42 protein-coding genes (2 of these 42 cut by a window edge) are annotated in these 57,671 nt (G+C 70.1%); 16 read left to right on the top strand and 26 right to left on the bottom strand.

Going from position 1 to position 57,671, the window contains the following annotated elements:
* The 3 genes in view from D7X30_RS27855 to D7X30_RS27845 are tightly spaced (at most 39 nt apart) and all read right to left on the bottom strand, a layout consistent with a single transcriptional unit that may run on beyond the window.
* Positions 1–1,510 carry the 5' portion of a DUF6178 family protein gene (locus D7X30_RS27855; protein ID WP_120566006.1) on the bottom strand. Its footprint begins 152 nt before the window's first position, so only the first 1,510 of its 1,662 coding nucleotides appear in the window; its start codon is at positions 1,508–1,510; the stop codon falls past the left edge of the window.
* 39 nt (positions 1,511–1,549) lie between these two features.
* Positions 1,550–2,170 carry a ribosome biogenesis GTP-binding protein YihA/YsxC gene (gene yihA / locus D7X30_RS27850; RefSeq protein ID WP_120566005.1) on the bottom strand — a complete coding sequence of 207 codons (621 nt, stop codon included), beginning with the start codon at positions 2,168–2,170 and terminating at the stop codon, positions 1,550–1,552.
* An 11-nt stretch (positions 2,171–2,181) separates the two neighbouring features.
* Positions 2,182–2,691, bottom strand: coding sequence for a multiheme c-type cytochrome (locus D7X30_RS27845; protein ID WP_120566004.1), 510 nt, complete (start codon positions 2,689–2,691; stop codon positions 2,182–2,184).
* Positions 2,692–2,826: 135 nt separating this feature from the next.
* Between D7X30_RS27845 and D7X30_RS27840 the strand changes: the two genes are divergently transcribed.
* From D7X30_RS27840 to D7X30_RS27815, 6 genes are all read left to right on the top strand, one after another.
* Positions 2,827–3,309 (top strand): hypothetical protein, encoded by a 483-nt coding sequence (locus tag D7X30_RS27840; protein WP_120566003.1) that lies wholly within the window; start codon positions 2,827–2,829, stop codon positions 3,307–3,309.
* Between the two features lie 3 nt (positions 3,310–3,312).
* Positions 3,313–3,909: a dephospho-CoA kinase gene (gene coaE / locus D7X30_RS27835; protein WP_120566002.1), complete on the top strand. Its 597-nt coding sequence runs from the start codon at positions 3,313–3,315 to the stop codon at positions 3,907–3,909.
* Positions 3,910–3,932: 23 nt separating this feature from the next.
* Positions 3,933–5,102 (top strand): SDR family oxidoreductase, encoded by a 1,170-nt coding sequence (locus D7X30_RS27830; RefSeq protein WP_199724562.1) that lies wholly within the window; start codon positions 3,933–3,935, stop codon positions 5,100–5,102.
* Positions 5,103–5,647: 545 nt separating this feature from the next.
* Positions 5,648–10,801: a myxosortase-dependent M36 family metallopeptidase gene (locus D7X30_RS27825; protein ID WP_120566000.1), complete on the top strand. Its 5,154-nt coding sequence runs from the start codon at positions 5,648–5,650 to the stop codon at positions 10,799–10,801.
* Between the two features lie 123 nt (positions 10,802–10,924).
* On the top strand, positions 10,925–11,320 hold the full coding sequence (locus tag D7X30_RS27820) for a MaoC/PaaZ C-terminal domain-containing protein (protein WP_120565999.1): 396 nt from the start codon (positions 10,925–10,927) through the stop codon (positions 11,318–11,320).
* Positions 11,321–11,322: 2 nt separating this feature from the next.
* Positions 11,323–11,805: a MaoC family dehydratase N-terminal domain-containing protein gene (locus D7X30_RS27815; RefSeq protein WP_120565998.1), complete on the top strand. Its 483-nt coding sequence runs from the start codon at positions 11,323–11,325 to the stop codon at positions 11,803–11,805.
* Between the two features lie 18 nt (positions 11,806–11,823).
* Here D7X30_RS27815 and D7X30_RS27810 read toward each other — a convergent pair whose 3' ends face one another.
* The 7 genes from D7X30_RS27810 to D7X30_RS27780 all read right to left on the bottom strand — a co-directional run bounded on the left by D7X30_RS27810 (position 11,824) and on the right by D7X30_RS27780 (position 19,566).
* A complete protein-coding gene (locus D7X30_RS27810; protein ID WP_120565997.1) occupies positions 11,824–12,600 on the bottom strand; it encodes a tetratricopeptide repeat protein in 777 nt (258 codons plus the stop codon).
* A 3-nt stretch (positions 12,601–12,603) separates the two neighbouring features.
* A complete protein-coding gene (gene dnaK, locus D7X30_RS27805) occupies positions 12,604–14,451 on the bottom strand; it encodes a molecular chaperone DnaK (protein ID WP_120565996.1) in 1,848 nt (615 codons plus the stop codon).
* 18 nt (positions 14,452–14,469) lie between these two features.
* The gene (locus tag D7X30_RS27800; protein ID WP_120565995.1) at positions 14,470–15,783 is read right to left on the bottom strand and encodes a J domain-containing protein; all 1,314 of its coding nucleotides are present in this window, start codon (positions 15,781–15,783) and stop codon (positions 14,470–14,472) included.
* Positions 15,784–15,875: 92 nt separating this feature from the next.
* Positions 15,876–17,099 carry an aspartate aminotransferase family protein gene (locus D7X30_RS27795; protein WP_120565994.1) on the bottom strand — a complete coding sequence of 408 codons (1,224 nt, stop codon included), beginning with the start codon at positions 17,097–17,099 and terminating at the stop codon, positions 15,876–15,878.
* Between the two features lie 58 nt (positions 17,100–17,157).
* Positions 17,158–18,555, bottom strand: coding sequence for an ATP-dependent protease ATPase subunit HslU (gene hslU / locus D7X30_RS27790; protein WP_120565993.1), 1,398 nt, complete (start codon positions 18,553–18,555; stop codon positions 17,158–17,160).
* A gap of 12 nt (positions 18,556–18,567) precedes the next feature.
* On the bottom strand, positions 18,568–19,095 hold the full coding sequence (gene hslV / locus D7X30_RS27785; RefSeq protein ID WP_120565992.1) for an ATP-dependent protease subunit HslV: 528 nt from the start codon (positions 19,093–19,095) through the stop codon (positions 18,568–18,570).
* Between the two features lie 81 nt (positions 19,096–19,176).
* Positions 19,177–19,566 (bottom strand): DUF1801 domain-containing protein, encoded by a 390-nt coding sequence (locus D7X30_RS27780; RefSeq protein WP_233591811.1) that lies wholly within the window; start codon positions 19,564–19,566, stop codon positions 19,177–19,179.
* Between the two features lie 160 nt (positions 19,567–19,726).
* Here D7X30_RS27780 and D7X30_RS27775 point away from each other — a divergent pair, with 160 nt between their 5' ends.
* On the top strand, positions 19,727–20,989 hold the full coding sequence (locus tag D7X30_RS27775; protein WP_147443336.1) for a hypothetical protein: 1,263 nt from the start codon (positions 19,727–19,729) through the stop codon (positions 20,987–20,989).
* Positions 20,990–21,073: 84 nt separating this feature from the next.
* Here D7X30_RS27775 and D7X30_RS27770 read toward each other — a convergent pair whose 3' ends face one another.
* The 3 genes from D7X30_RS27770 to trmFO all read right to left on the bottom strand — a co-directional run bounded on the left by D7X30_RS27770 (position 21,074) and on the right by trmFO (position 26,440).
* Entirely contained in the window at positions 21,074–23,356 is a 2,283-nt protein-coding gene (locus D7X30_RS27770; RefSeq protein WP_120565990.1) for a kinesin, read from the bottom strand.
* Positions 23,357–23,459: 103 nt separating this feature from the next.
* Positions 23,460–25,079: a PD40 domain-containing protein gene (locus D7X30_RS27765; protein ID WP_120565989.1), complete on the bottom strand. Its 1,620-nt coding sequence runs from the start codon at positions 25,077–25,079 to the stop codon at positions 23,460–23,462.
* On the bottom strand, positions 25,076–26,440 hold the full coding sequence (gene trmFO, locus D7X30_RS27760; RefSeq protein WP_120565988.1) for a methylenetetrahydrofolate--tRNA-(uracil(54)-C(5))-methyltransferase (FADH(2)-oxidizing) TrmFO: 1,365 nt from the start codon (positions 26,438–26,440) through the stop codon (positions 25,076–25,078). Before trmFO ends, D7X30_RS27765 begins: the two co-directional genes overlap by 4 nt.
* Positions 26,441–26,668: 228 nt before the next feature.
* On the opposite strand from trmFO, the gene D7X30_RS27755 reads away from it, so the two are divergent.
* Entirely contained in the window at positions 26,669–27,061 is a 393-nt protein-coding gene (locus D7X30_RS27755; protein ID WP_120565987.1) for a TraR/DksA C4-type zinc finger protein, read from the top strand.
* 63 nt (positions 27,062–27,124) lie between these two features.
* Here D7X30_RS27755 and D7X30_RS27750 read toward each other — a convergent pair whose 3' ends face one another.
* From D7X30_RS27750 to pgeF, 8 genes are all read right to left on the bottom strand, one after another.
* Positions 27,125–27,700: a biopolymer transporter ExbD gene (locus tag D7X30_RS27750; protein ID WP_120565986.1), complete on the bottom strand. Its 576-nt coding sequence runs from the start codon at positions 27,698–27,700 to the stop codon at positions 27,125–27,127.
* A 2-nt stretch (positions 27,701–27,702) separates the two neighbouring features.
* Positions 27,703–28,227 carry a biopolymer transporter ExbD gene (locus tag D7X30_RS27745; protein ID WP_120565985.1) on the bottom strand — a complete coding sequence of 175 codons (525 nt, stop codon included), beginning with the start codon at positions 28,225–28,227 and terminating at the stop codon, positions 27,703–27,705.
* A gap of 25 nt (positions 28,228–28,252) precedes the next feature.
* On the bottom strand, positions 28,253–29,008 hold the full coding sequence (locus D7X30_RS27740) for a MotA/TolQ/ExbB proton channel family protein (RefSeq protein ID WP_120565984.1): 756 nt from the start codon (positions 29,006–29,008) through the stop codon (positions 28,253–28,255).
* A gap of 164 nt (positions 29,009–29,172) precedes the next feature.
* Positions 29,173–31,767, bottom strand: coding sequence for a type I DNA topoisomerase (gene topA / locus D7X30_RS27735; RefSeq protein ID WP_120565983.1), 2,595 nt, complete (start codon positions 31,765–31,767; stop codon positions 29,173–29,175).
* A gap of 23 nt (positions 31,768–31,790) precedes the next feature.
* Positions 31,791–32,921: a DNA-processing protein DprA gene (locus D7X30_RS27730; protein ID WP_120565982.1), complete on the bottom strand. Its 1,131-nt coding sequence runs from the start codon at positions 32,919–32,921 to the stop codon at positions 31,791–31,793.
* Positions 32,922–33,062: 141 nt separating this feature from the next.
* A complete protein-coding gene (locus tag D7X30_RS27725) occupies positions 33,063–34,277 on the bottom strand; it encodes a LysM peptidoglycan-binding domain-containing protein (protein ID WP_120565981.1) in 1,215 nt (404 codons plus the stop codon).
* Between the two features lie 27 nt (positions 34,278–34,304).
* The gene (locus D7X30_RS27720) at positions 34,305–35,174 is read right to left on the bottom strand and encodes a tetratricopeptide repeat protein (protein WP_370039924.1); all 870 of its coding nucleotides are present in this window, start codon (positions 35,172–35,174) and stop codon (positions 34,305–34,307) included.
* 88 nt (positions 35,175–35,262) lie between these two features.
* The gene (pgeF, locus tag D7X30_RS27715; protein ID WP_120565979.1) at positions 35,263–36,021 is read right to left on the bottom strand and encodes a peptidoglycan editing factor PgeF; all 759 of its coding nucleotides are present in this window, start codon (positions 36,019–36,021) and stop codon (positions 35,263–35,265) included.
* A gap of 216 nt (positions 36,022–36,237) precedes the next feature.
* Here pgeF and D7X30_RS27710 point away from each other — a divergent pair, with 216 nt between their 5' ends.
* Positions 36,238–38,163 (top strand): diguanylate cyclase, encoded by a 1,926-nt coding sequence (locus D7X30_RS27710; RefSeq protein ID WP_120565978.1) that lies wholly within the window; start codon positions 36,238–36,240, stop codon positions 38,161–38,163.
* Positions 38,164–38,208: 45 nt separating this feature from the next.
* Here the strand turns inward: D7X30_RS27710 and D7X30_RS27705 are convergent, their stop codons facing one another.
* The 4 genes from D7X30_RS27705 to D7X30_RS27690 form a co-directional block, all read right to left on the bottom strand.
* Positions 38,209–38,802, bottom strand: coding sequence for an SGNH/GDSL hydrolase family protein (locus tag D7X30_RS27705; protein WP_120565977.1), 594 nt, complete (start codon positions 38,800–38,802; stop codon positions 38,209–38,211).
* A 7-nt stretch (positions 38,803–38,809) separates the two neighbouring features.
* Entirely contained in the window at positions 38,810–40,309 is a 1,500-nt protein-coding gene (locus tag D7X30_RS27700) for a trypsin-like peptidase domain-containing protein (RefSeq protein ID WP_120565976.1), read from the bottom strand.
* 102 nt (positions 40,310–40,411) lie between these two features.
* The gene (locus D7X30_RS27695; RefSeq protein ID WP_120565975.1) at positions 40,412–42,001 is read right to left on the bottom strand and encodes a glycoside hydrolase family 57 protein; all 1,590 of its coding nucleotides are present in this window, start codon (positions 41,999–42,001) and stop codon (positions 40,412–40,414) included.
* A gap of 26 nt (positions 42,002–42,027) precedes the next feature.
* Positions 42,028–44,550 (bottom strand): DUF4912 domain-containing protein, encoded by a 2,523-nt coding sequence (locus D7X30_RS27690; protein ID WP_147443335.1) that lies wholly within the window; start codon positions 44,548–44,550, stop codon positions 42,028–42,030.
* A gap of 135 nt (positions 44,551–44,685) precedes the next feature.
* Here D7X30_RS27690 and D7X30_RS27685 point away from each other — a divergent pair, with 135 nt between their 5' ends.
* Entirely contained in the window at positions 44,686–47,508 is a 2,823-nt protein-coding gene (locus tag D7X30_RS27685; protein ID WP_120565973.1) for a glycosyltransferase family 4 protein, read from the top strand.
* Positions 47,509–47,607: 99 nt separating this feature from the next.
* Positions 47,608–52,200 carry a response regulator gene (locus D7X30_RS27680; protein WP_120566063.1) on the top strand — a complete coding sequence of 1,531 codons (4,593 nt, stop codon included), beginning with the start codon at positions 47,608–47,610 and terminating at the stop codon, positions 52,198–52,200.
* A gap of 125 nt (positions 52,201–52,325) precedes the next feature.
* Here the strand turns inward: D7X30_RS27680 and D7X30_RS27675 are convergent, their stop codons facing one another.
* Positions 52,326–52,553 carry a hypothetical protein gene (locus tag D7X30_RS27675; protein ID WP_120565972.1) on the bottom strand — a complete coding sequence of 76 codons (228 nt, stop codon included), beginning with the start codon at positions 52,551–52,553 and terminating at the stop codon, positions 52,326–52,328.
* A gap of 190 nt (positions 52,554–52,743) precedes the next feature.
* Here D7X30_RS27675 and D7X30_RS27670 point away from each other — a divergent pair, with 190 nt between their 5' ends.
* The 5 genes from D7X30_RS27670 to D7X30_RS27645 all read left to right on the top strand — a co-directional run.
* A complete protein-coding gene (locus D7X30_RS27670; RefSeq protein WP_120566062.1) occupies positions 52,744–53,685 on the top strand; it encodes a MoxR family ATPase in 942 nt (313 codons plus the stop codon).
* A gap of 124 nt (positions 53,686–53,809) precedes the next feature.
* On the top strand, positions 53,810–54,760 hold the full coding sequence (locus tag D7X30_RS27665) for a branched-chain amino acid transaminase (protein WP_120565971.1): 951 nt from the start codon (positions 53,810–53,812) through the stop codon (positions 54,758–54,760).
* A 60-nt stretch (positions 54,761–54,820) separates the two neighbouring features.
* The gene (locus D7X30_RS27660) at positions 54,821–56,158 is read left to right on the top strand and encodes an AAA family ATPase (RefSeq protein ID WP_120565970.1); all 1,338 of its coding nucleotides are present in this window, start codon (positions 54,821–54,823) and stop codon (positions 56,156–56,158) included.
* A gap of 120 nt (positions 56,159–56,278) precedes the next feature.
* Entirely contained in the window at positions 56,279–57,118 is an 840-nt protein-coding gene (locus D7X30_RS27655; RefSeq protein WP_014397865.1) for a Fic family protein, read from the top strand.
* A 188-nt stretch (positions 57,119–57,306) separates the two neighbouring features.
* On the top strand, positions 57,307–57,671 hold the 5' portion of the coding sequence (locus D7X30_RS27645) for a bifunctional oligoribonuclease/PAP phosphatase NrnA (protein ID WP_120565969.1). The gene runs 757 nt beyond the window's last position; 365 of the gene's 1,122 nt are visible here — the first part of the coding sequence; the start codon lies at positions 57,307–57,309; its stop codon lies beyond the right edge, outside the window.

Here is a 57,671-nt window from a genome sequence, read left to right as displayed (position 1 = left end):
CCGCGGGCGAAAGCGCCGCCACCGCGCGCTCCGCCGCGCTCGCGCGCAGGCGAGGCGCATCCGGGGTGCCTTCGAAGAGGCGCTGGCCCAGCTCCACCGTGCGCCCCAGCGGCACGGGCCGCACGTCCACGCCCTCCTCCAGCACGGCCATGGACACGACCGCCGCCCACAGCCGCTCCACGCCCAGCACGTCCAGCGACACGCCGAAGCGCGCCAGCACCGTGTGCGCCGCGTCCTCGGCTCCGCCCAGGAGCGCGCCCAGCGCCGCCACCTGTCCCTCCGCCCGCGCGAGCAGTCCTTCCGAACCGGCCACCTCCCGCAGCGAACGGAACGGGACGGGCTCCGCGCCCGGGACGCGCAGCGCCCTGCGGGGGCGCTTGCGCCGGAGGGCCTCCAGCGCGGCGGCCTCCTCCGGGAGCACCAGCGGCACTTCGTCCAGCTTCATGAAGGGCACCTTGAAGAGGCGGTCCGCGCGGTACTTGAGCTGGAGCGTCAGCGTGAAGCCCACCTGGAAGACGCGGCGCAGGGGCGTGTCCCGCAGCGCCTCCGGGGCCTTCGCGGGGTCAGCGCCCGTCAGGTGCTCCAGGCCCAGCGACAGGTAGTCGCGCACCCATTCGCCCACGCGGCGCACGGCGTCCAGGTCGCCCGGGTCGCCCAGCTCCGCGACGAGCACCGCGTTGGCCACCTCCCGCAGCTCGTCCTCCGCGTTCATCCGCTCCACGTCGGACAGGTCCCGGAAGGCCGCCTCCAGGTAGTCCAGGTGGCCGCCCGTGGCGGTGAGCGCGGGCGTCCCGGGTCCGGTGGGGCGCGGCGGCACGTCCACGCGGCTGAAGAGCGCGAGCGCGTCCTCCAGCGACGGGAAGCCCAGGTCGGACAGGCGCGCGCGGCGGAACTGGAACGCGGTCTCCTCCAGTTCGGAGGGAATCTCCCAGCGCACGGCCTCGAAGAGGCGCACCGCTTCGAAGGGGTTCTCCGCGATGAGATCATTGAGGAGCGCGCGCATGGCGGACATCTCCACGCCCTCCACCTTCACCTCCACCAGGTAGCGCCCCTCCGGGGTCTCCAGCGTCATGCCCTGCGGGTTGACGTCCGGGTTCTCCTCCAGGTCGTGGACGACGGTGAACTCCTTGAGGAGCGTCTCCACCACCTCCAGGTCCACCGCGTGCACCTTGCGCAGGAAGTCCTCCTGCTCGTCGCCGCGCGCGGCGCGCAGCCAGGTGAGCACCGCGTGCGGGTCCAGCTTGTCCTTCGCCCAGCCGCCCAGGTCCACGAAGGTGCGGAACTGCGCGGGCGACGCCAGCTGCACGAGCTCCGTCGCGTCCGCCAGCCCCACCTCCTGGATGGTGACGTAGAGGTCCTCCGCGGGCAGGGAACGCACCAGCGCGGGCGTGTCCTCCGCATCGAAGAGCGCCGCCACCCGCTGGCGCGGGGACAGGCGCATCAACCGCTGACGCTCCTCGCGAGGCGCGAGGGGCGAAACACCACCGTTCGTCTTGCCGTTCTGGGACACGCCGGGGGTGCTACCACAGCGCGCCCGGGCCCGGCAGCCTCAGACGCGGGTGGCCTTGCCGAAGGTGTCCAGCAGCGTGCCCCACACCTCCTCCACGCCCAGCTTCTCCGTGGAGGAGAACGGGACGACCGCCTCGCGGGGCAATTCCAGCTGCTCCGCCAGCTTGTGCAGCCGGGGCTTGCGCTGCGCCTTCGTCAGCCGGTCCACCTTGGTGGCCACGACGAGGATGCGGCGGTTGTGCTCCTGGAGGTAGTCCAGCGTCTGCAGGTCCTCCGGCGTGGGCCCCACCTCCGCGTCGATGATGCTCACCACCACCTCCAACCGGTGCCGGTTCTTGAGGTAGCTGGTGATCATCGCCTGCCACTGGGCCTTGTCCGCCTTGCTCGCCTTGGCGAAGCCGTAGCCGGGCAGGTCCGCCAGGCGCACCGTGTGGCGCACGCCGTCGCGGTCCAGGTCCACGTCGAAGAAGTTGAGCGTGCGGGTGCGCCCCGGCGTGTTGGACACGCGCACCAGCTTCCGCCGGTTCGTCAGGGCGTTGATCATGGACGACTTGCCGACGTTGGAGCGGCCGACGAAGGCCACCTCCGCGGCGTGGTCCGTGGGCAGCCCCTTGAGCTCCACGGCGGTGGTGACGAAGCGGGAATCGAGGATCTTGATCAAGCGGAGGTCACTTACTTCTTCGCCGTGGCCGGAGCCGGCGTGGAGGGGGCGGCGTCCGCCCGGGTCTGCTTGCGGGCGCGTTCGGCGGACCAGTGGTCGATGGCCTTCAGCGCTTCCTTGAAGTCGAACGGGCGCAGGGACGGCGAGGACGCGTCATGGCAGGTGCGGCACTGCTTCTCCGACGGGTCCACCAACCCCACCAGCCGCGCCAACTCCGGGTCCTTCATCACATAGGACGGCGAGTAGTACTGCCCGCCGCCGTGGCACGTCTCACAGGTGACGGCCGCCAGCTGCTGCTCCGCCTGGTCCGGCGCGTGGCAGGACAGGCACCGCGCGTCCTTCTTCTGGCTGTCCGCCAGTGTCTCCGTCGCCCGGGCGTGCTTGGACTTCATCCACGCGTCGTACGCCTCCGGGTGGCAGCCCTTGCAGCTGTCGGGGCCCGTGAAGTCCGCGGCGCCGGCGAGGCCGCCGGAGACGGCGAGCAAGAGGGCTGAAAAGACCCGGAAGGCACGAGAAGACATGTCTTGAGCACGTAGCAGAGGCCCCTGGAGGGGGCAAGGCGTCTCGTTCGTGATTGAATACCGGGTGGACAGGTGCGTGGCTTGAGGTAACGGACCTTGAGGCGTGCCTGCCTGATCCGCTAGGGAGGAGTCGAGATGCGGACCCCCGTGATTGCCGTCCTGTTCGCCGTTGCCGTCGCTGCCGTCTCCCTGCCTGCTTCCGCCAAGCCGTGGCAGGGCATCGAGCCTGGGTCCTCCAAGAAGGAGGACGTGGTGAAGAAGTTCGGGGAGCCGTCCCGGACCATGAGCCAGGAGGGCAAGGAGATCCTGGCCTACTTCGCCAAGGAGGCCATCAAGGGCACCACCCAGGCCCAGTTCAAGGTGGACCCGGACACCCAGCTGGTGGAGCGCATCGACGTGTTCCCCGGGCCCGTCATCGAGAAGGACACCATCGAGAACAGCTACGGCCCCGCGTGCCCGGCCGGCGCCATGCCCGCCACGCCCTGCTACCTGCGCAAGCTGACGGACGACTTCCGCACCTACTTCCTCTACGTGAAGCTGGGCGTGGCCATCTTCTTCAACGAGGACGGCAAGACGGTGCAGTCCTTCGTCTTCACCACGCCCAAGGCCGCGAAGTAGCCCGTGCACGTCTTCGGCCTGACGGGCGGCATCGCCTCCGGCAAGAGCACGGTGAGCCGGATGCTGCGGGAGCTGGGCGCGCGGGTGCTGGACGCGGACGTGCTCGCCCGCGAGGTGGTGGAGCCCGGCACGCCCGGCCTGAAGCGCATCGACGAGCGCTTCCCCGGCGTGGTGGGCCCCGACGGCCGCCTGGACCGGGTGAAGCTGGGCGCGCACATCTTCGCGGACCCCGCGGAGCGGGCCGCCCTCAACGCCATCGTGCACCCGGAGGTGCGCGACCTCTTCCTCCAGAAGCTCCAGGCCCTGGAGGCGGAAGGCGTCACCCACGCCGTCTACGACGTGCCGCTGCTCATCGAAACGGGCCTGCACCAGGCGATGGAGGGCGTGGCCGTGGTGTGGGTGCCCCGGGAGGTGCAGAAGGCGCGGCTGATGACGCGCGACGGCCTCCTGGCGGACCAGGCGGAGGCGCGGCTCGCGGCGCAGATGGCGCTGGACGACAAGCGCGCGCACGCGACCTGGGTCATCGACAACAGCGGCGCGCCGGAGGCCACCCGTCCACAGGTGGAGGCAGTGTGGCGGGCGATGCTCGCACACGGCTGACGGGCGGTTATGCTGCGCCGCGCATGAGCGAGACGTCGAAGACGCGGCAGGGCCCTGGCACCTACTTCCTCACCGGCTACCCGGGCTTCATCGGCAAGCGGCTGGTGGAGCACATCGCGCGGGAGGACCCGAAGGGGCACATCTACGCGCTCGTGCAGCCCAAGGCCTTCAAGGAGGCACAGGCGCTCGCGGCGAAGGTGAAGGGCGCGCGCGTGGAGCTGCTCACCGGTGACGCGGTGGACATGCACCTGGGCCTGTCCGGCGAGGAGTACCAGCGCCTGTGCGAGCGGGTGACGGACATCTTCCACCTGGCCGCGGTGTCGCAACTGGGTGTGCCCAAGGAGACCGCGTGGCGGGTGAACGTGGACGGCACGCGCAACCTGCTGGAGCTGGCGCGCGACTGCGAGAACCTCTCCCGCTTCAACCACTTCTCCACCTGCTACGTGTCCGGCGACCGCGTGGGCGTCATCGCCGAGGACGAGCTGGACCGGGGCCAGTCCTTCCGCAACCCCTACGAGGAGACGAAGTTCCAGGCGGAGCGGCTGGTGCAGCGCGCCTCCGCCACCCTCCCCGTCACCATCTTCCGTCCGTCCAGCGTGGTGGGCGACTCGCGCACGGGGGAGATCGACCGCTTCGAGGGCCCCTACTACCTGGGCATCCTGCTCGTCACGTCTCCGCTGGTGGTGCCGCTGCCCCTGCCGGGCAACGGCGTGGCGCCACTCAACGTGGTGCCGGTGGACTTCGTGGTGGAGGCGGTGTGGCGGCTGTCGCGCGACGCGCGCGCGAAGGGGCGCACCTTCCACCTGGTGGACCCCAACCCCATGAGCGCGCGGCGCGTGTACGAGCTCATCGCGGAGAAGTCCCACAAGCGGCTGCCGCGCTTCAACCTGTCCGCGCGCGCCGCGGACGTGATGCTGCGGCTGCCCGTGCTGGAGAAGCTGGCCCGGCCCCAGCGCGCCGCCATCAGCTACGTGAACCACCTGGCCATCTACAATTGTCACAACACGCTGGAGCTGCTCGACGGCACCGGCGTGCGGTGCCCGCCGCTGTCCTCGTACCTGGATCAGCTCGTCGCCTACGTGCGGGAAAAGTACAAGCAGCGCAAGGAGGGCGCGGAGGTCGAGGACCCGCTGGACCACGGTCCGCTGCCCTCCGCGGATGAAGGCGCGCCGGCGCCGCGCTCGCGCCGCTGAGCAGGGTTTGGGCCCGCAGGCAAGGTGCGGCGCGGCACCTGTGACACGCTCGCGCCCGCCCGGCTGCTACGGCTTATTCCAGACTGCCAATTGTTACTGGGTTGCTAACGCAAAGTTGCGGGGGCCCCCCTCTTTTCAATGAAACAGTGTCCTGGTTAGCATGCGCTCCCACTGAATCTGGCGCGGTGAATACAGCCGCGGCCGGAAGAGTGGGTTGGAGAGCAGCGCTTGCCGGTGACCGTTGACAGTCGATTCAGTTGGGCCGCCCCGGGTTCGGGTGTGGCGCCCCGGCTGTCCGGCCTGTCGCAGCGCTTCGCATCCGCCCTGCCCGCCTCGCGCGTCCCGCCTTTCCACGCTGAGTTCCCCGCTCACGTCGCCAATGCGACCTGCGGCGTTGGGCTGCGTTTCCTATCGGGCTGTTGTCCATCCACGGCCCACCATCCGTGAGGAGCGGCCCGCCTCCCCCGGCGGACCTCTCCCCGTGCAGTCGTCGTCTCTCGCAGTCCCCTCGTCCGGCAGTACATCACCCCCAAGAAGGAAGGCGCATGCGTCTCAGGGAAAAGCTGTTGACCAGCCTGCTGCTGGTGCCCATCGCGGGTACCAGTGCGTGGGCCAAGGAGCGGTCGAACTACGACGCGTTCCTGGAGCAGCGGGACTCCCGCTCTCTCGCCGTGGATTCGAACACGGCGGCGTCCCGCGGGCTTCGCATCGAGCAGACCGAGCACCGGCTCGGAGTGCCTACGTTCGCCTGGGCGACGCAGGAGGGCGCGCAGTCCAAGTCCGTCATCCGCACCGGCATGACGGCGGAGAGCGCGGCGCGCGCGCACCTGCAGTCCGTGGCGGACAGCTACCGGCTGACGCGTGACGACGTCTCGGGCGCCAACCTCCGTTCGATGCACAACACCGGCAAGGGCGCCATCATCGCGACCTTCAACCAGTCGGTGGGTGGCATCCCCGTCTTCCGCAACGAGATCAAGGTCGTCATGGGCCAGGACCTGCGCCTGGTGGCCGTGAGCGGCTACCTGGCCCCGTCCGAGCTGGCGTTCACCGCGCGCAGCAAGGCGCGCGCCGGCTTCAACCTGAGCGCCGCGGACGCGGTGTCCGGCGCGTTCAAGGACCTGACGGGCTCCGGCACGCAGGCCACCTCGTTCGTCAACGCGGGCACGAAGGGTGACTACACCTTCTTCGAGCTGACCCCCGCCACGAAGTCCGCGCTGCCGCAGGACCTGGCCGTCCCGGCCCGCGCCCGGCAGGTGTACTTCATGCTGGCCGGCAACCTGGAGCCGGCCTGGTACGTGGAAGTGAACGCCGGCCCCAAGGCCGCGCGCTCCAGCCAGTACTTCGGCTACGTGGTCTCCGCGGCCACCGGCAAGGTCCTCTTCCGCAACGACCTGTCCGCGGACGCGGGCACGGCCTTCACGTACAAGGTCTGGGCGGACCAGGCGTCCCCGTTCATCCCGGAGGACGGTCCCCAGGGCAACGACGCGACCCCGCACCCCACGGGCACCCAGGACGGCTACCAGGCCCCGCTGAACCGCCCGGCGAACAACATCACCCTGGCCAACAGCCCCTACAGCAAGAACGACCCCTGGCTGCCGGCCAACGCCACGCAGACCACGGGTAACAACGTGGACGCGTACGCGGACCTGACCGCGCCGGACGGCTTCCAGCCGGGCAGCGCCGACCTCCGCGCGGAGACGACGAGCGAGAACACCTTCTCGTACGTCTACGACACGACCAAGGCCCCGGGCATCAGCACCGAGCAGACCAAGGCCGCGGTGGTGAACCTGTTCTACGTGAACAACTTCCTGCACGACTGGTTCTACGACGCCGGCTTCGACGAGGCCGCGGGCAACGCCCAGTCGTTCAACTTCGGCCGTGGTGGCGCGGAGGGCGACCCCCTCCAGGCCCAGGCGCAGGACTACGGCGGCCGCGACAACGCGAACATGAGCACGCCGGCGGACGGTGCGTCGCCGCGCATGCAGATGTATGTGTTCAACGGCACGCCCGAGCTGTCCGTGACGTCTCCCGCGGCCCTGGCCGGCATCTACGAGGCCTCCTCCGCGAGCTACGGCACGGAGGCCTTCGACATGACGGGGGACATCAAGGCGGCCCCTGAGACCAACCCCCTGGGCTGCTCGCCGTTCGAGGCCGGCTACTTCACCGACAAGATCGCCCTCATCAACCGCGGCGATTGCAACTTCGTCATCAAGTCGCTCAACGCGCAGACCGCGGGCGCGATCGCCACCGTCATCGTCAATAACGCGGACGGCAGCCCCATCACCATGGGCGGCAACGGCACGGATGACGCCAAGGTCAAGACGCCGTCCCTGATGATCACCAAGGCCGCGGGCGCGGCGTGGAGGACGGCGCTCGACCCCGGCCCGCTGTCCGTGAAGTTCCTGCGCGAGCCGAACCAGGACCGCGACGGCACGCTCGACAACGGCATCGTCGCGCACGAGTGGGGCCACTACATCAGCAACCGCCTCGTCGGTAACGCCGCGGGCCTGAGCAACAACCAGGGCCGCTCCATGGGCGAGGGCTGGGGCGACTTCCACGCCATGCTGATGCAGGTGCGTGAGTCCGACCGGAACAAGCCGGGCAACAGCAACTGGCAGGGCGTCTACAGCACCGCCGGCTACGTCTCGAGCGGTGGCAAGAACCAGGGCTACTACTTCGGCATCCGTCGCCTGCCCTACTCGACGGACATGAGCAAGAACGGCTACACGTTCAAGCACATCGCCAACTTCACCCCCCTGCCCACGGACGCGGGCACGCGCTCGGACATCAACAGCGAGGTCCACAACAGCGGTGAGGTGTGGGCCACGATGCTGTGGGAGTGCTACGCGAGCCTGCTGAACGCGCACCCGTTCCAGGAAGCGCAGAACCGGATGAAGCAGTACCTCGTCGCTTCCTACAAGGCGACGCCGAACGCGCCGACCTTCACGGAAGCGCGTGACGCGGTGCTGGCCGTCGCGCTCGCGAGCGACCCGGCGGACTACCAGCGCTTCGTGGCGGCCTTCGCCAAGCGCGGCCTGGGCTTCGGCGCCAAGTCGCCGGACCGCGACGCGTTCGACCACCTCAGCGTGACGGAGAGCTTCTCCTCGGGTGGCAACCTGGAGGTCACCAGCATCTCGCTGACCGACAACGCGGGCGGCTGCGACCAGGACGGCATCCTGGACATCGGCGAGCAGGGTGAGCTGAAGATCACCGTGCGCAACGTGGGCGGCAACGGGCTGAGCGCCTTCTCCGGCACCGTCAGCAGCACCAGCACCACGGCGACGCTGGAGTTCCCGAACGGCGCCGCGATCAACGTCCCCGCCCTGTCTCGCGGGGCTTCCGCCACCGTCACCGTGCCCGTCAGCGTCACCGCGGTGTCCGGTACGCCCACGCGCGCCGGCATCAAGGTCGCCTTCGACTCCACGGAGATCCCGGCGGCGGCGAGGACGGTGACGTTCGATCCGCGCGTCAACTACGACAACGTCGCCACGACCAGCAACACGGAGACGTTCGAGTCCGGCCTGACCGGGTGGACGGTGTCGCAGAACCTGTCGTCCTCTGGCGACTGGACGCTGTCCGGCTCGCCGGCCAACCGCTACGCGCACGGCGCGGATCCGGGCACGATCGCGGAGACCACCATCACCAGCCCCTGGCTGTCGGTGGATGACGCGGCCGACTTCGTGATGAGCTACAACTACCGTCACTCCTTCGAGTTCGACTCCAGCGCCTCCTACGACGGCGCGGTGCTCGAGTTCACGGTCGACGGCATCGACTGGATCGACCCCTGGGATCTGTACCCGGTGGTGGACGCGGATCCGGGCTACGTGGACTACATCGCCGCGGGCGGCGGCAACCCGCTCGAGGATCGCCCCGCGATGGCGCAGGTGAGCCCGGGCTTCCCGGCGTTCACGGCCGCGAGCATCAACTTCGGGACCTTCTTCCCCGACCTGGGCCTCAAGAACGTCCGCTTCCGCTTCCGCATCGGCGGTGACGTGGCGGTCGGCGGGTACGGCCTGGACCTGGACAACGTGAACTTCGAGGGCGCCACGGCGGTGTTCTCGGGCCAGGCGGAGCAGCCGGCCTCCACGGGCGTGTGCAACGTGCCTCCGGTCGCCAACGCGGGTCCGTCGCGCGTGGGCACGGCGGCGGTCGCGGAGGGCGTGCTCGTCGGCGGCGTCCTCAACCGCGCCACCATCACCCTGAACGGCACGGGCAGCTTCGACCCGGATGCCGCCGCGGGTGACGCGCTCACCTACAGCTGGACGCAGACCGGTGGCGCCACGCCCGTCACCCTGAACGGCGCGGACACCGCGACGCCGAGCTTCGTGGCTGACGTGGACTACACGGACACCCTCACCTTCCAGCTCGTCGTCACCGACGCGTCTGGCAAGGCGAGCGCCCCGAAGACGGTGAACATCCAGATCCTCAACGTGAACCAGCCCCCGGTGGCCGCGGCCACCGCGCCGGCGACGGTGAACGAGCGTGACACCACGCCTGTGACGCTGGACGCCTCGGGCTCCACGGACGCGGACGTGATTCACGCGAACACGCTGACGTACTCCTGGGCCCGGACGGGTGGCACCACCCCTGCGGTGACGCTGACCAACGCCACCCGGGCGAAGGCCACGTTCCTGGCTCCGGAAGTGACGGCGGACACGCAGCTGAACTTCACGGTCACCGTGACGGACAGCAGCGGCGCGAGGTCCACCAAGGCCGTCGCCGTGACGGTGAAGAACGTGGACCGCGCTCCGGTGGCCAACGCCGGCGCGGACTTCGACGCGGATGCGCGCTCCACGGTGACGCTGACCGGCTCCGGCACGGATGCGGACGGCACGGCGGTCACCTACCTGTGGGAGCAGACGGGCGGCACCGATGTGACGCTGACGGATGCGGACCAGGCGACGGCGACCTTCACGGCGCCGGACGTCAACACCGCCACGGAGCTCACGTTCAAGCTCACGGTGACCTCGGGCGGCCAGTCTGGAACGGACCTGGTCAACGTGACGGTGCGCAAGGCCAACCGCCACCCGGTGGGCCAGGCTCCGGCCACCATCGACGTGGACGAGGGCAGCAACGTGGAGCTGGACGCTTCCGGCATCACGGATCCGGACGGTGACACGCTCACCTACGTCTGGGCCCAGCTCGGTGGCCAGCCGGTGACGCTCGACAACAAGGACACGGCGAAGGTGAAGTTCACCGCGCCGCAGGTCCAGGTCGACACGGCCCTGGCCTTCAGCCTCACCGTGACGGACTCCGACGGCGCCACCTCCGGCCCGTTCGTCTACACGGTCAACGTGAAGCAGGTGAACCAGGCGCCGGTCGCCAAGGCCCGGGTCATCTCGGGCGTGCGTGGCGGTGAGCTGGTGAAGATCGACGCCGCGACGTCGACGGATCCGGACAACGAGACGCTGACCTACGCCTGGGCCCAGACGGGTGGCCCGTCCGTGACGCTGACCGGCGCCAACGCCGCCGAGGCCAGCTTCACCCCGCCGGCGAAGAAGACGCTGGAGAACTACGCCTTCACCGTGACGGTGACGGACGCGGCCGGTGCCACCAGCACCGCCGAGATCAAGGTCTCCGTGCCGAAGGCCGACGACGACGGCGGCGGCTGCTCCTCCACGGGCGGCTCCGCTGGCGGCATGGCGCCGCTGATGGCGCTGTTCGCGGCGATGGCGTTCGCTCGCCGTCGCAAGGCGTAAGCCGGCGCTTCATCCTGAAGCCCTGAAGTGATTGGGGGCGGTCCTCACGCAAGTGGGGGCCGCCCCTTCTTCATTTCCGCCAGGCGTCCGCGGACACAGGGATGCGGTAGGCTTCCGCGCCTCATGGCACGCACGTTCCAGGTGGGAGACACCTTCACGCACGTCCGCCAGTGCGACCGGCTGCGGCCGGTGTATTACGCGGGCGCTTCCGGGGACTACAACCCCATCCACATCGACCCGGAGGTGGGCAGGCAGGCCGGCTTCAACGGCGTCATCCTCCAAGGGCTCTGCACGCTGGGCTGGGCGGTGGAGGCGGTGGCCGTCTTCGTGGGAGACCCGGGCCTGGTGCGCCGGGTGAGGGTGCGCTTCTCCCGGCCGGTGCTGCCGGAGGACACCGTCACCTTCCAGGGCCGCGTCACCGCCATCACGGACGGCCGGCTCACCACGGAAGTCACCGCCACCAACCAGCGCGGCGAGCCCGTCCTCCGGGGCGCCGTCGTCGAAACCTCGCTCGGATAGCCATGGCCCTGGACCCCAAGTTCGTAGGCCGTGCTTACGGCCCCTTCACCTATGAGATTGGCCGGGAGAAGCTGCGCGAGTTCTCCCTCATCCTCGGCGGCTCCGTGCCTTCCGCGGGCACCTTCGGCGAGCCCCCGGCGCACGTCAGCCCCCTGCTCTACTCGCAGGAGGCGGCCCAGGCGGGCCCCTACGGCGACGTCATCGCCTTCCCCAGCTTCGCGGTGGTGTTCGCCATCCGCCCCTTCAGCGCCGCCATCGCGGATCCGGAGCTGGGCGTGGACCGCGTGCGGCTGGTGCACGGCGAGCAGGAGCTGGAGTTCCTGGGCGTGATGCGCCCCGGGGACGTGCTCACCACCACGGGCGAAATCACGGAGCTGTACCGCAAGGCCGGGATGGACTTCCTCGTCGTCACCACGGAGACGCGCAACGCGAAGGGCGAGCCCGTGGTGCGCGGCGTGTGGACGGCCGTCATCCGCCCCGGGTGACGCAGAAGCCGCGCGCGCCTACTCGCCGGGGGCGATGATGCCCTCGTCGAGCAGCTGCGCGAGGATGCGCGCGGTGTCCAGGCGCGACATGCCGGACAGCGCGAAGAGGTCGTCGAAGCTCACCGCGCCGTCAATCTGCGCCAGCACGAAGCCCGCGCGGTGGTCCAGGTTGAGCCAGATGATGTCATCCGGTTGCAACCGCACGCGCGGCACGCGGTGCAGGTCCCCCAGCCGCGCCTCCAGCATGAACACCAGGATGCGCTCGCTGCGGTCGCGCAGCGCCTCCACGCGCGGGTTCTCCGGCGCCAGGAACTGGGCCCGGCGCAGGAGCTCCACCGCGCCAGAGTGGTCATCCAGCGCCAGCAGGTCCTCCGCGCCGCGCAGCAGGCTCTCCACCTCCGAGCCCTCCGGCAGCCCGCCCGCGGGCGTGAAGGTGTCCGGCAGCCCGAACTCCTGCGTGCGGTGCGCCTCCGCGATGAGGTCCAACGCGTCGCCGCGCACGCCCGTGCCCTCGGGCAGGCTCACGGATTCACGCAAGGGAACCTCCACCGGACCGGGCTCCGAGGGGCCGGCCCAGGCGCCCCAGTCCGTCTCCAGCTCGGGGCCCGCCAGGTTCCAACCGGTGTCCCCGCCGTGCTCCGCCGGGCCGTCCCGACCCAGCAGCCGGCGCGCGCGCGTGTTGGCCGGATCCAGCTCCAGGGCCCGGGTGAACAGCTTCTCCGCGCCGGCCATGTCGCCACTCAGCCGCAGCAGCAACCCGGCTTCGACCAGCGCCTTGGCCCGGATCGCGTTCATGGGCTACCTCCCCGGCGTTCCGCGCGGGCCCGCCGAGCGCAGCAGCGGCAGGCTCTGGGCCAGGGCCTCGCAGGCCCGGGTGAGCGCGCCCACGTCGTCCGCGCCGCGCGCCTGACGCGCGGAATCCAGGGCGGCCTCCGCGCGGGCGACGACGTCCGGCGACAGGCCTCCGGCCCCGGGCATGAGCCGCACGCGGGAGAGCGCGTCCACCAGGTCGCGGGCCAGGATGTCCAGCTCCACGCGCTTGGCCTTCAGCTCCTCCGTGTTGCGCGCCGCCACCAGCCAGTCGCGCTGCTCGTCCATGATGCGGCGCAGCTCGTCCTCCGTCAGGCCGCTGGACGCGGTGACGGTGATGGACTGGCGCAGGCCCGTGTCGCGGTCTCGCGCGGACACGGACACGATGCCCTCCGCGTTGATGTCGAACGTCACTTCAATCTCCACCTGCCCGCGCGGCGCCTCGCGCAGGCCGGTGAGGAGGAACTCGCCCAAGAGCTCGTTGTGGTGCGCGAGCTCGTGCTCGCCCTGGAGCACCATGATCTTCACCGTGCGCTGGAAGTCCTTGGAGGTGGCGAACACCTCCGTGGCGGACGTGGGCACGGTGGTGTTGCGCGGAATCAGCCGCCGCACGTAGCCGCCGGCGATGGCCACGCCCATGCTCTGCGGCGTGACGTCCAGGAGCAGCAACTCGCTCTGCTGCCCCACCAGCGCGTACGCCTGGATGGCGGCGCCCAGGGCCACGACCTCCTCCGCGTGCACGCCCTTGCACGGCTCGCGGCGGAAGTACTGGCGCACCTGCTCCACGATGCGGGGCATGCGCGACATGCCGCCCACCAGGATGACCTCCTTCAGGTCCGAGGGGCGCACCTTCGCCTCGCCCAGCACTTCCGAGGTGATGCCCACCAGGCGCTCGCCCAGGTCCGCCGTGAGCTCCTCCAGCTTCTCGCGGGTGAGCGTGGACTGCAGGTGCAGCGCGGCGCCTCCGCCCGGCGGCGTGCAGATGAAGGGCAGGTGCACCTGCGCCTCCTTCACCGACGACAGCTCCACCTTCGCCTTCTCCGCGGCGTCCTTCAGCCGCTGCAGCGCCATGCGGTCCTTGCGCAGGTCGATGCCGTGCTCCTTGGCGAAGCCGAACACCATCCACTCGATGATGCGGTGGTCCCAATCCTCACCGCCGAGGAAGGTGTCACCGCCGGTGGCCACCACGTCGAAGATGCCGTTGTTGATCTCCAGCACCGACACGTCGAAGGTGCCGCCGCCCACGTCCAGCACGGCGATCTTCCCGTTCACCGTGCGGCCGAAGCCGTAGGCCAGCGCCGCCGCGGTGGGCTCGTTGATGATGCGCAGGACGTCCAGCCCCGCGATGCGGCCCGCGTCCTTGGTGGCCTGGCGCTGCCCGTCGTTGAAGTAGGCCGGCACGGTGATGACGGCCTGGGTGACGGGCCTGCCGAAGTGCGCCTCCGCGTCCGCCTTCAGCTCCGCGAGGATCATGGCGCTGACCTCCGGCACGGCGAGGTCGCGGCCCGCCAGCCGGATGCGCACGTCGTCGTGCTGGCCGCACACCACCTGGTACGTGAGCGCGCGCAGCGCGTCCTGCACCGGGTGCGAGGAGAACTTGCGGCCGATGAGGCGCTTGGCCGCGGACACCGTCTCCTGCGGGTTGGTGATGGCCTGCCGCTTGGCGATGGCGCCCACCAGCCGCTTGCCGTTCTTCGACACCGCCACCACGGACGGCGTGAGGGGCTGGCCGGTGCGGTTCTTGATGATGATGGGCTGACCGTCCTGCACCGTGGCGACGAGGCTGTTCGTCGTCCCCAGGTCGATGCCGATCAGCGGTTCGGGCTCAGCAGCCATGGGGACGCATGCACCTCATCACGTGAACGTCCAGCGCAGCTTCTTGAGGGCGGCGCGAGCATCGGCGTTGTCGGGGGACAGGCGCGTGACCGCCTCGAAGTGGAGCTTGGCCTGCTTCTTCTGCCCCGCGACCAGGAGCACCTGGGCCAACAGGAGCTGGTAGTCCGCGCGCCCCGGCTTCAGCTCCACCGCGCGCTGCGCGAGCTTCAGCACCTCTTGCGAGTCCTGCGCCAGCTCCCGCCCCACGCGCGCCGCCTGGAAGGCCGCCTCCGGGTGGTCCGCGTTGAGCGACACGGCCAGCCTGTAGGCCGCCTGCGCCCCGGCGAAGTCCCCGCGCATCTCCAGCTCCTGGCCGCGCTCCACCTCCGCCTGCGCGCGTGTCAGGTCGTGCTTGCGGCGCGCCTCCACCAGCAGCTGCGCGACCTCGCGGTTCTTCGCGTCCAGGCCCAGCACGTGGTTGAACTCCTGGTAGGCCCGCTCGAAGTCCCCGCGCGCCGTGGCCGCCTTGCCCCGGGCGATGAGCTCCGTGAGCTTGTGACTGCGCGCCATGTACGGGTGGCGAGCGAGGCGGGCCTGGCGCTCGGCGCGGCGGGCCTCGGACTCCACGTCCTCCGGGGGCGGTGCGGCGGGAGGCGGCACCGCGGCGAACGACTCCGAGGGCGGGCGCGCGCCCGAAGCGGCGGGGGGCGGCACCGCCGCGAAGCTGCTCCCGGACGTCGTCCGCGGAGCCGCGGCGGCCGGAGGAGGCGTCGTCGGGACGCGCGGGGGCGCGTCGGGGGCGCGCGACGGCTCCTGGCGGCTGAGGGCGTTGTGGGCGTCCGTGAGGCGCTTGAAGATGCGCTCCAGCCGGGCGCGGAAGCTGCCCAGGTTCTTGCCGAAGTAGCGGTCCGGGTGGAAGCGGCGTGACGCGTTGTAATACGCCTGCTTCACCTCCTGGGGGCTCGCGCCCCGGGCCACGCCCAGCACCGCGTGGTGGTCCATCTTTTCCAGCGAGCGCTCCATCTCGATGATGTCGCGCTTCTGGTCGGGCTCCAGGTCCACCTCCTCCGACAGGGCGGCGTCCACCACCGGGGCGACGGGCGGAGCGCGCTGCACCACCCGCGCGGGCACGATGGCCCCCTTGGCGCGCAGCGCCAGCAGCACGGCGATGGTGCGCGCCTCGCCCAGCGAGGAGCGGGACAGCACGGCGTCGATGCGCTCGACGCGGCCCACCAACGCCAGCACGGAGCCCTCCTCGGGGCTGAGCTGGAGACGGGCCGGGTCCAGGTGGGGCACCGTGGCGATGTGGTCGGTCCTGCCCCCCAGGCCGACGATGGGGTTGGGCGCGCTCAAGGTGTCAGTTCCGCGGGCTGGCGAATCCCCAAGTGTAGGTGTCCGGGAAGCAGGGCGTCAAACCTCCCGGCACCGCCAAACCGCTCCCCCTTCTACAGCGTGGAGAGGACCCGCTGGAGGATGCCCAGCGCTTCGTCCAGCTCGTTCCGGGTGATGATGAGGGGCGGGGCGAACCGGAGCGTCACCTCCCCGGCCGAGTTCACCAGCAGGCCGGCCTCGCGCAGCTTCGCGATGACGGGGGCGACCTCCCGGTCCAGCTCCACGCCCCAAAGCAGCCCCTGCCCGCGCACGGCCTTGATGCGGCCTTCCGGCAGCGCGGCCTGGAGCGCGCGCGCGCCGGCGAGGAAGTGCTCCCCCTTGGCCCGCACCTCGTCCAGGAAGCCGGGCTGGCGCATCAGCCGCAGCACCACGTTGCCCGCGGCGGCGGACACCAGGTTGCCGCCGAAGGTGGAGCCGTGGGTGCCCGCGGAGAGGCTGCCCGCCAGCTCCTCGCGGCAGAGCATGGCGCCCATGGGCAGCCCGTTGCCCAGCGCCTTGGCGATGCTGATGGCGTCCGGCCGGATGCCGTGGTGCATGAAGCCGAAGGGCTGGCCGGTGCGGCCCATGCCCGTCTGGACCTCGTCCACGAGCAGGAGCAGGCCCTTCTCGTCACAGAGGGCGCGCAGGCCCTGGAAGTAGCCCGGGGGCGCCATGCGCACGCCGCCCTCGCCCTGGATGGGCTCCACCAGGATGGCGGCGGTGGACGGCCCCACGGCGCGGCGCACCGCCTCCAGGTCGCCGAACGGCAGGTGCCGGAAGCCCTGGGGCAGCGGCTCGAAGCCTGCGTGGTACTTCGGCTGGCCGGTGGCGGTGACGGTGGCCAGCGTGCGGCCGTGGAAGCTCTTCTCGAAGGTGAGGATCTCGAAGCGCTCGGGCTGGCCCCGGTCCTTCATCACCTTGCGGGTCAGCTTGATGAGGGCCTCGTTGGCCTCCGCGCCGGAGTTGCAGAAGAACGCGCGCGGCAGGCCCGCCCAGTCGGTGAGCTGCGCGGCCAGGTCTATCTGCGGCTGCGAGTAGAAGACGTTGGAGACGTGCCACAGCGTGTCCAGCTGCGCCTTGGCCGCCGCGACCACCTCCGGGTGGCAGTGGCCCAGCGCGCAGACGGCAATGCCGCCGATGCAGTCCAGGTAGCCCTTGCCATCCGCGTCCCACACCCGCGTGCCCTGCCCGCGCACCAGGGCAATGGGTTGCTGCTTGTAGTTCTGCAGCAGGTGCTGCTTCGCCTTCTGGATGAGGTTCTCGTTACCAGGGGCGGATGCGGGGGACGGCGTTTGCAAGGTGGTCTACCTCTCTCTTCCTGATGACGCGGTGTGACGACGCACGGACCCTAGCGCGCTAGAGGATGTAGCGCGACAAGTCCTCGTCCTGGACGATGGGGGCCAGGCGCTCGCGCACATAGGCAGCGTCCACCTGGAAGTCGCGCGGGCCCATTTCGCTGGCCGTGAACGACACCTCGTCCAGCAGGCGCTCCAGCACGGTGTGCAGCCGCCGGGCGCCGATGTTCTGCGTGCGCTCGTTGGCCTGCTGGGCGATGCGGGCGATCTCCACCACCGCGTCGTCCGTGAAGGACAGGCGCACGCCTTCGGTGCCGAGCAGCGCGGTGTACTGGCGCATGAGCGAGTTCTTGGGCTCGCGAAGAATCCGCACCAGGTCCTCGCCGGACAGCGCCTCCAATTCCACGCGGATGGGGAAGCGGCCCTGGAGCTCCGGGATGAGGTCCGCCGGCTTGGAGACGTGGAAGGCGCCCGCGGCGATGAAGAGCATGTGGTCCGTCTTCACCTGGCCGTACTTGGTGTTGACGGCCGAGCCCTCCACGATGGGCAGGATGTCGCGCTGCACGCCCTCGCGCGAGACGTCCGGGCCCCCGCCACCCTTGCCGCCCTCGCGGCTGGCGATCTTGTCGATTTCGTCGATGAAGACGATGCCGCTGGACTCGGCGCGCGCCACGGCCTCGCGCTGGACGCGGTCCGGATCCACCAGCTTCTGCGCCTCTTCCGCGCGCAGCAACTGGAGCGCCTCCGGCACGCGCAGCTTGCGCTTCCGGGTGTTCTTCATGCCCGGCATGTTCTTGAACAGGTCCTGGAGGTTGACGCCGATCTCCTCCATGCCCTGGCCGCTGAAGTTGCGCATGAAGGTGGGCGAGCTCTCGTTGGTCTCCACCTCCACGGTCTGATCATCCAGCGTGCCGGCGCGCAGCTGGGCGCGCAGCTTCTCCCGCTCGCTGTCGCCCAGCGGCGCGGGCGCGGGGGTGGGCGGCGGCGAGAAGCCGAACGGCGGAGAGGACGTCGTGCGCGCCTGCCCGCCGTTCTTGATGAGCTCCATCAGCCGGTCCTCGGCCAGCTCCTCCGCGCGAGGCTTGACCTTCTCCGTCTCCTCCTCGCGCACGAGCGCGATGGCGGCTTCGACAAGGTCGCGGATCATCGACTCGACGTCGCGGCCCACGTAGCCCACTTCCGTGAACTTGCTGGCCTCCACCTTGACGAAGGGGGCCTGGGACAGCTTCGCCAGGCGGCGGGCGATCTCCGTCTTCCCCACGCCGGTGGGGCCGATCATGATGATGTTCTTCGGGTAGATCTCATCCCGCAGGTCGTCCGGCACCTGCTGACGGCGCCACCGGTTGCGCAGCGCGATGGCGACGGCGCGCTTGGCGTCGTTCTGCCCGACGATGTAGCGGTCCAGCTCGCTGACGACCTCGCGAGGCGTGAAGGCGGACAACTTGCGCGATTCGGCCACGGGGCGGTCCTCTCAGAGCTCTTCGTAGGAGACGTTGGCGTTGGTGTAGACGCAGATGTCCGCGGCGATGGCCATGGCCTGCGTGCAGATGTCGCGGGCGGACAGGTTCGAGTGCGCCTGGAGGGCGCGCGCGGCGGCCAGGGCGAAGTGGCCCCCGCTGCCCACGGCGGCGATGCCGTGGTCCGGTTCGATGACGTCGCCCGCGCCGGACAGGATGAAGGTCTTCTCCTTGTCCGCGACGATGAGCAGCGCCTCCAGGCGGCGGAGGAAGCGGTCGGTGCGCCAGTCCTTGCCCAGCTCCACGCAGGCGCGGGCCAGGTTCTTCTGGTGCTCCTTGAGCTTGGCCTCGAAGCGCTCGAAGAGGGTGAAGGCGTCCGCGGTGCTGCCCGCGAAGCCGGCGAGCACCTGCCCCTCGCCGAGCTTGCGCACCTTGCGCGCCGTGTTCTTCATGATGGTCTTGTCGAGGCTGACCTGGCCGTCGCCCGCGATGACGACCTTTCCGTCGCGGCGAACGCAGAGGATGGTGGTTCCGTGGAACATGTCCGGGGGTTTAACAAGACCACCGGTCCGCGACCCACAAAAACCGCGCGGCTGTCCGCTCCCTCACCCTGCGCAAGGCGCTCAGGTCGCGGTCGCCTTCATCCAGCGGCCCACCAGCTTCACCAGGGCCGCCTTCTTGGCTTTCACCGTCTTCGCGTCCGGCAGCGTCACGACGCCCCGGTCCTTCGCCAGCCACTCCACCAGCCCGGAGTCGTCCTCGAAGGCGAAGCCCTTCGTGTCCTTCACCTTCGCGCCCCGGTGGAGGATGACCTGGAAGATGCCCTTGGGCGCCAGGCGGAACGTCACGCGGTCATCACCCGAGTGCACGAAGCTGGGGGCCTTCCACTTGATGCGCTCGGTGATGCTGTCGTCGGAGGCCAGGATGGCCGCGCGCACGGCTTGAATCTCCGCTTTCAGCGGGTGCTCGAGCTCCGCCATGAACTGATCGACTTCGTCGCCTCGGTTCGCCACGGACTGTCCCCTCTTCGTGGAGTGACTTCCAACCTGTCACGGGTGTGGCCGCTGGGGCCGACACGATGCGTGGCGTCCGTTGACGCGCTTCGACGCTCAATCCTAGCGTCATCGGATGCTCCTCCTGGAAATCATTCAGCTGCTGCCGATGCGATGGATCATGAAGAAGGTCCTCGAGTACGGCTACGAGGAGCTGACGAACATGCTCCAGGGCATCCATCTGGCGGGGCGGATGGTCACGGAGGAGGTGCTCGACGCGGCGCTCGCGGAGCTGGCGAAGCGCAAGAAGCCCAAGCCGCTGAAAAACGGCGTCCCGGAGGGGTTCGTGCCCCGTAGCGCGGTGACCCGGGACATCATCGAGGCGCGCGCGCAGAACATCAGCCTCCAGGAGCTGCACGGCCGGCGCCACCTGATGTTGCTCAACGCCTTCCGGGCATCGCTCACCGCGCTCGACGCAAGGACGCTGATCCAGCTCGAGCGCGCGACGAAGGCGGACAACCGCTCCGTGCCCCTGGCCCGCCGGGGGTTCGAACCGACGAAGGAGGAGAAGCTCGCCCTCATCCAGCGCGAACTGATCCTGCACAACGCCGCGATGTCGCCCGCGCCCAAGGACTACCTGGACACCCTCCGGGCCAAGGTGAAGACCTACCAGTCGCAGGTGCAGGAGCGGGAGACCTTCGGCGCCAAGGTGAGCAGCTTGTTCCAGTCCAGGGAGGCGCAGGAGCGCGGCGCCATCCTGCACGCGGATTCGACCCTGCTCGCCGAGGACTTCAAGAACCGGCTGCAGATCCTCGGGGGCGACCTGGAGCGGCTCTTCGTCGTCCACTACCTCCTGACCAGCGTCAAGACGGGGGACAACCTGGACAAGCTGTCGAAGCGCGACCTGGCCCGGATGAAGAAGTTCCTCGACAACGAGATCCACGACGCGGAGGCCGGTGAGCACGACACCGACCATCTCGAGGAGCTGGCCGGCTTCATCGACGACGAGCTGCTGTTCCGGGACATGGAGCTCGACATCGTCCGGGACGACATCACCATCCTCGACATCATGCGCGACGACTTGCGTGAAGCCATCCAGCACACGGAGCAGGGGCTCGCGAACCTCCAGCCGGGCATGCTCACCTCGTGGAGCGACTACTTCTTCCCCGCCAGCAAGGACCAGAGGGAGAAGTCCGTCGAGGAGGGAAAGCAGCTGCTGGCCAAGGCCAGGACCGGGCTCGCGAGGGTCGAGCGGATGCTCGAGCTGACGAACTCGGCGCGCTACCGGGCGCGCACCGCGCGGGCCCTGCGCATGTTCAACTTCATGCGCACCCGGAAGATTGAGGACATGGTGCGCGAGGAGCAGGAGCGCGCCCTCGCGCAGATCCGGACCGTGCGGATCGAGGACATCCTCGGCGGCGCGGGCGAGGCGGACGGGCAGTAGCGCGCGGGCGCACCTGACATGCTCGGGGAAGCATGGAGTCCTCCCCGAGCCTCGCGAGGTTCGCGTCGCGCCGCGAGCCCCGGCCTACTTCGCGGGCGCCGGAGCGGGCGCGGCGGCCGGGGCCGTCCCCGACGGAGCGGGCGCGCCCGGAAGCTCGGACGGCACCAGCTTGGGCAGCAGCACGCGGCACGCGTCCCCGGACAGCCAGTGGTACGTGCACAGCCACTCCGTGACGGGCACGCGCACCTGCCAGCCCAGCACGAAGAGGATGAGCAGCGTGAGCCCCAGACGGGCCCCCAGCGACATGCTCTCGGTCTCGTCGTCGCCCTGCGTGTGGCGCAGCGCTCCGCGCACCAGGTCCACGTGGTCCACGCGCGCGTTGCTCGGCAGCTTGGGCTTGCGGGTGATGAGCGTCGCCACGCCGCGCGTGAGCATCAGCCGGTCATTGAGCGCCCAGCCGGAGCCCTCCAGGAGCAGCGCCAGGTTGCGCCGCCGCAGCTTCAGCCACCCCAGCAGGCCCGCGGGCGCCATCACCACGATGGCCAGGATGGTCGCCGCGGTGATGACGTCCACCAGAGTGAGTGACTTCACCTGCGTGAGGATGAACGCCAGCGAAGAGCCCAGCGCCGCGAACGCGATGCCGCCCGCCGCGAGCACCCCCGCGATGCCGCCTCCCGCCGGAGCCGCCGCTGGCGCCGCCGCGGCCGCCGGGGCTGGAGCCGCCGTGGGGGGAGGCGCGGTCACCGTCTGCTTGTAGCCGGACTCCAGCGACGCATCGAAGTCCTTCTCCCCGGACGCGGCCAGCCCCTCCACCTTGCTGGTGATGAACGCGCCGATGCGCATGAACGGCATGGTCATCGACTCCCAGAGCGACACGGGCTGGCGGATGACCTGCGTGACGATGGCGTCGCTCTCCTTGCCGTCCACGTCGTAGAACACGCCGCGCTTGCCCACGACGAGCTCCGTGCTGCGGCCGGCGGTGACGGGCACCGCCACCTCGTAGCCGTCCGCGCCGTCGCGGGGCAGCACCTTCACGTAGAGGATGCAGGTGGTCCCCTGCCCCGTCAGCGCCGCGTGCGACGCGCGGTCCGTCACCAGCACGGACAGCGTGTACTTGCGCCCCGCCAGGATGAGCGTGCCCCGCTCCATCAGCGCTCGCCGCTTGGGCAGGTACAGGTTGGGCATGCTGATGAAGTTGTTGGCGAACTGCAGCAGCCAGCGCTGGTACAGCACCAACCGCTCCAGCTCCGCGATGACGTCCAGCGTGGGCTTGAGCGACAGGTCCTCGCGGCTCACCGACTCCAGCGCGTCCAGCTCCTCGTCCGACACCGAGCCCAGCGTGTCCGCCACCGCGTGCAGCGGGCTTGCGTCGCGCTTCGCCTGCCAGCCGAGGATGGCCTCCGCCTTCGCGGACAGCTCGCGCCAGGCCGTGTCCGTCAGCTTCACGCCGTCGCCCAACAGCGGCGTGGCCACCTCCTGGCGGAAGGCCTCCAGTTTCTCGTAGCCGGCGCCGCGGTACAGCCGCGCCCACACCAGCACGCCGCTCGGATCCGGCGGCGCGATGGGCAGCTCGTTCGCGGCCTTCCCCATGGCGCCCAGGTCACCGAGCGCGCCCTCCACGCGGTCCGCGCGCAGGCGCAGGCTGGCGGCGGCCTCCGGCTGCGCGGCCACCAGGCGGCACTGCACGAAATAGCCGTCCAGCAGCGGCGCCACGTCGTGCACGCGCTTCGCCTGCTCCAGGCTCGCCGTGCCCCAGGTGAACACGGCGTCCCTGCCGCCCAGGTGCGCGAGCAGGGCCGTGCGCTCGTCCCGGAAGCGCTTCACCAGGCCCACGTCCACGCCCGCCAGGCCCGCGCGGTTCGTCACCTGCGGGAAGGCCGCGATGATGGACTGCGCCAGGGGCCGCAGCCGCTCCGGCAACGACACCGGCGCGATGAGGCCGTCGCCGTTCTTGCCCGCGTCGCGCAGCGCCTTGTCACTGGTGCGCAGCTGCTCCAGCGACAGACGCGTGGTGTCCGGCGCGTTGAGCGTGCGCAGCACCAGCTCCGCGGCGCCCTTGAGGTTGGATGCCGTATCGGACAGCGCCGAGAGCTCCAGCACGTCGCTGCCGGCGTCCGCGCCCTTGCGGTCCTGGAGCCGCGCCGCCGTCCAGTCCACTGCCGCGCGCAGCTCCTCCACCCGGATGCGGCGGTTGCCGTCCGCGTCCATCAGCGTGAGGAAGTGCGGATCACACGCGATGCCCTCCAGGGGGCACGCGAGCGCCGTCCACTGCGTCGCGGGAATCCTCACCGCTTCGGTGAGGGTGTTGAAATCGGGGATGTCGACCTGGAGCGAGCCGCCGTAGCGGCGATAGACGAGCTGTGCCATTCGGCGCGAGAAGACAGCACACCCCGTCCGGGTGTGCACGCCTCAACATCAGGCCGCGCCCAGGAAGGAAGGCCCGGGCGGCCTCCCTTCCCTGGGTCACCCGCTACTGCGCGGTGGCGACGGCGCTGTACACGCCGGGGTTCTGCCCCTGGCCGATGATGTAGACGGCCCGCGCGTCATCCTTGCCCGCGAAGTACACGGGCACCTGCACGCCCTGGTCGAGCGTCTTTCGCGCCCCCGACTTCACGTCGTAGATGGCCACGTCGTAGGTGTCCGAGTCCATGCGCGCGTACGTCGCGAGCACGCGGGCACCGTCCTCGGAGATCTTGTAGCTGAAGATGCCCTGCAGCCACGTCTTCGCCTCGGCCTGCTTCTCGTTCAGGCCCACGGCCTTGAAGTCACACGCGCGGCCGTTGCGGATGCAGTTGGTGCGGAACACCACCGCGCTGTTGTTCGGCGCGAAGCCGTAACCGAACACGCCCGGCTGCACCTTCTCCGCCTTCTCCTGGCCCAGCGCGTACAGCATCAGGTCCACGGAGAACACCGGCTTCACGAAGCGCGACAGGAACGCCACGTAGCGGCTGTCCGAGCCCCACACGAAGTTGGGCACCCGGTCCCCCACGCGCTTGGGCGCGCCGTCCGGCAGCGCTGCCACGCCCAGGGCGCCCGCGCGCGACGGCTGATCATACTTCTCCAGGTAGGCCACCGCCTTGGAGTCCGGCGCGAACGCCATCTCCTCCACCGCCTCGCCCACCTTGCGCCCCGCGCCTCCGGACGCCGGGCCCACGTACAGGTCGCCCAGCTGCTCCGGCTTGCCGTTCTCCGTGCGCGCCAGCCACTGGCCATCCGGCGAGAAGCTGAAGTTCTTCGAGCCCGTGGCCAGCTTCGTGCCCTTCAGCGCGGGCACGTCCGCGAGGTACAGGTCATACATCCCGCGCACGGCCTCGCTGCGCACCTGGTAAGCCACGTGCTTGCCGTCGGAGGACACCTGGTAGTCGCCCACCTGATCCGCCAGCTTGCGCGGCGCTTCCGTGGAGCCCACCGTCACCGCCGCCAGCCCGCCCGCGGCCGACAGCCGGCGCTTGAAGAGCAGCGTCTTGCCGTCCGGGGTGAACTGCGCGGTGCTCACCTCGCCCGCCACGTCCTGGAACGGCCCCTGCGGCAGCTTGCCCAGCTTCAACGTGCCCGCGTCCACGAAGGCCACGTGCACGCCGTCCGGGGACGGCAGCAGGTAGCTCACCGCCGTGCCCAGCTTCACCGGCTCCGCGGCCGCGTCCGTGAGCGACAGCACGTTCAATTCGCCGGACTGCGAGGCCGGGTTGTAGCCCGTCACGTACAACAGGTGCTTCGAGTCCTGGGAGAACAGCAGGCTGCCCGGCACGTTCGTCACGCCGTCACCCAGCGCGCGCGACTTCCCGCCCGCCGTCGGCACGACGTGCAGCGAGCCCACCAGCATCTGCGGCGGAATGCCGTCCAGCCGGGGCTTCTGCCCGTTCAGCAGGAACGTGGCGAACTGCCCGTCCGGAGACAGGCGCAGGTCCGCCGCGCGTCCCGCCGCGAGCAGCTGCCCCTGCCCACCCACCACCGCGGTGCCCTTCGCCGCGCTGCGGACCGTGTCCCCCTGCGCGGCGCTGCGCTGGGAGGGCGCGGCGTTGTCCTCGCCCTTCTTGCACCCCGACACCGCCAGCAGGGCCACCAGGCCCAACATCCCGGTTCGCTTCATGCGCTCGTCTGTCCTTCCGTCTGGGCGACAACGCCCGCCAGTGGCAGCCAGGCCGCCAGGTCCTGCTTCGCCCGCGCCGAGTAGGCCGCGCGCTTGTCCGCCTTCTTCATCCGCCCGGACAGCGGCGGGAACAGGCCGTAGATGACGTTGGTGGGCTGGTGCGGGTGATCCGGCGGGTGCGCCTCCCCGGTGAGGTGCCGGTACAGCGAACCCAGCGCCGTCGTGGCCGGGGGCGGCACGAACGCACCGCCCGTCAGCCGCGCGTGCACCGCCAGCGCCACCAGGTAGCCGCACGCCGCGCTCTCCACGTAGCCCTCCACGCCCGTCACCTGTCCCGCGAAGAACACCCGCCGCTCCGTCTTCAACGACAGGTCCTCCGCCAGCAGGCGGGGCGAGTCGATGAACGTGTTCCGGTGGATCTGCCCCATCCGCAGGAACTCCGCATTCTGGAGGCCCGGGATGCACGCGCTGAAGATGCGCTTCTGTTCACCCCAGGTCAGACGCGTCTGGAAGCCCACCATGTTCCACGCCGTGCCCGCCCGGTCCTCCATGCGCAGCTGCACCACCGCGTACGGGTCCGTCCCCGTGCGAGGGTCCTTCAACCCCACGGGCTTCATGGGCCCGTAGGCCAGCGTGTCGTCGCCGCGCTCCGCCATCACTTCGATGGGCAGACACCCTTCGAAGTACTTCGGTTCCTCGAAGCTGTGCGGCACCACCTTCTGGCCCGCCTTCACCTCGTTCACGAAGCGGTAGTACTCGTCCTTCGTCATGGGGAGGTTGAGGTAGTCATCCCCTCCGCCCTTGCCGTAGCGGCTCTGGCGGAAGGCGATGTCCATGTCGATGGAGTCCCCCGACAGGATGGGCGCGATGGAGTCGTAGAAGTAGAGCTTCGTGCCCACGTGGCGCTCCAGGTCCACCGTGAGCGCCTCCGACGTCAGCGGCCCCGTGGCCACCACCACCACGCCGTCCTCCGGCACCTTCTCCACCTCACCGCCCACCAGCTCCACGCCCGCGCCGGACACCAGCCGGGTGGTGATTTCGCGCGAGAAGCCCTCGCGCTCCACCGCCAGCGCGTCACCCGCGGGCACGCGGTGCAGGTCCGCGCTGGAGAGCACCAGCGAACCCAGCGCGCGCAGCTCCGCGTGCAAGAGGCCAATGGCGCTCTCCGGGTTGTCCGAGCGCAGCGAGTTGCTGCACACCAGCTCCGCGAGCGTGTCCGACTTGTGCGCCGGGGAGCGCTTGTGCGGCTTCATCTCGCGCAGCACCACCGGCACGCCACGCCGCGCCAGTTGATACGCGCACTCCGTCCCCGCCAGGCCGCCGCCAATCACCGTCACCCGCTGCTGCTTCACGTCCGACATGCATGCCTCCGGGCCCCCGCACCGGGACCCCAAAGGGCCCTGTTAGCAGAGAGGCCACGCCCTTTCACGTCCGCCCGCCTGCCCCACGTCCCACCATGCGTGCGGAATGGGAGGTGAGGTTTCCCCACCTGGGATCCAACCCTAGGTTTCTCGCGGTCTTCGCTCGGGACGGGAAGCGTCCGAGCGAGCGCCCTTCAACCGCGAATCTGGGATGGGAGTGACGCAGCCATGAGCCGAGCCAACGACTTGTTGAAGATCCGGGGCCTGTTGCAGGAGCGTCGCAGGACGACCGAGACCGCCCAGGCGGGCGCCCGCCGCGAGCTGGCCGCCCTCAAGGATCAGGAGCGTGATCCCGAGTACGAGGAGCAGGCGCAAGCGGAGCTGGCGGACTACACGCTCTCCACGCTCATCGAGGCGCAGCGCCGGGAGATCATGCTCATCGACGCCGCGCTGAGCCGCATGGACAACGACGTGTTCGGTGAGTGCGTGGACTGCGGCAACGAAATCTCGCTGGACCGGCTGGAGGCCATGCCCTTCGCCATCCGCTGTGAAGAGGACGCCGCCGTGCACGAGCAGGAGACGCGGGAGGCCGCGCGCCACGTGGGCAGCCTGTCCCTCTAGCGAAGCCGTCCAAGCGCTCCCCCGTGCGTTCCATCCCGCGCGGGGGAGTGGTGTGTCCGGCGGCTACTCCGCGTCGCGCTGGAGCACGATGAAGCGGTAGTTCTGCAGCTCGTTCTCGCCCGCCGTGTAGAGCACCGTGAGCAGCAGATCATACGGGACCATCTTGTCCGCGATGACCGACAGCTCATGCGTGAAGGGCGCCGCCGGGTTGCGCTCTTCGATGTACTTCAGCTTCGCCACTTCCTTCTTCAGCTGCGCGTCCAGCCCCGCCACCAGGCGCCCCTGAAGCTGGGCCTCCGGGATGCGGCCGTCCTTCAGCCGCACCACCTCTTTGTCCCCCACCAGGATGTTCTTGGGGGTGATGGTGATGGCCACCGTGTCCTTGGGCGAGGTGCGCGTGGAGGACACCGGCGGCCGCACGTCCTCGGACGCGGTGATGGCCGCGGAGGACGACGCGAAGGACTTCAGGAGGAACACCAGGATGATGGTCATCATGTCCATCATCGCGGTGATGTTGAGCTCCTTCACCTCGCTGGCGGCCTCGCGCTCCTTGCGCTTCTTGCGCGCGAGCGCCCGGCGGTAGCGCATGCGCGCGAGCTGGTCGGCTTCTTCGGCGGACAGGGGCGCGGATTCGGACATGGCTAGAGGACGCCCAGGGTGACGTCGGGGAAGAGCAGCTTGCGCTCGGCGACGGTGCCCGTCGTCTCACGCAGGGCGTCCATCGTCTGGATCAGCGCCTCGTAGGGGATGTCCGGATCCGCCGCGACGATGACCTTCGTCTCCTGCGGGAAGGCGGCCTTGAGCTTCACCATCTGCGCGTTCAGCGCGGCGAAGTCCTGCGTGCCGTCCGTGCGCAGGGACAGCGTGGGGACCTTCTCCGCCGTGACGGGAATCTCCGCGCTGTTGCCCCGGATGAAGAGCCCGTCCTTGGAGATGAGCACGGACAGGTTCAGCTTGGGCGCGTCCGCGTCCCCTCCCGCCCCCACGCTGGCGCCGTAGCTGGGCGCGTTCACGTTGAGCGCGCCAAAGGCGGTGAGGCCGGTGATCGACAGCAGCATGAAGATGATGAGGTTCATGAGGATGTCGAGGTACGGGACGATGTTCAGCTCGCCCGCCTCCTCCTCTTCCCTCGGCTTCAGCTTTCGGCGCGAGTAGTGGAACGCCATGGCGTGTCCGGTGCCTTTCGGCGGCTCAAGACGCGGCGCGGACGTCGGAGTCCGAGGGGACGACTTCCAGCGAGCCCCGGCGCGACAGGAGGTTCTCCAGCTTCAGCGCGTTGAGCTCCACCAGCTCCACCATGTTCTTGGCGTAGTTGCTGAAGAACAGGTGCGCCACGATGCAGAGCACCGCGATGGAGAGGCCGAAGCCCGTGTTGTACATGGCCTCCGAGATGCCGTTGGAGAGCAGCGCCTGCTTCTGCTCCGCCGGCACGTTGCCCAGCGCGCGGAAGGTGCCGATGAGGCCCACGATGGTGCCGACCAGGCCCACCAGCGTCGCGATGTTCGCGAGCGACCACAGCCACTGCACCCGGCGCGAGACGTGCGGCGTGTACTCCGCCAGCGCCTCCTCCACCGCCTTGGCCACTTCCAGCTCACCCCGGTTCGCGTTGATGAGCCCCGCGCGGATGACGCGGGCCAGGGGCGAGCGCGGCGCCATGCCGCAGAACTTCACCGCGCGGTCCAGGTTGCCGCTGCGGACCATCTTGTGGACCTGCTCGATGAACGCCGTCGCGTTGAGGCGATAGCGGAAGAGCAGCGTCACCGCGCGCTCACCGATGACGGCCAGCGAGGCGGCCAGCCAGAACAGGTTCACGAACATGAACGGGCCGCCGGCCTTGAACGCACCGACGATGAACTCCCCCAGGCCTCCCGAAGAAGCATGGCCCGCTGCCGCGGGGGCGGCCTCGGCCACCACCACACGCAGCAACTCACTGACAGAGGGAATCATCGCGACCGCGTCCTTTCGCTGCCCCCCGCGCGCACCCCTGCCGCGAAACGGGCAGGAGGCATGCTGGCGGGCCGGGAGCAATCCGGACTTCTAGGACTTCGTGCGCGAGGGTGTCAAGCCAGGGGGCCGGGCGTACCCCCCTGGAATGACTGGGCTTTTGCTGATCAGGCTTCCACGCTGGGCGTGGGAGCAGGCGCTCCTTCCGCGGAAGCCCCCGGAATGGCTGGCTCCACCACCTCGCGGCGGTAGTCGCATTCCTTGTTCGGGCAGGCGATGTAGGCGCCGTCCCGCTTGGAGAACTTCTGCAGGAGGTAGGGCGACGCGCACTGCGGGCAGGCTTCCGCGAGCGGCCGGTCCCACGCGGCGAACTTGCACTCCGGATACCGGTTGCAGCCGAAGAAGATCTTCCCGCGGCCGCTGCGGCGCTCGGTGAGGTAACCCACCTTGCACTCCGGGCAGTTGACGCCAATGGAGATGGGCTTGGACGTCTTGCAGTCCGGGTAGCCCGAGCACGCCATGAAGCGCCCGAACCGGCCGCGCTTGATCACCATGGGCTTGCCGCACTTCTCGCACTTCTCGTCCGTGGTCTCCTCCTCCACGATGACGATCTTCCCTTCGGCGTCCCGCTTGAAGTCCTTGGTGTTCTTGCAGTCGGGGTAGTTCGAGCAGGCGAGGAAGTGGCCCATCTTCCCGAACTTGATGACGAACGGGTTGCCGCACTTCTCGCAGGCGATGTCGGTCTTGATCTCCTCGCGCTTGACGTCGCGCATCTCCGCTTCGGCCTTCTCCAGCGTCTCCTTGAAGGGGCCGTAGAAGTCGTGCAGCACCGTCTTCCAGGACGCGCCGCCGTCGGAGATCTGGTCCAGCTTCTCCTCCATGCTGGCCGTGAACGACACGTCCAGCTCATGGGGGAAGTGCTTCACCAGGAGCTCGTTGGTCATCTGCCCCAGGTCCGTGGGACGGAAGCGGCTCTCCAGCTTCTCCACGTACTTCTTGTCCTGGATGTTGGAGAGGATGGCCGCGTACGTGGACGGACGCCCGATGCCGCGCTCCTCCAGCTCCTTCACCAGCGTCGCTTCGCTGAAGCGCGGAGGCGGCTGGGTGAAGTGCTGTTCGTTGAGCAGCTTGTCCAGCGAGAGCAGCTCGCCCTCGTTGAGCGGGGGCAGCTCGCCCACCACGTCCTCGGCGCCCTCTTCACCGGCGGCCTTGGCCTTGTCGCGCTCGGACTCCTCTTCCGGCGTGAGGCCGGCGCCGTAGACGCCCAGGTAGCCGGGGAACTTCAGCGTGCTGCCGGACGCGCGGAAGGTGGCGCGGCCCGCGGTGATGTCCGCGGCCGTCTGATCATAGACGGCGGGCTTCATCTGGCACGCGACGAAGCGGTTCCAGATGAGTTCGTAGAGCCGGAACATGTCCAGCTCGTCCATGGCGTCGAAGAAGGGACGCACGCGCTCGGGCGGGTACTCCAGGGACGTGGGCCGGATGGCCTCGTGCGCGTCCTGGGCGCTCTTGCGGCTCTTGTAGACCATGGGCTCCGGCGGCAGGTAGTCCGCGCCGTACTTCTGGCCAATGAACTCGCGCACCTGCGTCACGGCGTCGTCGGACAGACGCGTGGAGTCCGTGCGCATGTACGTGATGAGCGCCGTCTGGCCCTCTTCACCCAGCGGCACGCCTTCGTACAGCTTCTGCGCCAGCGTCATCGTCTTCTTGGCGGTGAAGTGCAGCCGGTTCGCCGCCTCCTGCTGGAGCTTGGAGGTGATGAAGGGCGCGGGCGCGTTGCGGCGGCGCTCCTTGCGGTCCACCTTCGCCACGGTGAAGGGCGCGTCCTTCAGCTCCGCGACGAGCCCGTCCGTGGTGGCGCGGTCCTTGAGCTCCACCTTCTTGCCGTCCACGCGGGACAGCTTCGCCTTGAAGGGCGGCGGCCCCTGCGGGCCCTGCACCAGCGCGTCCAGCGTCCAGTACTCCTCGGGCTGGAAGGCCTTGATCTCCGCCTCGCGCTCGACAATCAGGCGCACCGCGACGGACTGCACGCGGCCGGCGGACAGGCCCCGGCGGATCTTCTTCCAGAGCAGCGGCGAGATTTGATAGCCGACGAGCCGGTCGAGGATGCGGCGGGTCTGCTGCGAGTCGTAGTTGTCCTGGTTGAGCTGGCGCGGCTGCGCGATGGCGTCCTGCACGGCGCGCTTGGTGATCTCGTTGAAGGTCACCCGCAGGGAGTCCGGGTGGCCCAGCTCCTCCTTGATGTGCCAGGCAATGGCCTCGCCCTCGCGGTCGGGGTCCGTCGCCAGGAAGACGCGGTCCACCGTCTTGGCCATCTTCTTCAGCTCGTTGAGGACCTTCTCCTTGCCCTTGATGACCGTGTACTCGGGCTTGAAGTCGTCCTCCACGTCGACGCCAATCTTGCTCTTGGGCAGGTCCTTCACGTGGCCCACGGACGCCTTCACCGTGTAGCCGGAGCCCAGGTACTTCTTGATGGTCTTGGCCTTGGCGGGCGACTCCACCACGACCAGGTAGTGCGGGCCCTTGCCACGGCGCTCGGGCACTTCTTCTTCAGCGTCCGCGTCCGCGTCCACGGCGGGGAGTTCGTCGGCGTCCGCGCCACGGCGGCGGGCCGCCGTCTTCTTCTTGGCGGTGACCTTCTTCGCCGCCGTCTTCTTCTTGGCCGCCTTCTTGGCCGCCGGCTTCTTCGCAGCCGCCTTCTTGGGCGTCTCCTCCGCCGCCGCCTCCGTCTGCGCCGCCTGTGTCTTCTTCCGCGTGGCCATGGCTCTCCTACCTCGAACTGCCTCTAGACCTTCTCGTACCGTTTACCCGGGTGCTGGACCACCAGCCCCGACAATTCCAACTCCACCAGGGCGCTCGTGAGCGCCGCGGGCGACAGCGGGCTTGCGGCGAGCACCTCGTCGAACGAACGGGGAGCCCGGTCCAACAGCCCATAGGCCCCGCGCGCTTCCGCCGACAGCGCCTCCCACCACCCACTGTCCCGCCCCGCGGGCACCGCGCGGACCGGATGAACGCCCACGACCGCGCAAATCGATTCCGCGGACGTGCATGCGCGGGCCCGCCCGTCCGCCAGCAGGGCGTTGCAGCCCGCCGCGGCCGGCTGCCAGACGTCCCCTGGCAGGGCGAACACCGGCCGGCCCTGCACCTGCGCCGCCTCCGCCGTGTAGAGGGCCCCGGACCCCTCCCCCGCCCGCATCACCAGCACCGCGTCCGACGCGCCAGCGATGAGCCGGTTGCGCCGGGGGAAGGTCGTCGTGCTCGCCCGGACTCCGGGCGGCAGCTCGCTGAAGTACACCCCTCCCCGCTCGAGGAAGTGGGGCAGCATCCGGGCCTGGGCGGGGTCCAACGCGTCCAGCGCGGAGCCCAGGAAGGCCCACGTCTCCGCGCCCACGTCCAGGGCGCCCCAGTGGCAGGCGCGGTCCACGCCCTCCGCCGCGCCCGACACCACCCCCACCCCGGCCTCCGCCACCTTCCGGGCGAAGGTGCGCGCGAACGGCAGGAAGCCCTGATCCGGATGACGGCTGCCCACCATCGCCAGCCTGCGCCGGGGCGGCCCCGGGTTGCCCAGATGGAACAGCAGCGGAGGCGCGTCCTCCACCCCCACCAGCCGGGAGGGATAGGCCGGCGAGCCCGCGAAGGCCACCTGGAGCCCCGTCCGGGCACAGGCCTCTTCCGTCCGGGACGCCAGGGCGTCCAGCGATGCGACGGCGGCCAGTCGCTGACGGACGGTCGCGGGCACCGGGACATCCGCCACCCAGTCCCGCACGGGAGTGGACGCGAGCCGGGACAGCGCCCCACCGGAGAACGCGCGCACAGCGTCCAACGTCCGGGGCCCCAGGCCAGCAATGGCCCAGAGCGCCAGGGTGGCGCGCTGCTCGTCCCAGTGTAGGTGCGTATCCGTGTTTGTGTCCGCCATGCCATCCCCCGCCTGTTTCCCACCTATATAGAGGTGGTCCCGGGAGGGGCGTGACACATAACACCGGTTCTTCGAGGGTCAAGCGACCCGCCCTTCCCGGGCGGGTCGGAATGCAGCATTCCTGCCGATCGCCGCCTTCGTTCAGCGGCTGGCGGTGGGCGTTCCGTCCTTGCGCATGGTGGCGCGGTCGCCGGCGGAGACCTCCACCATGGAGCGGGTCATCAGGCAGTTGGAGGTGCGCTCACGCACTTCGGTGACCATGCACTGGGCCACGGCCTCCCAGGGGTAGGTCTTCTGGCCCTTGCCCGCGTCGCCCATCTTGTAGTCGCTGCGGCCGAGCACATCCAGGCTGGGGTCGCCCCGGCGCTCGATGGTGAAGGTGTTGCCCACCTGCACGCCGTCCGCGGTGCCGCGGTCCACGACGACGAAGTTGTGCTCGCCCAGCAGCGTCTGGCCCGGCGTCATCGGCGTGAGCACGAAGCCGGGGATCTCCTTGCTGTTGGGCTTGGGGGAGATGCGCTCCGACAGCTTCTCGCTGGAGGGGCCCACCAGGTCGCCGCGGGAGATGGGGTCCCACGTCTCCATGATGCGCGCGGTGACCACGTCGTTGTTGATGGCGACGACCTGCACCGTGCCCAGGAGCTCCGTGAGGTAGCCCGTGCGCGCGTTCGTCACCGGGTGCTTCACCTCTTCCACGGTGTGGAAGATGACGTAGCGGTCGCCAATCTTGGCGGCGCCGCGCTTCTTGAAGCGCAGGTAGACCTTCTCCGGAGCGGAGAGCATCAGCGCCTCGGAGGTCGAGCCCTCGATGCGGCCCGCCTCGTCCAGCTCGCGCGTCGTCACGAAGCCCTTGGTCGTCACCGGGCTGGACTTGGCCGGGTCGTAGCCGATCTTCCCGACCACCGACACCAGGCTGCCGCCGCTCACGTCCGCGGGCGCCGTCACGTCGTCGGAGGGCAGGTCCCCGCCTTCCACGCGCGCGGGCACTTCCTCACCCCCCGGGAAGAACTTCACGTTGTTGCCCGGGTAGATCCAGTGCGGGTTGGCGATCTGCGGGTTGTAGGACCAGACCTTGGGCCAGTACCAGGGGCTGCCCAGGTAGCGCTGGGACAGGTCCCACAGCGTGTCGCCCGTCTCCACCGTGTGCACCTGGCCGGGCGCGCTCTCACGGCCCTGCGCGGCGCCGGGGGGCAGCGTGACGGAGGTGGGGCGCTGCTCCACGTCGTCGGAGATGTCCTGCCCTTCCGTCTCGGCGGACGGCTGGGGCTCCTCCTCCTGCGCGTCCTGGGCGAAAGCCGTCCATGCCGGCGCGACGGTGAGGGGCACGAGCAGGGTGGCGAGGATCCGGGAGCGCATCGGACGACGTCCTTTCACAAAAAGGGCTTACGGCGAGAGCGCGGCGAGCCGCTGCTCCGCCTGCGTGGCGGCGGCCGTCCCCGGGAACTGGGTGACGACGCGGGTATAGAGGGCTCGGGCATCCACGGCCTGGTTCAGCCGCACCCGGCACTCCGCGAGCCGGAGCATGCCGTCCTGGACGGCATCCCCAGCGGGGTAGTTCTTGATGAGCTTCTCGAACGTCTTGGCCGCGCCGGCCGCGTCCTTGAGCCCCATCTGGCCCAGGCCGCTGAAGTACAGGGCGTTGTCGGCGCGGGGGTGGCGAGGGTTCTCCGCCGCGAAGCGCGTGAGCGTCTCCACGCCGCCTTCCACGTTGCCGGTGCGCAGCATGGCCACCGCGCGCTCGTATTCGGCGTCGAGGATGTCCGGGTCCTTCTCCGGCGGCTCCATGCGAGCGGCCGTGGTGGAGCCCATCGAGCCCACCGAGCCCGTCCCCGACGAGCCCTCCACCGGAGAGATGAACATCTCCATCTGGTCCGTGTCCGGCTCCATCACCGCCACCGCCGTGTTGATGCGCGGCGCGGGTTCCTTCTTCGGCTTGAGCCGGACCACCGTCAGCTCCGCCGGCGCCAGGCTCAGCGACTCGCCCGCCTCCGGCGAGGCGGCCTCCGGCTTCGAGCTCGCGGTGGCCTTCGGGGACGCTGCGGCGGGGGCCGGGGCGGCGGTGCGGGCTCGCGAGACGGCGTCGCGGTTCTCCAACCGCTCCAGGCGCTCCAGCAGCGACGCCTGGGATGCGCGCAGCGTGCGCACCTCCGCCTCCAGCCGGCCCACTTCCGTCTGCGAAGCAGCGGTGGTGGCGCAGGCGGTCGGCGCGGACAGCGCGACAGCGGCAAACAGGCGGAAGAGGAAGGGACGCACCGGCACGAGCCTGGACGGAGGGAATTCCAGGTCGAGGATAGGAAGGCCGGTCGGAGACCGTCAAGAAAACGACCCCGGCGGGCCTCCGCTAGAAGCGGTGCAGCACGTAGTTGAGGTGACGCCCGGTGCGCCCCGCGTCCCGGCGGTGGGAGAAGAACCGGTCCGGATCACACGCCGTACAGGCCTGTAGCACGTCCACGTGCTCCGGCTTCAGGCCCGCCTTCAGGAGGGACGCCTTCACTGCGAGTGGCAGGTCCAGGTGCGGCTTGTCCCCCGCCCGGACGACCTCCGGGCCGAAGCGCGCTCGGAAGCGGTCGCCCAGCTCCGGGGACACTTCGTAGCAGCACGCCTGGATGCAGGGGCCCACCGCCGCCAGCAGGTCCTCCGGCCGGCTGCCCCGCGCCACCAGCGCCTCCACCGTGCGGGCGCTGATCTCCAGGTCCGTGCCCTTCCATCCGGAGTGCACCGCCGCCACGCGCCTGGCTCGCGGGTCCACGATCAGCACCGGCACGCAGTCCGCGGTGCCCACCGCCACCCAACTGCCCTCCCCTTCCGTCCAGAGCGCGTCCGCTTCGCCCAGCGTCGGGCGCAGCAAGTCGTCGGGTTCGCCGCGCGCCTCCAGCACCGTGTCGCCGTGCACCTGCGACACCCGGCAGAGCGCGCCCAGACGCGCGCCCGCGGCCTGGGCCAGCCGGCGGTGGTTCTCCTCCACCCGGGGGCGCTCGTCGTTCACGGAGAAGCCCAGGTTCAGCGACGCGTAGGGCCCTTCGGACACCCCACCCGCGCGCGTGGCGAAGCCATGGGGCACCGGCAGCAGCGCGGATGTGAGGAACACGGGCAGGGTCATGGGCGGATTTCCTATCACCGGGCTCGGTTTTCGGGAGTGCGCCCACCGTGTCACGGGTACAGCCCGTGAAAACAGGAAACCGCCGAGGACCCACACCCCCATTTCAATATTTCGACACCGGTACGTTTGACAGGGCGTGTCATGCCCCTGACAATTTTCAACACTCCGTCACTCGCGGACAGAACGCGAATGCACGAAGCACACTGCGCCCCGCACATGGCCCTCGGTTCCGAGACGATTGGCAGGAAGCTCTTGTGGAGCATCGCGCTGCCCGGGTTGGTGGTGGCGCTCCTGGGCGTGGGCCACTTCTCGCGCGAAGCGCGACAAGCGGTGCGGGAAGGCACGCACCTGGAGGGCCTCGCACTGGCGGAGGCCGTCGCCTCCACGTTCACGCTGCCGCAGGTGCCGGGCGCGGCTCCCCATGGCGCGGTGGCGGAGGTGCTGTCGTCGGACACGCGGCTCTTCCGCTCCGTGGAGGACCTGCGGGTCCTGACGCCGGACGGGCGCATCCGGTGGAGCCGGCGGCCGGCCGAGCAGGGCCACCCGCACCCGGAGGCCGCGCGGCTGTCCGCGACGGGTCCGGAGACGGCGCGCTCCAGCGACCACGGCACGGAGGTGGTGCGGCCCCTGGGCGGTCCGGAGTGCTCCGGCTGTCACACCGGCGAGGCCGCGCAGCGCATGGGCGTACTGCAGGTGCGCATGGGCGAGCCCGCGCTGACCCGCCAGCTCCAGACGGTGTTCCAGGACGCGCTGGGCGCGATGGTGCTCTTCGTGGGCATCCTGGGGCTCGTCACCTGGCTGTCGCTGCGCTTCGTGCTCACCGCGCCGCTCAAGCGGCTGAGCGAGGCCATGGGCCGCGCGGCGGACGGCGACCTGCTGGTGCGCGCGGAGGCCCGGGGCACGGATGAGATTTCCCGGCTGGGCGCGGCCTTCAACCAGATGCTCGCGCGGCTCACCTCCATGAAGGTGGAGGAGATCGACACGCACCGCGACCTTCAGCTGGTGAAGGAGAAGCTGGCGCTGAAGGACGAGCTGGAGGAGCGCCTGACGGAGCTGTCGCTGCTGTTCGACGTGGCCCGTTCGCTCAACACCACGCTGGAGCTGGACGAGCTCCTGTCGCGCATCACCCGCATGGTGGTGGAGCGCCTGCACATCCCGGACTTCTCCATCATGCTCCTCAACGAGGAGGGCCTGCTGGAGGTGAAGCACGCGTGGCCGCGGGGCCGGGGCCTGGAGGGCCACACCTTCGCCATGGGCGAGGGCGCGTGCGGCCGGGCTGCCCAGGCGCGCAAGGCGGTGTACCTGCCGGACCTCACGGACAGCACCAGCGTCTTCGCGCGGCGCGGGCTGCGCGGCGGCTCGGAGCAGGGCTCGCTGCTGGCGGTGCCCATGGTGCACGCGGACACGCTCCTGGGCGTCATCAACTTCCAGCGCCCGGAGACGGCGAGCATCTCCGCGGAGGAGATCGAGCTCTTCACCGCGGTGGCGGATCAGGCCGCGACGGCGGTGACGAACGCGCGCCTGCACGCGGAGACGGTGAAGCTCACGCTGACGGACGCGCTCACGGGCGTGCCCAACCGCCGCCACCTCTTCCAGCGCCTGGACCTGGAGCTGGCGCGGGCCCAGCGCTTCGGCGTGCCGATGGCGCTGCTGATGGTGGACGTGGACCACTTCAAGCGGCTCAACGACCTGGCCGGGCACCGCGCCGGGGACGAGACGCTGCGCCGGGTCTCCGACGTGCTCCGGACCCGCGCGCGCAAGGTGGACACGCTGGGACGCTACGGCGGCGAGGAATTCGTGCTGCTGCTGCCGCAGGTGTCCAAGGCCACGGCGGTGGAGGTGGCGGAGACGCTGCGCCGCGCGGTGGCGGACTCCGTCACGCTCAGCCGTCCGGGGCTGCCCGGGGGGCATGTCACGGTGTCCATCGGCGTCTCGCACTTCCCCACGGACGCGACGGCGCAGGACACGCTGGTGGACTGCGCGGACTCGGCGCTCTATTGCAGCAAGCGGACGGGCCGCAACCGCGTGACGGCGTTCGAGCCCGGCATGGAGGTCCACCCCGGCCGCGAGCGCAGCATCAACGCGCCGCCCGCGGACGCGCCGTCCACTCCGCCCGCGCCCTCCGGCATCGCGAAGGCCTGAGCGCGGGGCCTCAAGGCGCCCTGCCCCGCTCCTCCGAGCCGGGGCCTACCGCCGCACGAGCGTGCGGACCACGGGGAGCATCAGGTCCGCCCACTCCTCGTAGCCCTCCGCGGACGGGTGGAAGCCATCCGAGCAGAAGAAGTCCGGGCGCCGGGGGATCATCTCCCGGCTGGCGGTGTAGAGGTCCACCAGGTGGAGCCCGTGTGAGCGGGCCACGGAGGCGATGGCGTCGTTGAACGGCTCGATGCGCCCTTCGTACAGCGCGCTGGGCACCATCTTCGCCACCGGCGCGAGCGCCATGTCCGCCAGGTTCACCACCACCATGGACGCGCCGGTCTGCTTCAGCCGCCGGGCGATGCGGTCCAGGTCGTCCTCGAACTCCGCCACCTCGGTGCCGCGCCAGATGTCGTTGGTGCCCACGCCCAGGGTGATGAGCGTGGGCTGCAACGCGATGACGCGCTTGAGGGCGTTGTTGACGATGTCGCGCACGCGCGCACCGCTCTGCCCCAGGTTGCTATGGCCCACGGGGAGGCCGTCCTTCCGGAGGCGGGAGGCGAGCCGGTCGGGATAGCCCCCGCCCTGCGACGCCCCCACCCCCACCGCCGTGCTGTCACCCAACGAGACGTAGTTGACGCTCATCCCCAGCTCAAGGCACGGTCAGCGCGCGCAGCAGGCGTCCGCCGCCGGGACCGGCCACGCGCAGCAGCAGCGTGCTGCCCTTGGGCGCGGCGCGGATGGCCGCGGCCAGCTCCTTCGCGCTCGCGATGGGCTTCTTGTTCGCCTCCACCACCAGCATGCCCGGCGTCAGCTGCGCGCGGTCCGCGGGCGAGCCCGGGACGATGTCGGTGATCAGCGCTCCGGCGCGCTCGGTGAAGCCCGCCTGGGACGCCGTGCGGGCATCCAGGTCCTGTAGGGACACGCCCACGCGGCGCGAGCTGTCCTGCTCGTCGGTGGCCCCCGGCTTCTTCTTGGACAGGCCCTCCAGGTCCGGCCGGGTGCCCATCGTCACCTTGACGTCCTGCTTCTTGCCGTCGCGGTAGAGGGTCAGCGTCGCGACAGAGTTGGGCTTCTTGAGCGCCACGGTGCGGGTGAGCTCGCTGTCGGAGCGCACCTGCTTGCCGTCCACGGCCACCACCACGTCGTCCGGCTTGAGCCCGGCCTTCGCCGCCGGGGAGTCGGGGGTGATCTGCGTGAGGATGGCGCCCTCGCTCACCGACAGCTTCAGCGCCTGGCCCAGCTCACGCGTGAGGGGCTGGATGCCCACGCCCAGCCAGCCGCGCGTGACGGAGCCCTCCTTCTCCAGCTGCGGCAGCAGCGCCTTGATGAGGTTGCTGGGCACGGAGAAGCCGATGCCCGTGCCGCCGCCGACGATGGCGGTGTTGATGCCCACCACCTCGCCCTTCATGTTGAAGAGCGGGCCGCCGGAGTTGCCGGGGTTGATGGCCGCGTCCGTCTGCAGGAAGTCGTCGTAGACGCTGGCGCCGATTTCACGGGCGCGCGCGGACAGGATGCCCACGCTCACGCTGGAGGCCAGGCCGAACGGGTTGCCGATGGCCAGCACCCAGTCGCCCACGCGCACGGCGTCGGAGTCGCCCAGCTTCACGGAGGGGAGCTGATCCACCTTCTCCTTGATCTTCACCACGGCCACGTCGGTGAGCGGGTCGCGGCCCACCACCTCGCCCGTGAACGAACGGCCGTCGTCCAGGCGGATGGTGATGGTGACCGCGTCCTCGATGACGTGGTTGTTGGTGAGCACCAGTCCCTTGGGGTCGATGATGAAGCCGGACCCGGCGCCCTGGCGGATCTGCTCGCGCTCACTGCGTCCGCCGCGGCCCCGCCCGTTGCCTCCGAAGAACCGGTCGAAGAGCGGGTTGTTCTCCATGCCCTCGGGCACTTCCGGACGGGCCTGCACGTCCACGTTCACCACGGCGGACTTCACCGACTCCACCAGGGGCGCCAGCGAGGCCAGCGACTGGGCCTCACGCGTGGCGGGCTGGAGGTTGCCGGCCTGACCGGTGACCGCCGGCTGCGTCTGGGGCGCGGGCGGCTTGGGAGCAGGAGCCTGCGCGAGGGCGAGCGTGGGTGATGCCAGCACCAGCACGGCGGCCACGAGCTTGCGACGGAACGAAGGGAGCGTGTGGGTCATGGATTTCCTCAACCTAAAGCGGAAACGAAGCCCCGCAACCGGAACGACAGTGTCCGGTGACGGAAGGTGAACCCCCAGCCCGGCCGCCTGTTCCCGGACCGCTCAACCGGGCCGGTAGACGCGGTAGTCCAGCTCGGGGAACAGGTTGTTGCGGCCTTCGACATGGGACAGCCACGACTCGTCGACGGTTCCGGCGCGCACCTGGTCGTGCAGGCGCAGGAAGCGCTGCAGGTGCTCCTTCGTGCGGCGCACGGCGTAGTCCACCATGGTGCCGGTCTTCATGATGAAGGCCCAGTCGGAGGCCTGCGCCAGCAGCAGCTCGCGCGCGGCCTGGTTCAGCGCCCGGCGCTTGAGGGACGACGCGTCCGGGAAGTCCCGGGCCAGCTCCACCATCTGCCGCGCGGCGTGGTTCAAGTGCCGGTAGATCCAGTCGTTGGTCCCGTCCAGCCACATGTTCGCGTAGCCGCCCGCACCCCAGGAGGACAGGGGCGGCGTGGCCACCTGGTTCTCCGGGTGCTCGCGCAGGTCGTCCAGCGGGCTGATGAGCGTGAAGCGGCTGGGGTTGCGCGCGGCCTGGCGGATGAGGGCGTCGATGAAGTGGGGACCCTCGAACCACCAGTGGCCGAAGAGCTCCGCGTCATAGGGCGCGACGACCACGGGCTTGCGGCCGCCCATGCGCGACGCGAGGTATTCGAACTGGCGCTCGCGGTTGAAGAGGAAGTTGCCCGCGTGGACCCAGGCGCGCTCGCGGGCGGCGGCCGGGTCGTAGGGCTGCTTGTCGTTCGTCTTGCCGGTGATGCGGAAGTACTTGAAGCCGGTGTTCTTGCGGTCGCCGGTGGGCTGGATGAAGGGCCGGATGTAGTCCAGGTCCAGGTCCCAGCCGATGTCCCGGTAGAACTCGCGGTAGACGGGGTCACCGGGGTAGCCGTGCTCGGTGCTCCAGACCTGCTGGCTGCTCTCCGGGTCGCGCGCGAAGGCGGCCACGCCGGGCTCGGTGAAGATGGGCGCGTAGGGGCCGTGCAGCGGGCGGGGCGTGGCGTCCGTGAGCGCGTGCGTGTCCGCGAAGAAGTAGCGGATGCGCTCGGCGGAGAGGATGCGCTCCAGGCCCGGGTAGTAGCCGCACTCGGCCAGCCAGATGCCGGCGGGGTCGCGGCCGAAGTTCTGGCGGTAGTGGTTCGCCGCCACCGTCACCTGCGCGCGCACGGCCTCCGGCGTCTGCTGCATGAGCGGCAGGAAGCCGTGGGTCGCGTTGCAGGTGAGGATGTCCAGGTGGCCGGAGTCCTGGAGCCTGCGGAACGCGGCCACCAGGTCGCGCCGGTAGTGGTTGTGGTACGCGAGCCGCAGCGATTCGAAGTGGTCGCGGTGGAAGACGGCCAGCGGGTGGAAGGTGGGGTCGTCCCGGGTGCGGTGCACCTCGCGGGCGCCCAGCTCGCAGAGCGAATCCAGCCGCCGGGCATAGCGCTCCCGCAGCAGGTCGTCGTTGAGCATCGACACGAGCGTGGGCGAGAGTGTCATCGTCACCCGGAAGGGGACGCGGTCCTCGACCAGTCTGTCGAACACGCGAAGCAGCGGCAGGTACGTCTCGGAGATGGCTTCGTAGAGCCAGTCCTCTTCGAGGAAGTCTTCGTACTCGGGGTGGCGGACGAACGGCAGGTGCGCGTGAAGGACCAGCGCGAGGGAGCCCAGGCTCATAGGTCGGTCGGAGAGGCCGTGCGGGTTCACTTCCGTCCACGGCGCGAGGGCCGGGACTTGGCGGAGGACTTGGAGCCCGAGGGCTTGGGCTCCGGTGGTTTCTGGGCCGCCTTCGGAGGCGCGGCGGGTGGGGACTTCACGGCGTCCGCCTTCGCGGGCGGAGTGCTCGGAGCCTCGGCCTTCGTGGAGGCAGGGCTCGGAGCCGCGGGGCCTTCCACCTTCGCGGGCGAGGGGCTCGCGGGCACGGCGGCCGGTGCGGCCCGTCGCGAGGTCTCGGCGGCCTCACGGGCCCTGTCGAGGGCACGCTGTTCGGACGCGGACGGACCCCGCGACACGCTCAAGGCCCACGGGTCCGTGGGAGGCTCGGGCTCCGTGGGCCGCCACGAATCCGTGGAGGCTGCTTCCTGTGCTGATGGACCCGAGGGGAACGAACCCTCGGCCTCCACCGGAGCCGATGTCGCGGCGGGACGCGTAGACGAGAGGTCCCGCGCTTCGAGCACGTCCCCCCGTGAACGCGGTGACTCCGGGGACCAGGCATCCGAGCCCCCGGCCGCACGCGACGCGCCGGGCTGATCCGATGCGCCCGTCGCGCGATCCGCGGAGAGGTAGCGCTGATCCGAAGCCCCTGCCGCCCGAGGCACCGTCAGGTATTGCTGATCCGACGCGCCCGCCGCGCGATCCACGGACAGGTAGCGCTGATCCGAAGCGCCCGCTGCACGTGGCACGGTGAGGTACTGCTGGTCCGACGCGCCCGTCGCGCGATCCACGGACAGATAGCGTTGGTCCGAAGCCCCAGCCGCGCGAGGCACGGTCAGATACCGCTGATCCGAAGCGCCCGCGGCACGAGGCACGCTCAAGTACTGCTGGTCCGCAGTCCCCGGCGCACGTGGCACCCCTACAGTCCCCTGCCCTCCCGCCACGTACCGCTGGTCCGAAGCGCCCGGTGCACGCGGCACCTCCAGATAGCGGTACTCCGAAACACCGCCCGGCAGCAGCGCCTGCCCGTACCGCTGATCCGAAGCGGCCGGCGCGCGCGGCACCTCCAGGTACGGAGTGCCCACCACGTCTCCACCGTACCGCTGATCCGAAGCACCCGGTGCGCGCGGGACTTCCAGATACGGAGACGCCACGTCGTAGCGCTGGTCCGAAGCGCCCGGAGCCAGCTCCACGGCCAGATAGCGCTGATCCGACGCCCCGGGAGCGCGAGACGGGGCCAGCACCGCGCCCTCACCGAGCGTCGCCTCCCCTACGCGCGAATACTGCTGGTCCGACGCCCCCGGCGCGCGCGGCGCGCTCTCCAGATACGTCTCTTCCGCGTAGCGCTGGTCCGAAGCCCCAGGGACGCGCGGCGCATCGACATAGGCCTCGGTGCGCTCGCGGTGGACCTCCGGCACGTCCACCACTCCGGCGCTCCCCGGCAACTGCACCCGGCGCCAGGTGACGTATTCGCGCTCCTCCACCCGAGGGACTCGCGCGGACGCCGCCGTGGGGACGGCTTCGCGCGACCGGTCCACCACCGGCGGAGGCGGCATGCGCAGGAACCGGATGGACGTGTCCGCCGACGGCCCCGCGGGCGGCAGCGTGGCCCGATTGGACGAATGTCCAATGCGGCGCGACCGCCCATCCGAACCGACGAAGTGCGCCTCCACCCGGTACGTGCGCCCGGGCGTCATGCCCTGCAGATAGAAGCTGCGCGACTCCAGCGCGAAGTCCACCTCGCGCGACACGCCCTCGCCATCGAACACCTTCATCACCGCGCGCGGCGCCGGCAGGTCGTCCAGCGCCCGGCTCCGGCTCGCGTCGCTGAAGTCCCAGAAGACGAAGAGCGTGTGCGGATCCCTCGCGAGCAGCACCATCGCGTCGTCCTGGTAGTCCAGGGGCAGCATGGCTAGGTGCTCGTTCCGCTCGGGCGACGCGTCCGCCGGAGGAAGGCGCGGCGCCTGCTCCTCCAGAAGGTGATGGCGGCGCGCCTCCTTCTCCCCCGCCATCTTCGTCACGAAGAACCCCTCCACCAGGGGCTCGGCGGCATGCGGCGGCTCGCTCGCGGGCGAGGGCTTCGCGGCGGCGGGCAGGTCCCCCTTGGGAGAGCTCGACGGGCGCGGCGTGGGTGCTTCCGGCGCCAGGGGCACCGTGTCCTCGTCGTCCGGGTCGCGGCGATCCTTCACTCGGGCGGGGAACGTCACCACGCGCGCGGGCCGCGTCTTGGGGCCGCCGCTGGGCTCCGTGATGGGCTCCTCGGAAAGTTCTCGTGCCTGCGGCGCGGCGGTGCTTTCGGGGGGAGGCAGGGGCACGGACTCGGACGTCGGGCCCTTGGCGGAGCGGGAATCCGCCGGGCCGGAATCCAGGGCCCGCTCCTCGCCGCCCACGTCACCCGAGCCGCGCCGGGACGTCGTCAGGCCGGCCATGCGCGCGAGCCGCCCCAGGGCGGGAATGCGCTCGGCCAGCGAGGTGACCAGCTCCCGCCCGCGGGACGCGCCAGCTCCCTCCCGGAGGTATTTCCGGGCCAGCTGCCGCAGGTAGCTCACGGTGACGCCCTTCCGCTCATCCATGGACACCTCGCCTCGTTATGACGCGGCATACAGGGGGTCAACGCATCCGTCACGGGATGTGTTGTTCCGCCGACCCCCTTCTTCATCCGTCACGCCCGATGACACCTCACCCCGGTCCAAGTATCCTGCGACCGCTTGAGCGACCTGCCCAGACTTCTCCTGTGCAGCTTTGACGTCATCCCCGGCCCGTCTGGCTCCTCACGCCGACTGACCGAGTATCTGAAGGCGTTGCCTGATCGCTTCTCCGTGGTGGTGCTGTCGGCGAAGACGCCCGACCACTCCCATATCGAGAAGTACCAGGGCGCCCGGCTGCTCCGCGTCCCGGTAGGCTCCGGGGACCTGGCGTCGCGCATCCAGTCCTTTGAACGGGCCGTGCGCCGCCAGCTCGAAAGCGAGGACTACGCCCTCGCCCACTTCACGGACCCCTTCGGCGGGTACGCGCTGTGCGAGCTGAAGGCGGACTACGGCTACCGCCTCATCTATGAGGCGCAGACGTTCCCGTCCCAGGAGCTGCGCTACACCCATCCCCAGACGGACGGCGACCGCCGCTTCCTGTCGAAGATCCGCCGCCAGGAGCTGTTCTGCCTGATGAACGCGGACCTCGTCGTCACCGGCTCGCAGACGACGCGCGCGTTCATCCAGGGGCTGGGCGCGGCGGAGGACCAGCTGCGCACGATTCGCGCGCCCGTGGACCTGAAGCCGTACGACCCGGAGGTGCTCGGCGCCCCGGACGGTTCGCCCCTTAGAATGATGTACCTGGGCAGCCACGTGGGTTGGCAGGGCCTGCCCACCCTCTTGCGCGCCACCGCGCTCGCGGCCCAGCAGGTGGACGTGCGCCTGACGCTGGTGGGTGCGCACCATCCGGACTGGAAGCCCCACCTGGAGGACCTGGTCAACGACCTGGGCATCAAGGAGAAGGTCGACTTCCAGCCGCCTGTCGCGCACGACGATCTGGTGAAGGTGCTGGCGCTGGCGGACGTGGGCGTGCTGCCGCTGGACGACTCGGAGCGCAACCGGCTCCAGGGCGGACCGCTGGCCAAGGTCTCTGAGTACCTGGCCGCCGGCCGGCCGGTCATCGCCGCGGACCTGCCCGTCACCCGCGAGCTGATTCCGAAGGACGCGGCCATCTTCTTCCCTCCGGGCGACGCCCGCGCCCTCTCCGAGCGCATCCTGGACCTGGCGCGCGACGTGCCCCGCCGCGTGGCGCTGGGCAAGGCCGGGCGCGCGTTCGCGGAGAAGGTGCTGGACGCGGGCCTCATCCGGGGCCAGCTGCTGGACCTTTACGACTCGCTGCTGGAGAAGCGCGGCCACATCCCGGTCGAAGCCGCCAGCGAGCCGCCCGACGTCACGATGACGGGCACGCCCACGAACCGGCTCGCGAGCCTGGGCATGCCGGAGGCGTCCCAGCCCGCGCCGGCGCCCAAGCCGCCCGCGAAGCCCGCCGCCCAGGCCGGGTCCGACGAAGCCGACCCGCCCCCCGCGAAGGATGGCGCGGAGGACGCGCCCGTGGTGATGGGCATGGCCCTGGACGACGGGATGGACACCCGGCTGGTCAAGACCGAGCCGGACATGCGGCCGGACGAAGTGCCCATGGTCATGGGCCTGCCGCTGCGCGAGTCCGCCATGGCCGCTCCGGCCCCCGCGAGCAGGGAAGCCACTCCGCCTCCGGAGCCCGCGGCCAAGACGACCGACGACACCGCGAAGACGACGCTCCCCTCCGCCCCCGCGAAGGACCCGGAGCCGGAACCGCTGGGAGGCCGTGGCGCGGAGCCGCCTCCGCCCACGGAGATGGTGACGAGTCCGCTGGTGAAGGCCCTCGGCTTGAAGGAGGTCAGCGGGGACGACGCCGGGGATTCGGACGAGGAGTCCCGAGCCTCCGAGGATGGCTCCTCCGGAGCGACGGCGGTGGTGCGCCGGCCGGTGGAAGTGGACGAAGACGACACGAGCACGCCGGCCCCCACGCCCGTCGTGCGCAGGCCCGCCTCCGAGGATGAGGCCCCCGCGCCCACGCCCGTCGTGCGCAGGCCCGCCTCCGAGGATGAGGCCCCCGCGCCCACGCCCGTCGTGCGTCGGCCCCTGCCGGAAGACGAACCTCCCGCGGCCACGCCCATCGTGCGCCGTCCCACCTCCCTCACGGAGGACGACGAGCGCGCGCCCACGCCCGTCGTGCGCCGGGCCGGGGTCATGCGTGAGGAGGAAGAGGCCCCCGCGCCCACGCCCATCGTGCCCATGCGCTCGTTGCTGACCGGGGCGCGAAGCACGGGCGCCGGCCGTGCACAGCGGCCGCAGGACTCCGCTCCCTCCGAACCCCCGCGTCTCTTCCCCACTCACTCTCCCATGGCCGACGCGGACAAACCGCCCATCCGTGGCGGCCTCGCCGCGGATCCAGGCCGGCCCGCCTCCCGCCCTCCGGTGCTCGCGGAGTCCGACAAGCCGCCCATCCGCGGAGGCTCCGTCTCCGATGCGGACCGCCCGCCGCAGCTGCCGCCCCGCGCCGCCGCGCCGCCGCCTGTTCCGCGCCAGGGACCGCCCCGGCTGATCCCCACGCCGCCCGTGCTGAAGCCCTCCGTGTCACCCGACGACGAGCCGGAGGAGATCGCCGCCGACGAGGCCCAGTCCCTGGACGACGACGCCGGGAACACGCCCGCCAACGCCAGCGCGGCGCTGGACGAGGCGGAGGAGATCGCCGCCGACGAGGTCCACGACGCGGACTCGCTCGACGTGGAGGCCGCGGACGCCGAGGAGGCCGTGGATGAAGGGCCTCCGCCCGCGCCGCCCGACTCCACCCTCAACCCGTGGTTCGCCCAGCTCGCGCACGGGTACTGTCCCCCCGAGGGCGCCCGCTTCGCCCGGCCCACCCCGCCCACCAACTTCCCGGGGCGGGATCCGGAAGCAGGCGCGTCCCCCGGGTCGGTCCCGCCTGTCGGGCAGGGAGCGGTTCGCGGCAAGAACTCGTGAGGCAGCCGACCGAGCGCTGCTCGGAAACTTCCCAAGCCTTGCGCCCGCCCGATAGGATGTGGCGGTTTTCACTGCACTTTTTGCTGGGTGAAGGGCTTCATGGAGCGTCGCGTCCTCATCGTCGAAAGCCAGAACGACTTCGCACTCAGCATGGCCTCCGTGCTCAAGAGCGCGGGCTACAACACGGCCATGGCCACCACTGCGTCAGATGCGCAGCGGGAATTGGAGAAGCGCCGACCGGACCTCGTCGTCGTGCGCGCGGAGCTGCCGGACCAGTCCGGCTTCGCCCTCTGTGGGCAGATCAAGAAGGGCAAGTGGGGCCAGAACCTGAAGGTCCTCCTGCTCTCCTCCGACTCCGGCGTGGAGGGCCTGAACAAACACCGTGAGACGCCGGCCGCCGCGGACGGCTACCTCGTCATCCCGTTCGAAATGGGCGAGCTCGCCTCCATGAGCGCGGGCATCGTGCCGCCCGGCTCCGACGACTCGGACGCGGACCTGGACGCCGCGCTGTCCGGCGCCCCGCGGGAAGCCCCGCCGCCCATGCCGGGCGTGCGCACGGGCGCCCCGCCCAAGCTGCCCAAGCGCGAGCGCCGCAGCGCCATGACGGACGACGACAAGGCCTTCATGGACCGGGCCTTCTCGTCCATCGCGGACCGCAAGGCGGAGCTGCTGGCGGAATCGCGTCAGCTCAAGCGCCCGCCCCCGCGCCGCGAGCTGATGGGCACGCCCGAGGGCAAGGTCCAGATCCTCCGGGATGAATTGAAGACGCGCGAAGCCCAGCTCGCGCGCCTGTCCGAAATCTGGAGCGTCCGCGAGCGCGAGCTGCTCTCCGTCGAGGACCGCCTCCACGAGAAGGACGTGGAGCTGCAGGGCCTGAAGATGCAGGTGGACGACCTGCTCAGGCGCTTCAACGACGCGCAGCAGTCCATCGTCCAGAAGGAGCGCGAGCACGGCGCCACCGTCGACGACCTGCTCCTCCAGAAGTTCTCCTCGGAGAAGGACCTCATCGAGGTCGTCGCCTCCAAGGAGAAGGACATCAACGTCCTGCGCAAGGAGGTCAACCTCCGCGACGAGGAGCTGGCCCGGCGCGGCGCGGACCTGGAGAGCTGGCGCAACGAGTTCGACAAGCTGGAGAAGCACCTCGGCGTCGTCACGCTGGAGTTCGAGGTCAAGGAGCAGAAGCTCCAGGACACCGTCCGCGCCAACGAGGCGGACATCCTCCAGCTGCGCGAGCGCGGCGATCAGTTCGAGTCCGAGCTGTCCCGCACCGTCAGCGAGCGCGACCAGCGCTACGCCGAACTGGACGGCGAGCTGCAGGCCCTCCAGGAGCGGCTGACGCAGACGGAGCAGGAGCGCGACGCCACCGTGCGCGGCCTGGAGGCCCGGTCCACCACGGCGGAGGAGCACGCCAGCCGCTCGGACGCGGAGATTGAGCGCCTCAACGCCGAGCGCGCCGCCCTGGAGCAGCGCCTCACGCAGCAGGTGGCGGACCTGGAGTCCGACATCGCGCGCGTCACCGGCGAGCGCGACCAACTCCGGCTGGACAAGGACGCCCTGGAGGCGGACCTCACGCAGCGCGTGGAGGAGCGGGACGGGAAGATCTCCGCGCTCGACCGCGAGCTGCAGGAGGCCATCGCCCGCAACGAGAACAGCGAGGCGGAGCTCAACGCCACCATCCAGCAGCACCGCGAGCGCATCGGTGAGCTGGAAGGCGAAGTCGAGGCCGTCAAGACGCACCTGGAGGACCGCGAGAATGAGCTGAACGCGGAGCTCCAGGCGCTGCAGCAGGCCAAGGACGCGCTGGAGCAGGACCTCACCAGCCAGCTGGAGGACCTGCGCGCGGCGAAGGACGCCCTGGAGGCGGACCTCAACGGTCAGATTCAAGCGCTCACCGAGCAACTGGACGCGTCCCAGCGCCAGGGTGAACAGCTCTCCGCGCGAGTGGCCTCGCTCGAGGACACCGTCGCCCAGCGCGACAGCACCATCGAGGGCCTGCAGACCGACGTCTCCGACCGCGACGCCCGCATCGCCGAGCTGACCGGCAACCTGGAGGCCACGAGCCAGCAGCTCTCCGAGACGCAGGGCACGCTCTCCAGCACGGAAGCCACCCTCGCGGAGACGCGCGGCGAGCTGGAGGCCACCAGCCAGCAGCTCTCCGAGACGCAGGGCACGCTCTCCAACACGGAGGCCACCCTCTCCGAGACGCGCGGCGAGCTGGAGGCCACCAGCCAGCAGCTCTCCGAGACGCAGACGCGCCTGGCGCAGACGGAGGAGACGCTCTCCACCACGCGCGGCGAGCTGGAGGCCACCAGCCAGACGCTGGCCACCACCGAGGCGACCCTCGCGGACACGCAGGGCACGCTGGCGCGCACGGAGGCCACGCTCGCCGACACGCAGGCGACCCTCTCCAGCACCGAAGGCTCGCTGGCGGAGACGCGCGGCGAGCTGGAGGCCACCAGCCAGACGCTGGCGGACACGCAGTCCAAGCTCGCGCAGACGGAGGAGACTCTCTCCACCACGCGTGGCGAGCTCGAAGCCACCAGCCAGACCCTCGCCGACACGCAGGCCACGCTCTCCAGCACGGAGGGCACGCTCTCCGAGACGCGCGGCGAGCTGGAGGCCACCAGCCAGACGCTGACGGAGACGCAGTCCAAGCTCGCGCAGACGGAAGGGACGCTCGCGTCCACCCAGGGCGAGCTGGAGGCCACCAGCCAGACGCTGGCCACCACCGAGGCGACGCTCGCCCAGACGCAGGACACGCTGGCGCGCACGGAAGGCACGCTCGCCGACACGCAGGCGACGCTGTCCAGCACGGAAGGCACGCTCGCGGAGACGCGCGGTGAGCTGGAGGCCACCAGCCAGACGCTGACGCAGACCCAGGACACCCTGGAGTCGACGCGCGCCGACCTGGCGAAGGTGACCTCGCACCGCGACGAACTGGACGCGGAGCTCAACGAGACGCGCGACATCCTGCAGGAGACCAACGGCCTCCTCGCCCGCACCACCGAGGAGCGCGACGCGCGCATCGCGGAGCTGGCGGCGCTCAACGCGGCGAAGGACGCGCTGGAGCAGGACCTCACCGGCCAGATTGGCCAGCTGCGCGCGGACCTGTCGGAGACGCAGGGGCTCTACGACGCGGAGCGCACCGCCCACGCGGCGCTCGCGGAGGAGACCACCGCGCGCATCAACGCCCTCACCGGCGAGCGCGACAACCTGTTCGCGGAGCTGAACGCCACGTCGCAGCAGCTGGCCGACACGCAGGGCCAGCTCGCCAGCACCCAGGACACACTGGCCCGCGAGGAGCAGACCCACGCGCAGTCCCGCCAGGCCGCCGCCAGCGCCCAGGCGGAGCTCACGCGCCAGCTCACCGAGGCCCAGGCCAACGGCGAGGACCTGGCCGAACAGCTCATCGTCACCAAGCACGAGCTGGGCACGCGCGTGTCGGAAGTCACGCAGCTGTCCTCCAAGCTCGCGCAGACGGAGGACGCGCGGCACGACCTGGAGGACCGCCTCCAGACGCTCACCCACGAGTCGCAGCGCCGTGAGGAGCTCCTCCAGAACGAGGTCGACACCAAGGGCAAGGAGCTGTCGGACACGCTCCGCAAGCTCACGCACGTGACGCAGGAGAAGATGCGTCAGGCGGAGGTGCTCAACCGCGAGGTCTCCACCCGCACGGAGCAGGTGAAGCAGCTGGAAGGCCAGCTGGAGCAGCAGGCCTCCGAGGCGAAGAAGCAGGCGGACGCGCTCAACCAGCAGGTCGCCAACGTCTCCGGCGAGCTGGACGGGGCGCGTAAGGCCATCGCCGACCGCGACGGACAGCTGCAGCAGGCCTCGCAGCAGCAGAAGAAGCTCACCAGCGAGCGCGACGGACTGGCCGGGCAGCTCCAGCAGGCCCAGGCCCAGGCGCAAACGCAGGCCCAGCAGGCCCAGGCCGCCGCCGCCGAGGCGAAGAAGCAGTCGGACGACCTGTCCGCGAAGCTCGCGAAGGCGGACCAGCGCATCGCCCAGCTCTCCCAGGAGGCCCAGAAGTTCGCCGCCGACACGGAGGCGAAGCTCAAGGACGCCCAGACCCAGCTGCAGACCCGCACCAAGAAGGCCCAGGACCTGGAGCTGGCGCTGGAGAACGCCCAGAGCACCCGCGCCCGCGCGGAGAAGGACCTCAACGCCCGCGTCGCCGCGGCGGAGACCAAGGCCAACGAGGCGGCCGCCAGGCTCGCCACGGCGCAGAAGGAGCGCAAGGACCTGGAGGCCCGTCAGGCCAAGGAGCTGGAGGACCTCAACACCAAGCAGAAGGCGGAGCTCGAGCGCCGCGAGGCCATCAAGGCGCAGGAAGTCGCCCGCCTCCAGACGTCCGTCCAGGAGAAGAGCAAGGCGCTCAAGGTCGCCGAGCTGGAGCTGGCCCGCTACAAGACCAAGGCCCCGGCCGCCGCCCCCGCCGCGAAGGCCGGCGCCAAGGCCACGGAGGAGGAGCACCTGGCCGCCACCGTCCAGGCGAACCCGGTCATCCCGGCCGCCGCCAAGCCCCCGGCCAAGGCCGCCGCCAAGCCCGCCGCGAAGAAGGCCGCTGCCGCGCCCACCCCCGTCCCCGTGGACGAGGAGGCCCCGGAGCGCACCATGGTGATGCAGCTGCCCACCGCCCCTGAAGCCGGCGAGGACGACTGGACGGCGCTCGTCGACGAGCTCGACAAGTAGCCCGCACCCCGGCCCTCCCCTCACCCGGGAGGGCCCACCGCCGGAAACCCGGCGGAAACGACAAGGGCCCGCGCACTCCATGGAGTGCCGGGCCCTTCGTCCATCTCAAGGCTGTCCCGCGACGGTTAAAGCGCCGTGGCCGCCTTCGCCTCACGGATGAGGTCCCGGAAGTGCAGCGCGCCCACCACGTCCCGCACCACCGACACCGGACGGCCCTCTTCCAGCGCCAGCGCCTGCGCCTGCCGCCACCGCTCCAGCAGCGTCCGCGTCGCGATGTACGCCAGCACGAGGGGGAAGCCCCCCGGCATCACCACCACCAACACCGCCATCGCCAGCTTCAGCCACGCCCACATGACCCGCGACCTCGTCGTCCTGAGATACGCCCGCATAGATGCACGGTGCATGCCCGCGGTGCGAAAATAATTACGCACCCTGATTCCGCAGGGTTACAGCTCCCAAGCTCCTCAAGAGTGCGGACGGCGCCCCCACAACCCTGGCATTTTTGCCGCAGTGGCCACGGAACCGTCGGTTAAGTTGACGGGTGTGAGCCCCCCCCAACTGACTTCGGAGATCCGCTCGTTCACCAGCGTGGAGGACGCGGCGCGTCGCCTGGAGGCGGTGGGCTACCTGTCGTCCCCCGAAATCGCCACGGCGGTGTTCCTCGCGGACCGGATGGGCAAACCCATCCTGGTGGAGGGCCCGGCCGGAGTGGGCAAGACGGAGCTGGCCAAGGCCCTGTCGCAGGCGCTGGACCGGACCTTCCTCCGGCTCCAGTGCTACGAGGGGCTGGACGAGGCCAAGGCCCTCTACGAGTGGGAGTACGCCAAGCAGCTGCTCTACACCCAGCTGCTCAAGGACAAGATTGGCGAGCTGACCCAGGGCACGTCCACGCTGGCGGAGGCCGCGGACCGGCTCGCTTCCGGGGACGCGGTGTTCTTCTCCGAGCGCTTCCTCCTCCCCCGCCCCATCCTCCAGGCCCAGCTGTCGGACACGCCCGCGCTGCTGCTGGTGGACGAAATCGACAAGGCGGATCCGGAGTTCGAGGCCTTCCTCCTGGAGGTCCTGTCGGACAACGCTGTCACGGTGCCGGAGCTGGGCACCATCCGCGCGAAGCATGTCCCGCGTGTCATCCTCACCAGCAACAACGCCCGCGAGCTGTCGGACGCGCTCAAGCGCCGCTGCCTGCACCTGCACATCGACTTCCCGGACCGCGAGCGCGAGCTGAGAATCGTCCGCTCGCGCCTGCCGGAGGTCCCCCAGGTGCTGGCCGAGCAGGTGGTGGAGGCCGTCGCCGCCATCCGCGCGCTGGATTTGAAGAAGGCCCCGTCCATCAGCGAGACACTGGACTGGGCGCAGAGCCTGACGCTGCTCAACGCGGAAGCGCTCAGCGCGGACGTCGTCGCCGCCACGCTCAACCTCGTCCTCAAATACGAGGGCGACATCGAGAAGGCCCGCGCCAACCTGCCCACCATCGCGCAGGCCTGACGCAGAGCGGCGCGCGGGAACGACCGCGGAACGCCGATCGTTGGCGTTTCACGCTTTGCGTCCCTATTGGGCCTGGGTACAAGTCCCTCAGCTGTCCCACCCCTAGCCCGAGAGGAACTTCCCGATGAGCTCGACCTCATCCACCGTGCTGCGCGCCGAACACATCTGGCTCGATGGGAAGCTGATGAAATGGGACGAGGGCAACGTGCACGTGATGACGCACGCCCTCCACTACGGCCTGGGCGTCTTCGAGGGCATCCGCGCCTACAGGACCCATGACGGCCGGCTCGCCGTCTTCCGGCTGCGCGAGCACATCCGCCGCATGATGGACTCCGCGCACATCATCATGCTGCAGATGCCCTACACCGAGGATGAACTGGTGGAGGCCACGCTGGAGCTGCTGCGCACCCAGAAGGCGCAGTTCGCCAACGGCGCGTACCTGCGCCCTGTCGCCTTCATGGGCGACGGCGCCATGGGCCTGGGCGCCGTGAACCCCACCCGCGTGGGCATCACCGCCTGGGACTGGGGCGCGTACCTGGGCGACAAGGGCATGAAGGAAGGCATCCGCGCCAAGGTCAGCTCGTTCACGCGCAACCACGTGAACGTGAACATGGTGCGCGGCAAGATTACCGGCCAGTACGTCAACTCCATCCTCGCCAAGCGCGAGGCGGTGATGGCCGGCTACGACGAGGCCATCCTCCTGGACATCAGCGGCTTCGTCGCGGAGGCCTCCGGGGAGAACATCTTCCTCGTGAACAAGAAGGGCATCATCAAGACGCCGCCCCTCTCCTCCCCCGTCCTGGACGGCATCACCCGCGACACGGTGCTCCGGCTGTTGCGCGACGCCGGCCACACCACCATCGAGGAGGTCACCGTCACCCGTGACGCCCTCTACATCTGCAACGAGGTCTTCTTCACCGGCACCGCCGCGGAGATCACCCCCGTGCGCGAGGTGGACAACCGGCAGATTGGCGACGGCAAGCCCGGCCCCATCAGCCGGTTCGTCCAGGACATGTACTTCCGCGTCGTGCGGGGCCAGGAAGCCCGCTATGCGGACTGGCTGACCTACGTTTGAGGACAGTCCAGCGGACGTGAAGTCCCGGCGGACGGGGGAATCGGGTAGAACCCGTACCCGATGCCTCCCGCCGGCTACGCGTACGAAGACAATCCCTTCAAGCTGGAGAACCCGTCCGTCCTCGACATCGCTCCGGGTGAGCCGAAGTCGCTGGAGGACACGGGCCTGAGGATGGGTCTGCTCGCGGACCTGGGCCTCAAGTTCCTCTATTACGCCGGCACCGGCACGGGCATGGCCATCGCGGAGAGCATGTGCCTGCCCTGGTCCGGCGTGGTGGAGCACGTGGTGGACTTCCTCGCCGCGGAGAAGCTGGTGGACCTGCGCGGCGGCAAGGGCTTTGGCCGCGCGTCCGTGGAGTTCGCCCTCACGGAGAAGGGCCGCGAGTACGCGCGTGACGCCCTCACCCGCTCCACCTACGTGGGCCCCGCCCCCGTCCCCATCGAGCAGTACAACGCCCTCATCAGCAGCCAGACGGAGGAGACGCCCGTCGTGGGCCAGGAGGACCTGGTCTCCGCCCTGGGCCACCTCACCGTCTCCGCGGAGCTGATGGACAAGCTGGGCCCGGCCGTGAACTCCGGCCGCTCGCTCTTCCTCTACGGCCCGCCGGGCAACGGCAAGACGAGCCTGGCGGAGGCGATTTCCCACATGTTCGGCGGCGAGGTGTTCGTCCCGCACTGCCTCGAAATCGACAACCAGATCATCAAGGTCTTCGACCGCATCATCCACACGCCCGTGTCGCTGGAGGTGGGTCGCGATGCCAACGGCCGCCGGCAGACGTTCGAAATGGACAAGCGCTGGTCGCTCTGCCGGCGCCCCGCCGTGGTGGTGGGCGGCGAGCTGACGCTGGAGACGCTGGACCTCATCTACTCGGAGAGCACCCGCTTCTACGAGGCGCCGTTCCAGGTGAAGGCCAACGGCGGCATGCTCCTCATCGACGACTTCGGCCGCCAGAAGGTCCACCCCACGGACCTGCTCAACCGGTGGATCGTCCCCCTGGAGAAGCGGGTGGACTTCCTCACCCTGCACACCGGCAAGAAGTTCGAGATTCCCTTCGATCAGCTGCTCGTCTTCTCCACCAACCTGGACCCCAAGGAGCTGGTGGACGAGGCCTTCCTGCGGCGCATCAAGTACAAGATTGAAGTGGGCAATCCGGACGAAGAGTCCTACCGGGAGATCTTCCGCCGGGTGTGCGAAGCGGCGGGCATCCCCTACGTGGACCAGGCCATCACCTACCTGGTGGAGCACTACTACAAGCCGCGCAGCATGGAGATGCGCTCCTGCCACCCCCGCGACCTCGTGTCGCTCATCCGGGACGCGGCCCGATACCGGCAAATCCCGCCAGCCCTTTCAAAAGACCTGCTGGATCAGGCCTGCGAGGTGTTCCTGGTGAATCTCTAGTCGGGTTTTATTTGTTCCAACCGCGCGGAATTTCTAGACTCCGCGTGCCGTTGTACCTCCCGGCGCAGCCTCTGGGAACCAGCGCCCGGGGCGGGCCGGAGCGAGAAGGAGCCGCAGTCCGTGAAGGAACGCTACCAGGACATCGACGAGAAGAACGAGCAGCTGCGCGAGTACCTTGAGATCTACAAGGGTAAGCCGCCAGCGCGTGAGTACCTCGACCGCTTCGAGATGTCGTGGATCTACCACGACGCCGCGCTCGAAGGCGTCGTGTACACGCACCAGGAGCTGATGGCCGCGCTCTTCCCGGAGCGCACGGCGGCGGAAGCCTCCATGATCCCGGTGGTGTTGGAGATCCGCAACCACAAGGCGGTGGCGGACTTCATCCGCGAGGAGGCCGCGGGCGCGAAGAAGCAGTCCGCGCTCACGCTCACCACCATCAAGCGGATGCACGACCTCTTCCTGGGCAACACGCCGGAAGCCCTGGCCGAGCGTGCGCGCATGGAGCGCCGCGAGCGCACGGAGAAGGAGTTGGCCAAGGAGCGCGACCGCGCGGGGCTGCGCAAGGACATGCCCCTGCACCGCACCTACTTCCACGACATCACCCAGCCCGCGAAGATCCAGGCCCGGCTGGAGAAGCTCGTGGACCACACCGCCAGCGCGGAGTTCCGCGAGTTCCACCCCATCAAACAGGCGGCGGTGGTGCAGCACGAGTTCCTGCAGATCTTCCCCTTCACCGAGCACAGCGGGAAGGTGGGGCGCATGTGCAGCAACCTCATCCTGCTGCGCAACGGCTACATGCCCGCGGTCATCCACTCCATCGACCGGCAGCGCTACTACGAGTCCTTCCGCGCGCCCGTGGCCACGTTCCGCACGGTGCTGATGGACGCGATGGAGAACTCGCTGGACAACGGCGTGAAGTACTTCCGCGACCTCGGCCGCAAGTACAAAACGGTGGAGTAGCGCGCACGGGGCGGCGTGCCCCCGGAGGACTGGCGAGGGAGCAGGCGTCCCACCCGTCCTCCGCCGCGGCGTGAAGAACGCGCGGCACGTCGACACCATTGGGGTGTTGGAAACACCCCTGGAACGTCATGGGGAGAACATCCGACTTCTCGAATCCCCGTGGCGGAGGAAGTAAAAGAAGAGTCCCCATGCCCGTGACCCCGTCCCTCCAAAGCCGCCGCACCCAGCTTCCCGCCGGGAGCGAGCTCACGGAGCCTCCGCCAGCGCGGTTGGCGAAGCTGCCTGCCGCCGACAAGCTGGCCCGCCTGCTCCAGGTGGCCAAGGGTCACCGCCGGGCGCTCATCCTCACCCACGACAACCCGGACCCGGACTCCATGGCGGCGGCGGTGTCGCTCGCCCATCTGCTGGAGCGCAAGGCCGGCATCGAAGCCCACGTGGGCTACGGCGGCATCATCGGCCGGGCGGAGAACGTCGCCTTCGTGCGTGTGCTCCGGCTGCCGGTGTCGCACGTGTCGCAGATCGACTTCAGCCAGTACGACCTCTTCGGGCTGGT

Origin of the sequence: Corallococcus sp. AB011P (assembly GCF_003611605.1) — a bacterium.
Classification (GTDB): domain Bacteria; phylum Myxococcota; class Myxococcia; order Myxococcales; family Myxococcaceae; genus Corallococcus; species Corallococcus coralloides.
Note: the sequence above shows the minus strand (reverse complement) of the source record. Positions and strands in the feature narration are given on the sequence as shown.

What these genes read in the sequence shown, in the direction of transcription:
- D7X30_RS27765 (WP_120565989.1), bottom strand. Translation starts at nt 25,079, where the DNA reads ATGAAGCGAACCGGGATGTTGGGCCTGGTGGCCCTGCTGGCGGTGTCG.
- D7X30_RS27830 (WP_199724562.1), top strand. Translation starts at nt 3,933, where the DNA reads ATGAGCGAGACGTCGAAGACGCGGCAGGGCCCTGGCACCTACTTCCTC.
- D7X30_RS27820 (WP_120565999.1), top strand. Translation starts at nt 10,925, where the DNA reads ATGGCACGCACGTTCCAGGTGGGAGACACCTTCACGCACGTCCGCCAG.
- D7X30_RS27680 (WP_120566063.1), top strand. Translation starts at nt 47,608, where the DNA reads ATGGAGCGTCGCGTCCTCATCGTCGAAAGCCAGAACGACTTCGCACTC.
- D7X30_RS27815 (WP_120565998.1), top strand. Translation starts at nt 11,323, where the DNA reads ATGGCCCTGGACCCCAAGTTCGTAGGCCGTGCTTACGGCCCCTTCACC.
- D7X30_RS27660 (WP_120565970.1), top strand. Translation starts at nt 54,821, where the DNA reads ATGCCTCCCGCCGGCTACGCGTACGAAGACAATCCCTTCAAGCTGGAG.
- pgeF (WP_120565979.1), bottom strand. Translation starts at nt 36,021, where the DNA reads ATGACCCTGCCCGTGTTCCTCACATCCGCGCTGCTGCCGGTGCCCCAT.
- D7X30_RS27695 (WP_120565975.1), bottom strand. Translation starts at nt 42,001, where the DNA reads ATGAGCCTGGGCTCCCTCGCGCTGGTCCTTCACGCGCACCTGCCGTTC.
- D7X30_RS27690 (WP_147443335.1), bottom strand. Translation starts at nt 44,550, where the DNA reads ATGGATGAGCGGAAGGGCGTCACCGTGAGCTACCTGCGGCAGCTGGCC.
- D7X30_RS27745 (WP_120565985.1), bottom strand. Translation starts at nt 28,227, where the DNA reads ATGGCGTTCCACTACTCGCGCCGAAAGCTGAAGCCGAGGGAAGAGGAG.
- D7X30_RS27845 (WP_120566004.1), bottom strand. Translation starts at nt 2,691, where the DNA reads ATGTCTTCTCGTGCCTTCCGGGTCTTTTCAGCCCTCTTGCTCGCCGTC.
- D7X30_RS27730 (WP_120565982.1), bottom strand. Translation starts at nt 32,921, where the DNA reads ATGGCGGACACAAACACGGATACGCACCTACACTGGGACGAGCAGCGC.
- D7X30_RS27710 (WP_120565978.1), top strand. Translation starts at nt 36,238, where the DNA reads ATGGCCCTCGGTTCCGAGACGATTGGCAGGAAGCTCTTGTGGAGCATC.
- topA (WP_120565983.1), bottom strand. Translation starts at nt 31,767, where the DNA reads ATGGCCACGCGGAAGAAGACACAGGCGGCGCAGACGGAGGCGGCGGCG.
- D7X30_RS27675 (WP_120565972.1), bottom strand. Translation starts at nt 52,553, where the DNA reads ATGTGGGCGTGGCTGAAGCTGGCGATGGCGGTGTTGGTGGTGGTGATG.
- D7X30_RS27755 (WP_120565987.1), top strand. Translation starts at nt 26,669, where the DNA reads ATGAGCCGAGCCAACGACTTGTTGAAGATCCGGGGCCTGTTGCAGGAG.
- D7X30_RS27810 (WP_120565997.1), bottom strand. Translation starts at nt 12,600, where the DNA reads ATGAACGCGATCCGGGCCAAGGCGCTGGTCGAAGCCGGGTTGCTGCTG.
- hslV (WP_120565992.1), bottom strand. Translation starts at nt 19,095, where the DNA reads ATGTTCCACGGAACCACCATCCTCTGCGTTCGCCGCGACGGAAAGGTC.
- trmFO (WP_120565988.1), bottom strand. Translation starts at nt 26,440, where the DNA reads ATGTCGGACGTGAAGCAGCAGCGGGTGACGGTGATTGGCGGCGGCCTG.
- dnaK (WP_120565996.1), bottom strand. Translation starts at nt 14,451, where the DNA reads ATGGCTGCTGAGCCCGAACCGCTGATCGGCATCGACCTGGGGACGACG.
- D7X30_RS27775 (WP_147443336.1), top strand. Translation starts at nt 19,727, where the DNA reads ATGAAGAAGGTCCTCGAGTACGGCTACGAGGAGCTGACGAACATGCTC.
- D7X30_RS27825 (WP_120566000.1), top strand. Translation starts at nt 5,648, where the DNA reads ATGCGTCTCAGGGAAAAGCTGTTGACCAGCCTGCTGCTGGTGCCCATC.
- D7X30_RS27770 (WP_120565990.1), bottom strand. Translation starts at nt 23,356, where the DNA reads ATGGCACAGCTCGTCTATCGCCGCTACGGCGGCTCGCTCCAGGTCGAC.
- D7X30_RS27700 (WP_120565976.1), bottom strand. Translation starts at nt 40,309, where the DNA reads ATGACCCACACGCTCCCTTCGTTCCGTCGCAAGCTCGTGGCCGCCGTG.
- D7X30_RS27840 (WP_120566003.1), top strand. Translation starts at nt 2,827, where the DNA reads ATGCGGACCCCCGTGATTGCCGTCCTGTTCGCCGTTGCCGTCGCTGCC.
- D7X30_RS27665 (WP_120565971.1), top strand. Translation starts at nt 53,810, where the DNA reads ATGAGCTCGACCTCATCCACCGTGCTGCGCGCCGAACACATCTGGCTC.
- D7X30_RS27725 (WP_120565981.1), bottom strand. Translation starts at nt 34,277, where the DNA reads ATGCGCTCCCGGATCCTCGCCACCCTGCTCGTGCCCCTCACCGTCGCG.
- D7X30_RS27740 (WP_120565984.1), bottom strand. Translation starts at nt 29,008, where the DNA reads ATGATTCCCTCTGTCAGTGAGTTGCTGCGTGTGGTGGTGGCCGAGGCC.
- D7X30_RS27705 (WP_120565977.1), bottom strand. Translation starts at nt 38,802, where the DNA reads ATGAGCGTCAACTACGTCTCGTTGGGTGACAGCACGGCGGTGGGGGTG.
- D7X30_RS27750 (WP_120565986.1), bottom strand. Translation starts at nt 27,700, where the DNA reads ATGTCCGAATCCGCGCCCCTGTCCGCCGAAGAAGCCGACCAGCTCGCG.